Source organism: Listeria aquatica FSL S10-1188, assembly GCF_000525795.1.
In the GTDB taxonomy this organism is placed as follows: Bacteria; Bacillota; Bacilli; order Lactobacillales; family Listeriaceae; genus Listeria; species Listeria aquatica.
This window is the reverse complement of sequence record NZ_AOCG01000005.1, coordinates 1-40,470: the sequence shown is the minus strand read 5'-3', so window position 1 is coordinate 40,470 and position 40,470 is coordinate 1. Positions and strand designations below refer to the sequence as shown.

Below are 40,470 nucleotides of genomic sequence, written 5' to 3'. Positions count from 1 at the left end.
CATCTTTCGATGCAAAGGCCTCCGCGACGCTTTGCAAGTCCGTACTTGCCGTCGTTAAAGCATTCGCAATCTGGGAAACCGCTTCGCCTTCTGCTTGAATCGCCGTGTGTGCTTGTGTATTCCCTCCAACCGTTGTTTCTTCATCCTTCGTAACGGTTGTTCCTTGCCCCTGAAGCATAGAAACTGCTTGCTTAAGGGCCGTCGCTTTTTCGGAAGCTTGCCCTAAATCGCTGGCTACTGTACTCATTTTTAGCCTCTCCTTCCCACTTTTTTAAGAAAAAACGCCTCTTACGAGAAACTCATAAGGGGCGTATTCGGTATTAGGCTTAAAACCCGAAGTTTTGAGAAAGTTGTTGATCTTGTTCTTCCACAGCACTGGCTGTTTTTTGAAGTTGTTGTTCAATTTGGTCCATCAAGTTCGCAAATTCCGTTACCTTCGGTTTCAATTGATTGAATTGGTCGTCAAAGCGTGCAAAAGCTTGTCCTTCCCATTCGCTCCGAAGTTGTTCTTGGGTTTGAGATAAGCGTTGTAGCATTTGTTCAATATCCCGTGCGCTTGTGCCGTAAGTTTTCGCACGGTCACGTAATTCCGCTGGGGTCATTCTGATTTGTCCAGACATTCTACACCATCTCCTTTTGTTTTAATTTTCCACAAGTATACAATAACACAATGTTCTTTGGTTGTCTGTGTCTAATTTGTGACAGTTTAGGCTTAAAAGTATTAATATGAACTAAAACACATCTCTAGGATTTAAAAAACTCATTTTAAAAAAAAGAATAATGCCTTTTTTGATAAATAAGCAACCTTATTTAAATGGTGGATAAAGAGCAAGAAAATCAGTAAACAATATAAGGAGCTACTTTTTATATAGAGTAAACTCTCACTCGATTCAAGTTAGACTAGATTAAATTGTTCTAGTCTAACTTTTAATATTTTACTTAAAAACCAATATGTTCCTAAAGACTACATGAAAGATCTATTTCTTTCGCTATATGAAACAAGTCTAGAACTCATAAGTTCTAGACCTTCCTTTTTATTTCCTCGCCACCCTATAAAAATAATTCTTCTGCCATTTTTGTGTTTTTTGAGCAGTTTTATTCAAATTTTGACACCATTCTGGATAAACACGCATCGCCATCTTTCCTTTTTGTTCCTTAGAGCGAGCTATTCCTTTATCCATTAGTACAGTCTTAGGAAAAATAAATATACCTTCGCGCTCTCCATCTCTAACCACAATAGCCAACATGGTTTCTTCTTCATAAGAAAAAGCCTGATTTTCGTGAGAATTACTTTTTTCCCAAAATGCTACAAAGTAACCATCTTTTTTAGGCGTTTGTTTAGCTAATCTACTTCTTATTTTCATCCCTTTCTTCTCTATTTCAATAACCATTCCCTCATACTCTTGATTTTCTATCCTCAAAACTTTAAATTCCCCAAATTTCATTTGTAAGATCTTTCCTGATGTCCATTCATCCATCTCTTACATCCCCCTTCACCATCCCCAGCCTTCAATGCTGCCTCATGGTAATACAAAACCTACGCTACTTTTTTTTCAGCTAACTCACCCTTTGGATTTCCTTCTTCATACTCATAATCGAGCATCTTAAAATGCGCGCGAAGTGCGCTGCAAGCATTTTCCTGTACCAATTGAAGCACTGCTCTTTTCTCGCCTCGTTTTGGCGTTTTCACTTTAACCCCTAATTCTTCTGCTAATTTTCTCGCATCGATCTCCGCGCTAACAAGCAGTTCTTTTGGCAAAAGATGATTTGGATGCTCATAAAATGACTGAACATAAGCCTCAACCACTCCATCCATTTCCTCCACTTGTTCCAGAATTTGAGCAGACCTGCCAACGATCGCACCATTTCGCACAAAAAAGATTTGAATCGAAAGTACACCTGCATCATGGACAAAATCAATGACATCTCGGTCTTCTCGGTCTTTGATTACCACTTTTTGCTTTTCCGTCACTTGCTCAAGTGCCTCAATCCATTCTTGAACTTCCTGCGCCCGCTCAAATTGCCACTCACTGGCTGCTAAATCGCGCCGCTCTTCAAGCACGCGTCGAACTGCTGAATGTCCAGCATGAAAAAAGTGTTTAATCCGTTTGATTTGCGCTTGATATTCTTGCTGGGAAACTTCACGCGCACATGGACCAATACACATCCCTAAGTGATAGTAAAAACAAGGACGCCCTTTTTTACCACTACAATGACAAAGTGGATAAATTTTTTGAAGCAATTCCTTCGTTTTTTCCGCCGAATATTTACTAGTGTACGGGCCGAAATACGCAGTCCCATCTTTTTTGATTTCGCGCGTCACTACAAGTCTTGGGTTCTTTTCGTTTGTAATTTTTATATAAGAATAGTGCACTTCGTCTTTTAAAAGGATATTATAAGGAGGTTGATACTTCATGATAAGCGACATCTCAAGTAGAAGCGCTTCTTTTTCTGAATCAGTCAGAATCAACTCTAAATCCTCAATATAATGAACTAGACGCGCTGTTTTTCCAGTTTGCGTCTTCGTAAAATAAGATTTCACTCGTTTTTTTTAAATTTTTGGATTTCCCAATATATAAAATCTCGCCCGCCGCATCTTTGTAAATGTAGCACCCTGGCGACTCTGGAAGTATACTCAATTTCTGTTTTAACACAACCTTATTCATAAGGCAACTCCTCCAAGAACAATCGTTCGTATTTTTATTCTAGCCCTTTCCACTTAGCTTGTAAAGCAACATTTCCCATCAGGTTTAACTTGGAATTTTATGTGCAAAAAATAAACATACAACTAAAAAAACCTTTAAAAAAACAAACTTTTTCCTTTTCTGATACGTCTAATAAGTGGAGATATTTTTAGGAGGCTTCTACCGGTATGAATAAAAATTTACAGGAGCGCTTTTTGGAATGTGTAACTGAATATAAAGATGATTTTTATCGTGTGGCCTATAGCTACACTAAATCACAAGCGGACGCGCTTGATATTATTCAAGAATCTATCCAAAAAGCCTTGTTAAAACTCCCAACCATTCAAAAGAAAGAAAACATGAAGGGCTGGTTTTACAAAATCGTCGTGCGAACTGCGCTCGATTTCTTGAGAAAAAAATAAAAAAAATCACATTAATGGATCACGAAGTTTTGGCTAGCCTGCAGCCTGGCGCAAGTGATCAATATGAAAATCTCGATTTAAAACATGCACTCGAACGATTGCCCGTGAAATATAAAACCGTCATCATTCTACGTTATTTCGAAGATCTTTCTATCCAAGAAATTTCTTATATTATTAGTAAAAATCTCAGTACGACCAAAACGCGACTTTATAAAGCACTCCAGCTATTGCGTCTTGATTTAGACGAGGAGGATGAAAATGTCCATGAATAAAGATCTAAAACAACTCAAACAAGCTTATCGACAAGTCCCCATCCCAGATAAAGAGCTTGATCAAATGATCCAAAACTTGAGCGCAGCGAAACCCAAAAAGAAACGCCACCCCGTGCGCTTGAGTCTCATTGCTGCTGTTCCCATCTTACTGGCTATTTTTCTAACTGTTGTTACAACAAATGAATCCCTTGCACGCGCGATGAGCGACGTTCCCATTCTAAAAAACATCATCACCGTCATTACAGGCAAAAATTATCAAGAAAAAAACAAAGCAACAGAAGCACACATTAAAACACCCAAACTAAGTGGTCTTAAAAATCCCGAACTCGAGAAAAAACTCAACGATGCTTACGATAAAACGGGCGAAGCCCTTTATAAAGAATATCAGCTTGCTAGCCAAAATCACGGTGAACATTTTTACGTTTCTAGCGATTACAAAGAAATGACCAACACAAAAAAAACTACTCGTCCTTCAGTTTACTGTCCAAGAAACCCGTGCGAGTAGCTACACCGAGCACACTTATCTCGTGATGGACAAGAAAAAAAATGCAGCGCATCAAACTTGCGGATCTTTTCAAAAACGATCACTACATTTCGCTTATCCAAGCTAATATTCAAGAGCAAATGAAAAAACAAACCGAAGCAGACCCCAACAAAATTTATTGGGACGAAAACGAGCTTAAAGCCGCACTCAGCGAAAAAAATCTAGCCAAACGATTTTACATCAACGCCAAAAACGAGCTTGTCTTTTCCTTCAATGATTACGAAGTAGCACCTGGTTACATGGGAACCGTTTCGTTCGTGATTCCAACATCGCTGCTTCAAAATGACCTAAAAAAACCAAGTTATCTCAAATAAAAGGAGAACCAAAATGCGCAAAAAAAAGAACACAAAAAAAAGCTGTGGCTGAAACCTGCCGTTCTTGCTTGCCTGATTTTGCTCGGACTTAGCTCCGCTTGCTTGTTACTCTGGGGAACTTTAAACACCGAGAGCACTGCCAAGCAACCAGCCAAGCAAGAAAAAGTCGTCAGCAAGAAAGCCCTCGTAAAAAAAGTGAGCGCCAAAAAGCCGCCTAAAAAAATATCCCAGCCAACAAAACCAAGACCCGTTACGGATAAAACCGTTTTCCTAACCTTTGACGACGGCCCTTCGCCATTTTTAAGCCGATTTAATCACCTATTGCAACAAGAAAAAGTCCCTGCAACCTTCTTTTTCATCGGCGAAAACTTAAATCGCATCCAACCAGAAACCGCCAAAGCCCTGCTCGCATCTGGATCAAACATTGGCTGGCATAGCATGACACACGATGCTGGCTTGCTTTACCGTAAAAACAATCCGACATTCCTTGCCGAAATGGAGCAAGCCCGCAAAACCGGACGCGAAAAACTAGGCGTAACAAGCAATTTAATTCGCGCCCCTTACGGGAGTACTTATTTAAGCACGTCACTTCATCAAGAAACAAAAGACAAGGGCTTCACACTGCTTGACTGGAATATTGACAGCAACGATTGGCGTTACAAAACAAGTTCCACTCGCGTAGTAGAAACCGTCTTAACCCAAGCAAACACCCTAGCCAAACAAAAAGAACCCCTTGTTATCTTGATGCATGAACGAAAAAACACATTAGAAGCACTTCCCGCGATCATCCATGCGCTCAAAAAAAATGGCTACAACTTTCAAGCCTACAAAGAAAATACGCCATTTAAATTAAGCTTCAGAGAACGTTAGACCCGAAGCCTTCACATGAGGTGAAACAAATGAAAAAAAATCATCCACGGAATTGTACTTACACTCTTTCTAGTTTTATTTATCTGGATCTCCGCCCAGTTTGTCACAAGCGGAGATTCCAGACAAACCGAGGCGACCTTTTATTTTATCATCGAACATATAAAAAAATAAGACTTCGAGCGTCTTGTCACGACACTCAAAGTCTTATTTTGTTTCCTTATTAAACAGCTGTATAAGCTCCGTCTACAACAAGAATCGTTCCTGAAACAAAGGAAGCTTCGTCACTTGCTAAAAAGACAACACAATTTGCTACTTCTTCTGGTTTTCCTAACCGGCCCATCGGATGAAGTGAAACCAATTCTTCACGTGCTTTTCCTTGAGCCTCTTCAATTAGCGGGGTATCAATATAACCCGGTCCAACTGCATTCACCCGAATACCATGTTCCGCATACGTAGCGCCAAGTGTTTGCGTTAGCAATTTAACGCCACCTTTTGCAGAAGCATAAGCCGTTACGCCACGTTTTCCTGCAAGACTATGAATCGAACCAGCATTCACGATCGCACCGCCATGACCTTGTTTTATCATTTGTTCAATTGCGTATTTATCCGATAAAAATACACCATTTAAGTTAATATCAATCGTTTTTTTCCACTTTTCATACGGAAGCTTATCAATATCCGCATCGTTTGCAATCCCTGCGTTGGCGAACATAATATCCAGTTTACCAAATGATTCAACCGTTTTTTCAATCATTTGCTTAATATCTTCTTCACTCGTTACATCCGTTTTTACAAAAATCGCTTCATAACCAGTATCACGCAATTCTTGTGCAAGTTCTTCCCCTTTATCAGAGAAATCAGCAATCACAACTTTCGCCCCTTCGCGAACAAAACGCTCAACCGTTGCTTTACCAATCCCACTTGCACCACCTGTAATAATCGCTACTTTGCCTTTTAATCTCATGACCATTCTCTCCTTCAGTTAAAATATTTGCGCTTACAATTTAAGTATACTCCCAAATCGAAACGATGAACAATCGTTTTGCTTGATCAACTTTCTTCTGACTAAAAACCAAAAAGTGCGTTTACAAATTCACATTTGTGGTAAAATGAAGCAAAAGAACTATACAAAGGGAGCAATATGAATGAATACAACCAAAAAAAAGAAAATTACTACCTAATGATATGACGATTATCGACACAAGCCAAGCACGAAAAGCCGTTTTCGCAACTGGACTCGGAAACGCGATGGAATGGTTTGATTTTGGAATTTATTCCTACCTCGCTGTTACAATTGGGAAAGTTTTCTTCCCAGAAATGGAAGGGACTATGCAACTCGTTTACACCTTCGCCACATTCGCGATCGCCTTTATCATGCGACCAATCGGCGGCTTCGTTTTCGGAGCACTTGGAGACCGCTTAGGCAGGAAACGCGTGTTGACCATTACGATCTTAATGATGGCCTTTTCAACACTTTGTATCGGCCTTATCCCAAGTTATCAGTCTATTGGCTTAACCGCCTCGTTCCTGCTACTTGCTGCGCGACTTGTCCAAGGTTTTTCAACCGGCGGCGAATACTCAGGAGCCATGACATACATAGCAGAATCCTCGCCTGACAAAAAGCGAGGCATTCTAGGAAGTGGACTGGAAGTCGGAACCCTATCCGGTTACATCGCCGGAAGCGGACTTGTTACACTTCTAACCTTTATCTTAGGGGATCAGGGAATGGTAGATTGGGGATGGAGAATTCCTTTCTTCGTTGCCGCACCACTTGGTCTCATCGGATTTTACTTACGAACCAGTTTAGATGAAACCCAAGCTTTCCAAGAAATTCAAGAATCCGAGCAAGACCAAGGTGAAACGGAAAAACAACCAACCTTTAAAGACATCTTTTTATATTTCAAAAAAGAATTGTTCTTATGTATCGTCATCGTTGCCTTTTTCAACATCACAAGCTACATGCTCTTATCTTATATGCCATCGCATCTAAACGCTGTTCTCGGTTACGAAAACTCGAAGTCGCTCTTACTCATTTTAGTCGTTATGCTGTTTATGATTCCAACCGTCATTTTAATGGGGCATTTGAGTGACAAATTCGGCAATAAAATCATCACACAAATTGGCCTTGTTGGCTTAATTCTCTTTGCCATCCCAGCCTTCTTGCTACTACGTGATGATAACATCCTGACCGTTTTCCTAGGACTTCTTCTCCTAGCACTTTGTTTATCTTGCTTTGAAGGAACCGTCCCATCTATGTTACCAACCTTATTTTTCACCGACGTACGTTACCGGGCATTATCTGTTTCCTTTAACGTATCCGTATCAATATTTGGCGGAACAACACCGATGATCGCCTCTTTCTTGATAGACAAAACCGGCAACAATTTAATGCCATCCTTCTATCTTGTGATCGTTGGTGTGATCGGCATGATTGTGTTTACCCTTATGTTTAAGCAAACATCTGGTAAATCACTTCGCGGTTCACTTCCAGCCGTAGAGACAAAAGCAGAAGCTAAAAAAATGGTAAACAATCCCAAAAAAGCGCTCTGGTGGCGTAAAGAAGCCAAAGCACTTCGCAAGAAAAGTAAAGAACACAAATAAAAACAAGCTTTCGAAAACGCAACATCAGTTTTCGAAAGCTTGTTTTTTTTTGCTTCTTAATAAAAGCACAATCATTATCAGCCATTTTTCTTAACAAATTCTGACTTCAATTTCATTGCACCGAAGCCATCAATTTTACAATCAATATTATGATCGCCTTCTACAAGACGGATATTTTTCACTTTCGTGCCGATTTTAAGTGCTGAGGAACTCCCCTTAACTTTCAAATCCTTAATCACCGTTACAGAATCCCCATCAACAAGAACTGTCCCATTGGCATCACGCACAACGAATTCTTCTTGCCCGCTCGCTTCTTCCCCAGGGCTCCATTCAAAGCCACATTCAGGGCAAATCAAAAGCCCGCGATCCTCGTACGTATAAGTTGATTTACATTCCGGACAATTTGGTAAGTTTGACATTTATCATCTTCCTCCATTCATGAATTACCTCCATTATAGCCCATCTGTACATTTTTTCACAGGAATTTTTATCCTGCTACTTAACAAAACAACGAAGACCCGATATAATAAACAAAGAGTCTTAAGTTAAATTAGAAAGAGAGTGTTCCTAATGGGCCGTAAATGGGCAAATATTAAAGAAAAAAAAAGCGTCAAAAGATACAAATAACAGCCGAATCTATGCAAAATTCGGGATTGAAATTTATGTAGCAGCCAAGCAAGGCGAACCAGATCCTCATGCAAACCAGAAATTGCGTTTCGTTATTGAACGAGCAAAAACCTATAACGTACCGAAGCACATCATTGATCGCGCCATTGAAAAAGCAAAAGGAACTGGCGATGAAAACTACTCCGAGCTCCGTTATGAAGGTTTCGGACCAAACGGTTCTATGGTGATTGTTGATGCCTTAACGAACAACGTCAACCGAACAGCTTCTGATGTACGTGCCGCTTACAGTAAAAATGGCGGAAACATGGGTGTAAGTGGAGCCGTTTCTTACATGTTCGATAACACAGCCGTTTTTGGTGTCGCAGACAAAAGCGCGGATGACCTGCTTGAAATCCTGATGGAAGCAGACGTAGACGTACGCGATATTCTTGATGAAGACGGTCAAGCGATCATTTATGCCGAGCCAAGCGATTTTCATCAAGTCCAAGAAGCCCTAAAGGCTGCAGGAATCGACGAGTTTAGCATTGCTGAAATTGAAATGCTTCCACAAAACGAAGTCACACTTGACGGAGACGATTTGGTTAAATTCGAAAAAATGATCGATGCCCTTGAAGATCTTGAAGACGTTCAAAAAGTCTATCACAACGTGGACTTGTCTGCCGAATAAAGCGCAAAAAAAAGAGACTTCTTCAAGTCTCTTTTTTTGCTTGCAGATAAGCCTTTGCTTCTTGACTTACTTGCTTTAAATCCACGTTCTGCTGTTTCGCGGCAAAAATGCACCCGCAGTAACATTGTCTGTAAATATCATATTCCTCACACATTTCAACGGACCGTTTATAGCCACCTTTTTTCTTAAAATCACTTGGAAGATAGCGCATATCATAAAGCTGCTGCACTTCCGCACCGATCGAATTAATCAGTGAACTATTTTTGTGCGGACTGATCGTGAGCGCGCTACCGAAATAATCAGCGCCCAGTTCCTTCGCTTTTAATGCTGTTTGGTCAGTCGCATCTGAAAACAAGCGGAACAGCGTAAACCACCTTCTGGCTCCTCTTCAAGCCCCTTTACCACACACAAAAATTCTTGCGGCTGGTAAGCTTCCGCGATAAACTCAACTTGTTGACCCGTTCTTTCATTAAAAGCCGCAACAAAATCCGCTTGCACCTCTTTGCGCCGTTCAAATTCGAGTCGCGGGTGAATATTCGAATTGGCAAAATAAAGCGTCACATCTGCATACTTCGTTAAATATTCGAGAGTATACGTACTACAAGGCGCACAACAACTATGCAATAAAATTTTCGGGCGAACCCCTTCTTCCTGCCAAGTAAGAATCATTTTTTCCAACAAGCGATCATAATTGATTTTTTGATCCGGCTGCATGTTTTCAAGTAGTTCCATCAAATCAGGCATCAACATCTCCAAAAATTCCTTCTTTCATTTCATTTGCTGTAATTTCTCTAATGTAAGATCCGTGTCACAAAGCACATCCAAGTTACGCCAAATTTTTTCAGGCGGGAAATCCCACCACTTGAGTTCAAGTAAATAAGCAATAATTTCCTCGCTAAACCGAGCCCGAATTAGGCTAGCCGGATTTCCTCCAACAATCGTATAAGGCGAAACATCCTTTGTCAAAACGGAATTTGCGGCAATAATAGCCCCATCCCCCACTGTAATCCCAGGCATAATCGTGACCTCTTGCCCAATCCAAACATCATTTCCAATTACCGTGTCACCTTTAAACGGAAGATCCACCAAACTAGGCGTTGCCTTCTCTAACCCATGCCCCAAAATATTAAACGGGTACGTCGTTGCAGAATCCATCCGGTGATTCGCCCCGTTCATGATAAAACGAATCCCCTTAGCAATCGCACAAAACTTCCCAATAATAAGCTTATCAGAAAGAAAATCATATAAATGCTCCACATGCTCTTCGAAACGCTCTGGATTTTCAGGGTCATCATAATAAGAATAATTTCCTACAATGATATTCGGATTTTTCACACAGTTTTTAATAAACACAAGCGATGAAATAGCTTCATGCGGGTAAAGCGCATCCGGATTTGGTCCAAGCATCTGCCCTCAACTCCTTTGATTAGCATCGCCTTCAGTATAACACACTTTCCATGACCGCTAAAGCGCACGTAAGTGCCTTTTCATAAGACCTAACGCCACATCCGGATAGCGCTCTGACAAAAGTCCCATCATCTGTAACACATAATCCTGATCCAAAAAAAGAGCTGGATCTTCCGGTAAAAGCTGCCTAGAATTCGCCCTGTCCGTTGCTGCATGAAGAACACGTTTCGGGTAGCCACTATGAATCAATGCTCCACCAGTTCCAACAATAGCCTTCAAATAGCGCAAATCCTTCCCCGTTTGTTCATACACATACCGAGTGGGTGTAGCCACTTTTTTCAAGAAACCCGAGTGACGCTCTACTGCTTTTTGAATCGCACTGCTCGCAATGGCATCGTCCAAACGGCGCTCTTCCTCACTTTGCGGAATAAATTCCGGGTGCGCTTCCCGAAATAGACAGCCTTCACAAATTTCCGGTGCGCATCCAGTAAAGTAATGCACAATTTGAGACTCCCCAACCGCTTGGTACAAGCTGTATGCCGAATAGCGCATCCCAAGATCCCCTTCTACCGTTCGCTTTAAAACAGGTTCAGCAAGTCCTGTTAAAAAAATATCCGGTTCATTCACCGCTTGTTGTCTACTGACCGAGTGAACATCGGTCGTCGCCCCGCCGACATCCACCACCGCTAATTCGCCAAGTCCCGCTTCCCGTTTCGTGCCATAAGCAAGCAGACTTGCCGCTTTCAAAACAGCCGTTGGAGTAGGTAAAACAATTCGTCCTATGTATAGAGAAACGGCTTCGAATCCTTTTGCTTCCACGATTTTTTTCATAAAAATATCACGTAATACCTGACGCACTGGCTCCGTCACTAAAACCCCAGCTTTAGGCATCACATTTTCAGTCAAATAATATTCATGAGAGGAATCTTTCAAAATCCGCTCAATTTCTACATATGCTCGCTGATTTCCAGCCACAACAATTGCAGCATTTTGACGAAGTTTCATCAGTTTTTTGGCATTTTGCAAAATATAGGACTGATTCCCGCCGTCCGTTCCACCAGCCAGTAAAATAGCATCGGGGTTAATCTCAGCCATTTCTTGCAAATCCTGATCCGTGATAAGCGGTGCGTAAACTTTTAAAATACGCGCCCCAGCTCCTAAAACCGCGCGTTTCGCCGCTTCTGTTGTTAAACTTTCTGTAAGCCCAATGACAATCAATTTGAAACCGCCACGTGCAGAAGAGCAAGCCAAATGCTCCTCAAAATCAGTCGTCCCAATTTGCTGTTCGATTTTTTGAAGCGCACGCAAATATCCATCTCGAATATCCGTTTGAACCGTTGTTTCACTTTGCGCCGCCGCAAGAACAGCTGGACGTTTTAAATCCACTGCAACCAGTTTTGTAAAAGTACTGCCAAAATCAATTAATAAAATAGGCTGCATATTGCTCCTCTCTCCTCTCCAAAAAAAAGCGTCGGTTCTTCGCCCGGCGCTTCTTCTTAAAAATCACTTATTTGACTTGCAACTCAAGCGAAACAACTTCTTCCACTGCTTTTACTAAACGACCACTTGTAAGAACCTCAGTTGCTTTTTCTAGTTCGTCATAAATTTCAATGTCGTGGTCATTTTCAATAAAGCTTGAGCTCTTACGGAACGTATCATAAGCTACTTGTGTTCCCTTGCCGAGCTTCCCAGCTTGTTTTTCATCAAAGTCTAGTGCTTGGCAAGCAGCCATAATTTCAGTTGCAACAACACGCCGAGAGTTGTTCACAATATCACGTGCTTTTCTAGCAGCGATCGTCCCCATGCTGACAAAGTCTTCCTGATTTTCACATGACGGAATCGAATCAACACTCGCTGGGTGCGAAAGTACTTTGTTCTCCGAAACGAGTGCAGCAGCCGCATATTGCGTGATCATGAAGCCAGAGTTAAGCCCTGGATGTTTGACAAGAAACGAAGGAAGTCCACTTAACGAGTGATTGACGAGGCGTTCTACCCGGCGCTCAGAAACATTACCGATTTCTGATGCCGCAATTCCTAGAAAATCAAAAGGTTGAGCGAGAGGTTCTCCGTGGAAGTTTCCGCCTGAAATGACTTTTCCACTTTCTGTTACAATCGGATTATCCGTTGCCGAATTAATTTCAATTTCTACTTTTGCTTTCACGTAGCTAATGCTATCTTTGTTTGCACCGTGAATTTGCGGGATGCAGCGTAGCGTATATGGGTCTTGAACTCGTTCTGTTGAAGCATGCACCACCTTAGTACTGCCTGCCACTAAATTCCGCATATTTTGTGCAGTCGCCAGCTGGCCATATTGTGGACGAATCCGGTGAAGAGCTTCGTCAAACACATCGACAATCCCATTATGAACTTCAAGCGATAATGCCCCAGCAATATCCGACAATTTAACAAGTTCGACTGCATCATAAGTAGCAAGCGCTCCAACTGCAGTCAAAACGGTTGTGCCATTGATAAGCGCAAGTCCTTCTTTAGCTGCTAAGTGGATCGTGTCGATTCCTGCCTTCTGCATCGCTTCTTTCCCAGAAAGCAATTCGCCAGAAAAGTAAGCACGGCCAAGGCCAAGCATCGGTAAAACCATGTGCGCAAGCGGCGCCAGATCCCCTGAAGCTCCAAGTGAGCCTTTTTCTGGAATAAACGGTACAACATCTTTGTTAAGCATTGCTAGGAGCGTTTCTACCGTGCTAAGACGGATTCCTGAACAGCCTTTGACAAGTGAATTAATTCGAATTAGCATTGTTGCCCGAACTTCTTCACGTGAAAGCGGATCTCCAAAACCGCTTGAATGCGTTCTAATCAAATTTTCTTGTAGTTCACTTGCATCTTCCGGCGAAATGCTAACGCTTACAAGAGAACCAAAACCAGTCGTTACCCCGTAAGTCACGCGGTTATTAGCAATAATATCACCAATGATCTCACGCGATTTTTTTTACAGCTTCGATAGCTTCTGCTGAAATTTTTACTGACCAACCTTCTCGTGCCACACCTATAACATCATCTAGCGTTAAATCGTTTCCTGTTAAAATTACTTCTTTCGTCATTTTCCACACCTCTTCATGTTTTTAATTTGCTAGTCTTCCATTTTTTTCGCCTTGACGTCCTTTTTTTCCCGTACATCACAAAGTAAAGAATGCTCGTGATGCAAATAGCTCCCATTGTAAAGATAATATTGATCAAGCTTGAAGATGACATAATCCAAAGACTCACGATAACACTTAAAACTGCGATAAAAGGTCCGAAACGCATTTTAAATCCTGGATCTTCGAGCCCTTTTTTGCGCAGTGCAATAACAGAAAGAGCCGTTGGAATATATTGAATAAATCTCATCAACACACTCAATTGAGCCAATTGTTCAAACGAACCACTCATCACTAAAAGTACGGCTAAAATACCAGAAACGACAATCGAAAAAATCGGTGCTTCATGCTTATTTTTTTTTTGCAAAAGCTTTTGGTAAAAGGCCATCTTCAGCAATTGAACACGCATATCGAGGAATCATCATCGAATCCCCTGTATTTAAACCACCTACTGAAATCAAAGCACCAATCGTAATGATAAATCCTCCAACTGGTCCAATTATTTTAGTAAACGCATCTTGCACGGGTGTATCCGTACTCAAAATTCCATTTCCTAGTTGGGCAATTGTTCCAGCAATAATCAAGAAATATAGCAAAGACACGATGATGATCGACATAATAATCGCTTTTGGAACATTCTTTTTGGGATTTCGCATTTCGCCAGCAACAACAGGTAATGCTTCAAAACCAATGAAAGCATAGAAAACCACTAGTGCCGACGAGCTCATTCCTTGTAGGAAATTTTTTCCCGGTTCAAGTTGAACAAATGGTGTAAAGTTGCCAGCATTAATTCCGCCTTTAATAAAGAAAATAGCAATCACAACAAAGGCCACAATTGGAATTAATTTTGCAATGGTAATCGTAATCGTAAAAATCTTAGATGTCTTCACACCAAAGCTGTTAATAACTGAAAGTAAAATAATCAATATCACAGCAATCCACATTTCAAAAGGCTTAAATGATGGTACTAGTGCAACAAACAAACGTGCAAAGCCGGCTGCCATAGCCCCCCATGCAATAACGGTAACCGCCCAACCAAGCACGCCGACATTAAATCCGACAAAATCTCCAAAAGCCGCTTTTGAATACTGAAAAGCACCGCCATTTTTATCAAAATAGCCTGCGACTTCGGCAAAGCAAAGTGCTAAAAGTAATACCAACAATACATCTACTAACATTGCAATTAAAGATGCTGGTCCAAGTCCTTCATAAATAGTTCTGGGTAATAAGAAGATTCCTGAACCAATCACGGCATTGATTCCATACAATGTCGCTCCACTCAAACTGAATTTTGACTTTTCATTTGACGTTTGTGTAGCCATTTTCTGTCCCCTCTCACTATGACGGGCATGACTATACACGTTTTCGTATCATCTTTTTATATTGCTGATTTTTGCTTCGATCGCAATAATGTCAGAAGAAGAATATGTATTTGCAACCGGCTGTATCGTCATTTGGTCAACAGCTTGAAGAAATAGACTGTCCCCTTTCCCTAGTACGGCTGTTTGACCGTCTGAAAAACGAATCTGCATCTCTTCGACCAAAGAATAATAAAAATAATCGGCCCCTTTTTCTATTTCATATTTTTCTTCCGGTTTTATCAAAGATAATGATCCGGTATAGGTAGGTGTATAAATTAAATTGAAATCTGTACATTGCCCGTAACTTGTCGTAGTCTCTGCTCCGCTAAAGCTGTCTTGTTCAAAAGCAGAAAGTTTTACTTCTCGCCTTCTTGAAGCGCTTTCGTGAAACAGTTCAATCTCGCCATCTAGAATCATCAGTTCTCGCCAATAAGAAGACAAGGAGGTGAAAGTCGAAGTTGGCAAATTTACAGTCGCCGTTGAAATCCGGTATATAAAATTACGTTCTTCATACAGCGCTTTTTCCGGCCAAATCAAAAGTTCCGTTGTCGTTCCGCCAGGCCAAATGCTCTTCTTATACTCTGATTTTCGCCTTATAATTCTATTCATGACTTCCCCTCCTCCTTCTTCATTTCTACTTAGAACAAACCAGAAATCACGCCGTTATCATCTACTTGAATATTTTCAGCAGCAGGCACTTTCGGAAGTCCAGGCATTGTCATAATCGCTCCTGTAAGAGCTACAACAAAGCCAGCACCTGCAGAGATTTTAACTTCTTTAATCGTGATCGTAAAGCCCTCAGGACGCCCAATCTTCTTCGCATCATCTGAGAATGAATATTGTGTTTTTGCCATACAAATTGGTAAGTGTCCATAGCCCATTTCTTCGATGTGCTTCAATTCTTTACGAGCAGCTGGCGTTAATTCGATTCCTTTTCCGCCATAAACTTTGGTTACGATTTTTTCCAATTTTTCTTCAAGTGAATCCTCATCATCATAAACAAACTGGAAATGATTAGGTTGTTCAGCAAGACGAACGACTTCTTTTGCAAGTTCGACTCCACCATTACCACCATTTGCCCAAACATCAGAAAGAACAACATTTGCACCATATTTTTGACAAGCATCCTCAACTGCTTTCAGTTCCGCATCCGTATCCGTAGGAAACTTGTTAATCGCAACAACAGCAGGAAGCCCGTAAACATTCTGAATGTTTTCAAGATGTTTTTCCAAGTTTGGCATGCCTTTTACAACTGCATCCACGTTTTCTGCACCCAAATCTTTTTTCTCCACGCCGCCGTGCATCTTAAGCGCACGCACCGTTGCTACAAGAACCGCCGCATCTGGTCTTAAGCCAGACTTCCGACATTTAATGTCAATGAACTTTTCGGCACCGAGATCCGCACCAAACCCAGCTTCTGTAACTACATAATCCGCATATTTCATCGCTGTTTTCGTAGCAAGTACACTATTACAACCGTGAGCAATATTCGCAAATGGCCCCCCATGAATAAAGGCTGGCGTATGCTCTAACGTTTGAACAAGGTTCGGCTTAATCGCATCTTTCAGTAGCGCCGCCATAGCTCCATCTGCTTTTAGATCACCTGCTGTGATTGGATCATTATCACGTGTATAGCCGATAATAATCCGTTTTTAATTTTTTCTTTTAAGTCATGAATATCATTCGCAAGACAAAGGATAGCCATCACTTCGGATGCAACTGTAATATCAAATCCATCTTCCCGAGGCACACCTTGCGCTTTACCACCAAGTCCATTAACGATATGACGAAGCTGACGGTCATTCATGTCAACGACCCGCTTCCATGTGATTCTGCGATTATCAATTCCAAGCTTGTTTCCTTGTTGAATGTGGTTATCAATTAAAGCCGCAAGTAGATTATTAGCCGCACCGATTGCATGAAAGTCGCCTGTAAAATGTAGATTAATATCTTCCATCGGTACAACCTGTGCATATCCTCCACCAGCCGCCCCACCTTTCACACCAAAAACTGGTCCAAGTGAAGGTTCGCGCAAAGCGCTGATCGCTTTCTTTCCAATTTTCCGAAGTCCATCGCTAAGACCTACAGAAGTCGTCGTTTTCCCTTCTCCCGCTGGAGTTGGTGTGATTGCCGTAACAAGAATGAGCTTTGCTTTGGCCTGTTCTAAATCGTCTACAGCAACCTTTGCTTTATAGTTCCCGTAAAGTTCAAGCTCCGACTTTTCAATTCCTACTTCTTTTGCAACATCTTCAATTGGTAATTTTTCACTTTTATGAGCAATTTCAATATCTGAAAGTGTCATGCTGAAAACTCCTTTTTTATACGATTTCTAAAATCGCTTGATAAATTTCATCGGCTCTATCACAGCTTGTTTGTAGTAATGCTTCTCCATCTTTTTTGTATTTTGCAACAAAAGCTTCATCTTTGATTCCTGAAAGGTTGATTAAGACATTTAACCAAGCTCCTTGCAATCCTGATTTAAGATTAAGCGCCGCAACACCCAAATCACTAGCAGCATTAACATTGGACTTGCCAACCGCTCTTCCCGTAATCGTAATAGCTTTACTCGCTAAAGTCATGATGTCATATGGGGCTTCAGCAGCTAGCTTAAGCGCCTTTTGCATAGCTTCTTTTCGAGCTGCTTTTTCTTCATCAGTTTCTTTTGGCATAGAAAAAACAGCTGAAACCTGATTAAATGCTTCCGTATCCTTATCAATCGCTTCAAGCAAAGCTTGATTGACTTCCGTTGCTTCTTTTAATACTTGTTTCATCAACTCATCATATTCAACATATTTCTTTTTACCAATTGTTAGTTGCGCAACCATCATCGTAAGTGCTGAACCCACACTCGCAGCAAGAGCTGAAGCTGAACCACCACCTGGAGCTGGCGCATCTGAACCAAGTACATCAACGAATTCTGTAATTTTCATATCAACTAATTTCATCTCGCACTCCCCTAACCCAGTAAATGATTTTCTAGAATTTGTTTTTTCTCATCAAAGTCTTCAATTTGCAAATAATATTCTGCACAATCAATTAGTGCTTTGGCAGGGGTAAGACCAATCACTTCACTACCAATAATTCCTACACCATAGCGTTTTGCTTCAAAGCGGATTGTTTCAAACGTCCGATAAAGCGGTGTTCCTTCATAGTTCACCATGTTCATAGACACTTGAGCAATGTTGCGGTCTTCAAGTAAAAGCCCGATTCCTTTGCAGTATTTAAATCCGCCACTCGAACCACGTACTACTTTGGCAATTTTCTTCGCGATTTCCACATTATCCGTATCTAAGTTCACGTTAAACGCTACAAGCGGCATCCGTGCTCCAACAGCAGTAATTCCGGCTGTGGGGTGGATTTTGCGTTCCCCGTAATCAGGTGCCCATTCTGGTTCCTTTAATTTTTCCGGCATACCTTCGAATTGACCTTTACGAACTTTCGCTAAGTTTTTCCGATCCGGTGTCGCTGCGGATTCTTCGTAAAGGAAAATCGGAATCGATAGCTCGCGATTGATTCGTTCTGCCACCTTTTTTGAAATTTCGATACATTCTTCCATTGTGACATCTTTTACAGGAACAAAAGGCACAACGTCTGTTGCTCCCATACGTGGGTGTTCACCATGTTGTTTTGTCATATCAATTTTTTCACTTGCGAACTTCACAAGTTGGAAGGCCACTTCTTGAATACCCGCCTCATCTCCAACTAGTGTAAAGACACTGCGGTTATGACTCGGATCTGACGAATGGTCAAGCAAGGAAACACCTGGTACACCCGTTGCTGTTTTTACTAAACCATCGATCACTTCTTGATTTTGACCTTCACTAAAATTCGGAATACATTCAACTAATTTTGCCATGGTTTCTTTATCTCCTTTTTAAATCATTTGGCGATTCTTAACTACAAGTTCACCTTTTTTATAGACATCTGTTACAAGGTTTGTCGCAAAGAAATAAAGAGGATAATCAATATTTGGTGCGTCAAACAGCGTAATATCTGCTAATTTCCCTTCATCTAAGCTTCCAATAGAATCACCGCGATCCACTACATATGCCGCATTAATTGTCACCGCATTAAAAACTTCAATTGGCGTTAATTTATCAGCAAAACAGCCAAGCTGCATGATGAACTGCATGTTTGCCGTTGGACAACTACCTGGATTGCTATCTGTCGAAAGGGTAATGGCCATATCATGATCTAACATTTTCTGAGCAGGCGCATAGGTGTCTTCCATCAAACTAAACGTTGTTGCTGGAAGCAGATTTCCAATCACATTTGCTTGGCTAAGTTTGTCAATATCCTCGTCTGTAATCACCATCAAATGTTCCGCACTCGTCGCACCAAGTTCTGCTGCAACGCTCACACCACCGATAGATTCAATTTCATCCGCATGAATCCGCAACTTGAAGCCTTGTTTTTTCGCTGCACTCAGTAGTTTTCTTGATTGTTCAGCAGTGAAAACACCAGATTCACAAAATACATCACAAAATTCCGCTAGATTATCTGCCTTTACCTTGGGAAGCATTTCTTCGATGATCAAATCAATAAACCCATCTGGATTTTCACGATATTCTTCTGGAATCGCATGTGCCGCCATGAACGTCGAAATGATATCAACCGGTAAACGGTGATCCAGTTCATGTGCAACTTTCATTTGTTTCTCTTCCGTTTCCCAGTCAAGACCATAGCCACTTTTTGCTTCAACTGTTGTCACACCATGCACAAGCATATGCTCAAGAAGTTTAGCTGTTTTCTCGTAAAGCTCTGCAAAACTAGCAGCTCGAGTCGCCTTCACCGTGCTTAAAATCCCGCCGCCTTCTTTCAAAATATCCAAATAGGCAACACCGTTCAATTTTTTGGCAAATTCATTTTCACGCGTTCCACCGTACACAAGGTGTGTATGCGAATCGATTAATCCTGGAGAAGCCGTTTTCCCACTGCAGTCAATTATTTTTGTGTGTTCTCCTATGAGAGAAACCGGCGGATCCCCTTCAGCTACACGCAAAATTTTTCCTTCACGAATCGCGATAAAGCCTTGTCGAATGATGTTCGCTTCACCCATTTCACTTCCCCGTAAAGCTCTTCCTTTGTCAATCGGACAAAAGATTTGATTTAAATTTGTTAGGATCTTATCAGCAATCATCAGTATCCGCCTTTCATTTTACGTATTTCGAAACCGCCTCACGAATCGCTTCATCATCCGTCAAATACGGAATCGTAATGTGATCCGTTCCTTGTTTTTCTTCATTAAAGGCAATCGAAGTTTCCATCGAGTGTTCATTCCTAGCCCAATTTCGTCTTGCAACACCGCCCATAACATCCCAGGAAATTGCCGAGCGAATGATCTCATCCACGAGCTCACTGCCGTCCAGAACAAGACCAAAACCACCATTTATCGATTTGCCAATCCCAGTTCCGCCACCGTTATGAAGAGCAATCAAACTCATTCCACGCGCTGCATTCCCTGCGTAGCACTGGACAGCCATATCCGCTGTAACATTACTACCATCACGAATATTTGAAGTTTCACGGAATGGCGAATCCGTTCCAGAAACATCGTGGTGGTCACGGCCAATCATGACAGGACCAATCTTGCCTTCACGAACAAGTTCGTTAAATTTAAGCGCGACATCAATCCGACCTTGTGCATCCTGATAAAGAATCCGTGCTTCAGTTCCGACAACCAGTTGATTTTTCTCTGCATCACGAATCCAATTATAATTATCCCGATCCTGATAGCGTCTTTCTGGATCAATCGCTTCCATCGCCGCGTGGTCGGTTGCTACCAAATCTTCATGTTTTCCGCTCAAACAAACCCAGCGGAATGGACCATATCCGTAATCGAACAACATCGGTCCCATAATATCTTCTACATAAGATGGCCAAATAAATCCATCTTTATCATCATGTCCATTTTTCGAGATTTCCATCACACCTGCATCAAAAATAGCTTTCATGAAAGAATTCCCGTAATCAAAGAAGTAAGTTCCTTGTTCAACCAAATGCTTAATCGCATTAAAGTGTCGCACAAGTGTCTTGTTGATCAACTCTTGGAATTTAGGTTGGTCCTCTTTAAGAAGCCGAGTTCTTTCTTCAAAAGAAATCCCAACTGGACAATACCCGCCATTATAAGCATTGTGACACGACGTTTGGTCACTCAAAAGATCCACATGTATTTTATGTTCATCCATATATTCCAACAAATCGACAATATTGCCGTGATAAGCAATCGACATCGCTTCTTTTTTCGCCATAGATTCCTGCGCAAGTTTTATCGCTTCTTCCGGCGTTTGAGCTAGCTTCGAAATCCAGCCTTGTTCAAGCCGCGTATCAATCCGCGACTGATCCACCTCTGCAACGATTGCTACCGCATGCGCAATTTCAGCAGCCTTTCCTTGCGCACCGCTCATACCTCCAAGACCAGAAGAAACGAACAACTTCCCTGCCAGATCGCCATCATCTGGAATCCCTAGTTTTAAGCGTCCAGCATTTAAGAGTGTATTAAAGGTGCCATGAACGATTCCTTGCGGTCCGATGTACATCCAACCACCGGCAGTCATCTGCCCATAGTTCGTGACCCCCATTTCCTCGGCAATTTCCCAGTCATCCAAATTATCATATTCGCCAACAAGTAAGCCATTCGTGATAATAACACGAGGGGAATCCTTTTTAGACTTGAATAGCCCAACTGGGTGCCCAGATTCTACGACAAGCGTTTGCTCTTCCGTCATCACTTCAAGATATTTCTTAATCAAACGATATTGTAGCCAGTTCTGACAAACCTGCCCCGTCTCACCATAAGTAACGAGTTCATACGGATAAAGGGCAACATCAAAATCAAGGTTGTTATCAATCATCACTTGCATCGCTTTAGCCGCCGTACAGTTCCCTTTATAGTCATCAATTGATTTCCCATAAATCTTTCCTTCAGGACGCCATCTATATGCATAAATTCGTCCGCGCGTTGTCAGCTCTTCTAAAAACTCAGGAATTACTTGCTCATGAAATCTTTCAGGGACGTAACGTAAAGCATTTTTAAGCGCAATTTCTGTTTGTTCTTTTGTAAGACGAAATCCACGATCAGGTGCCCGCCTGATCCCTTCAGTAAAAGAAGGCATTTCTGGCAAAATATCATCTAACTTAATGGTCATCGATTTTGCAATTGCATCATTCTTTATCATGTTGACATACATTCCCTTCTAATCATTTCTCCGCTTTCCCATTCCAAGCCTTCCCTTTATCTTCCCACTTCACTCCTTTCCTTTTCATAGAACAAGAAACCGCGGCATTATAATTAAGCGCTTTCTTTTTATCGGTTAAACCATTGGAAACACTGACTTCTAACGATATATTCCAAAAAAACCGAAAAAAGTTTCACAGTTAAAACCCTTTCATTCTTTACCAAGATAAAGAATATTTTTCATTTTGAGAAACCGCTTACATTACGCCCTAACTATATCCGATTGTGAACCATTTGTCAATACAAATTCTTTACATATTCGTGAAGTTGTCAATAAGACTCATTTTGTGTATGATTAATTACATAACCAATTACTAGGGGGAAATAAGCTTTGTACATCATACTTGACCAAAAAGACTATAAAACGATCGAATGGAACGGCGGTGATTCCATTGAAATTCTAATTTTCCCTTATGACCGTTCATTCCAAAACAAAGACTTCGATTTGCGCATTTCGCGCACTAAATTATATCAAAAAGAATCACGTTTCACAGACCTTCCCGGTTACACACGGGACCTAATCAGCTTACATGGCCATGTCACTTTATACCACCAAGAAAATTCGACCGAGCGCATCGTTAAAATGGCCCCATTCAAACTTGACCACTTTGACGGTAGCGCCAAAACGACCAGCCTAGGTTCCGGTGAAGATTTCAATTTCATCTACCGTGATGGATTAGCGACAAAAATCGAAATTCTCCATCAAAACCAAACAAAGAATTTCTTAATTGAGCCTTATTCTTTCCAGTTAATCCATGCTATTTCCGACCTAATTGAAATTCAAATTGAACCAGAAAATGAGTATCTCCGTGACGAGCTCGTATTAAAAAAGGGAGATAGCCTTCTTGTTTTCAATGAAACCGCCAAATTCACCTTTCGAAACGCATCCATTTCATTCAATAGCGAGTTAGCCATTTTATGCACCTTCGATACCTTGCATAATCGTGAATACTATCAAAATTTCGTTGATAGCCTTTTACGTGACCATCCTTAAAAGATTTAATCTTTTAAAACCCCTCCGCCTACAAACCGAGCAAACATCCCTTAAAATTTTTTAGATTATTTATTGGATAAGTGTTATTTTAAGACAATGTAAAGGCAAAGTTAATTAAATCCATGATTCATATCAAAAAATCCCCATTAATACTATATAAGTATTAATGGGGATCACGATACCGGCGGCCAGAGCCACATGATAAAAAATACCATTAAATAGTTTTCAAATCTCTTTTATTTAGCGGTTTTCATAAAATACCTTTAAAAACATTTCAATTACCCGCACCATTTTCGCACCCGCTTTTTTCATGATTAAATAACGATTTAAAAAAGGGAGTTCATTAAGCCTCGAGTTTTAGACCTAGTTCTTGCATCGTATTCTTGAAAAACATGATAGTATGTTTTTCTAATTTCCTCTGGCATATCACCAACAATTAATGCCACTTCTTCTACAGCATACCCTTGATAAATTAAGAAAGAAACAAATGTATGTCGGCAACAGTGCATAGAAAATTTTGGCTTATCTGTTATGCCACACTCAACCAGAATTTTCTTAATCTCAATATTGGCTTTTCGGTTATTACATATCCCCTCTTGCCAATCAAAGAAAACTTGTTTACGAGGATTTGGAATATTCCTAGCTTGGCATCTTTTTGATTGATACTGCCATAACTCTCTAACAAGCTCGGCTAAATTCTGTGACATTTCTACTTTTCGATAACTATTGGCATTTTTACAAGGAAGCCAATCAGTCGAATTTGAAGGAGGTTCAATGTAGTCATAGGTCTTGTTGATGTCTATAAAACCCTGCTCAAAATTCAGATCATCGATGGTAAGTCCAACAATTTCAGAAAATCGGCATCCTGTTAATAAAGCAAAAATTATTGCGTAGTAGATAGAGGAGTCTTTATCTCTATGTTGAACTACATACTGCACAACCTTTTTATACTGAGCATCATCAATATATTTTTGATAGACTGGTTTCTCCTTTGTCTTATCCCCTAGTCCCCTTAAAGAGCTTCCAGAAGTGAACTCAACAGAGATATGTCCTAGGGCAAAAGCTTGTTTTACACATGCTCTCATATGAGTATGGAATTTTTCAAGTGTAGCTGGTGCATAATCTTTTGAGAACCTATTTAATAAATCCACATACCTATCATTAGTTAAATCAGATAGTGAGAGTTCTCCAAGATAGTTTTTTAATGTATCTCTTGCTATCTTGATAATGTCCTTGAGTCTTTCTTGAGCTAGATTCCTTTTTATATTTCTGAAAAAACCATTCAAAGTATTCATAAAAGGGGACTTCAAAAGCCATTTGTCCATCTTTTGAAGCAATTGATTGTGCATACTCTACAGCTTTCACGGCTTCAAACTTAGTTGAAAAGCTGCCTAATGCTTTATTTTCATATCCTCCAGTTTCTCTTTTTACACTTATAAAGGCACGCCATTTTGTCCCACGCTTGCTAACACCCATTCAAACATCATCTCTTTCCAGATGAGTGTTTAAACAGCTATATATATGGTCAATATTATTATACCTCATTTTTTCCAACATAAGTAAAAATTTCTGGAAAATTCTCTTCAATAAACGTTAATAATTTGCTTTCTAGTATATAATATTTTCCTGAACTACCACCTTTGGGATATGCAACACATCCATTAGGGTTCTCTTTAATATCTAACATCTTTTTGAATTTTGGATTTAAAAGAATTAGCTCATTAAACATGGGTCTACTAAGGCAAGTGTGCTTCTTTCTAAAATCCTCTACAGAAACGCAGTTTCCTTTAAAACCTAATCCTTTTAAAGCTTTATATTCATCTTTTTGAATTAGAACAAAATTTTCAGGCAATGTGATATGTGCCTGATACTCAATGATCTGTTCCAAATTTATCACCTCTAATTTTTAAACTATCCATACTCACTTTACTTAGTTAACTATTTCATTTTTTAACCACTTTTAAATCGCTTTAGGTAAAGCACATAGGAATTTCACCTCTCCCCAGTTCACGGCGAGCCTTACGGAAGTATCATTATTTACTGTCATTGTCATGGCGACTTGAATTCCTATTTCAAGTTTAGTGTTAAACATGTATCGCTACGTTTTAGATTATGGCGTGTTTACACTTAGCTCGAATGACAGGGAACGTAATTCAAAAATGGGCTATTCAATTTTCAAAGAGCTTTTATTTGCTTACACTATTAACAATAAATAACTCGTGGAAAAAGACACACATTTTCTCAAAAAAAATTAAAAAAAGAGAAGCTTTTGTAACTTCTCTCTCTTAATCACTATTTTCTTATTTCAAATTTAGAGATTGAAATAAGAAATGCAACAGCACATTCTTGAAAACAATCTTCATCATAATTTCCCGTTTTCCATGCCATTTTATGCATCAATGGGCTAAAACGAGTTATTAGTCTTTCGATTGCTTGTTGGTTATTTAACTTTGCTAGTAAAAATATTTCCTTTAGGTTTTCCATTTCGTTTCTCCCTTCTAACATCACCATCTACTACGGCAGAAAGGATGGAGGGGAACGAATTAGGTGAATACAACTATCTTTTAATTTATAATTGACTATAAAGCCTTTTGTATAAACGATGTTTCAAATTCGTAACACCTTGTCTGGAAATTCCTAATACTTCGCCAATTTCTCGATCAGTTTTATCAAATATAAACTTTTCAATCAAAAAATATTGTTCAGATTCAGAAAGTTTTTCCATAGCTTGTAAAAGGGCATTATTTTCAATGATTAACGGGATTCCAAGGATAGTGATATCGGCAATAGTAAGTTCGTTTACAAACAAAGAATTTTCTAAATTAAGAGATTCTTCAGATAGTTCCTTTTCGATTAATGTGAATTTCTTTTTATAATACTGTGCTGCTGCATTAGTGATGACAGTTTGAAAATATTTTGTCAATTGAGCATTAATCCGATCATCTGTAGTATTCATTATTATCACTTCTTCCAAAATTTTTAAGAAGAGATACCAATAGATAATTTTATGAATGTAATCTATATTGCCAATAACCTCTATACGCTCGCTCTACATTTACTTTGGAATCATCATTCATTCTCCGCAAAATATTATGTGTCAAATTTTCATAAGAAAGATTAGATGGCTGCTTTTCATTCAACAAAGTAAATATTTCTTTACCAGAAAGTGGACGTCCTGCTTCTTTTAATATAGACGCTATTTTTAAACTGATATCAGAATAAGAAATGCTTCCATTCTTCATTTGGCCTCTTTCAGCCATATATTTTTGATATTCTATTTCGGAACTTAGCTTTTTGGTGTTGTCTTGAATTATCAACGATGATTTTATTTCCTTTGGCTGACTATCCAATTTCTCTAAACGCTCTTTTAGATCAAAATAGGACTGAGTGATTTTCCTCCTTTCTTCGATTAGTAAGGTCATCTGCTCATAGATTGCACTCTTTTCATCAAATTGGTCCATTGTTTCTCCTCCTTCATTCTTTAACAATAAAATTGGGATTAAAAAGGACACAGAAATACAAAAAATTTAGAATTAAAGATAGCTAGAACATAAGCGCTTACTCCAAAGTGTAGATTTTCCCTTCCATATCAACCTTTTCCTTTTTATAAACAATAAAAGACAAACTATTTTTCAGTCTAAATTCACTGAAAAGTAGTTTGCCTACAGTTTAACGTTGAGATAAGTCTCAAAATCTTTTTTATAGATATTGAAAGTGTTTGGTCAAAAATTTTTCTATTTCAAACAATAATGAGGATGATAAAAGCTCCATTTCGTTTTTCTATTTTAATGCTCTGCAAATATTAAATAGAGTATTGTCTACAATGAATGTATCTAAAAACACTTTTTGATAGTGAAATAATGGTCTATAATTTTCATTCAATATAATCTTTTTCTTTGAAAAATCGATTTCTATAGAATCAATACCAAATTTAAACCCAACTCCTAGCATTTTTTAAAAACGCTTCTTTAACACTCCAACTTAATATGAAACCAGAAGTAAGATTTATAAATCTATCAGAAATTATATTTTCACAATCAACACCAATCACTATATTAATTTTTTGTTATTCCCCCAAAAAACAATAAGTGTCACAATGAGATATACTAATTGATAAAGAAGTTCCAAGAATATATGGTTGGCCTGATTCTTTCTTTAAAATTACAACTTCATTCCAACTAGAAAAATCTGTAACTTCTTGACTAATATACTTTTTAATCATTAGATGCGAAATTATTGTTTGTATACGTTTCTTTTTTTCTTTTTTATCTTGTTTATTTCTTCTTTTTCTTCAACTGAAAAAAAACGCAAGTACCTTTCAATATTATTATCAAAATACGAATAGTTCATCTTTGAGATTCCCAAAATAGGTAAATTTCCTTCTGATGTAAAATTAACCTTCATATTTAGATTCCCCACTTATTTTATAGTATTAAAAATTAAGTTTGCTTGTTCAACAATCATTTTTCTGCATTCAAGTAAAGAATTATGGTTCGCATTTTCTACAGTTATCAATTTAGATCCATTTATACTATCATGCATCTTTTTTCCAACCCTAACAGAAACTACAGTATCATTTTTACCTTGAATAATAATTACCTTTGTATTTATCAATCCTAAATAAGATGTAAAATCATTGTCCTTCACTAATTTAAGATCAGATTCAATACTCCAATGTTCATGATTACTATCAATATTTAGTTTATCTGTTCTAAACCTATAAAAAGAATTTAAAAGAATTAGACCATTGATAGTATATCTACTGTTCAAGACTTGGTTGATTGCTATAAATCCTCCTAAAGAATGGCCTATAAGAACAATTTTTTGATCTTTTTTTATATAAGTCTTCACTAAATAATCTATTAGCGAAACATAAAAAGATAAATCAAACTTCATTGAATTATCTTTTTCATAATTTTGATACCCAGGTCGATTAAATATGATAAAGTTTTTTCGCTTAATCTTGAAGTATTTTCTCCAATTACTCCAAGAGTCTTTGTTATTGTTTAGCCCATGTAAAAAAATGTACACTGGTGACACACTATCAATTAGAACTACATCTAAATCACTTTCTGATAATATCATTTTTCCACTTGTCCTCTAAGATATTCTTTATTCGTTTCATTTCTTTTCTAGTATTTTTGTTTAAAAAGCTTTCCATTCGATAAACTTCATGTTCAGCAAAAGACTCATCCAGATTGAAAATTTGAATCCAACACATTGTACATCCTATTTCACTAGGTAGTTTTTCATAAAACCAATAAATATCCATTTTGGAAAAAGGGAACATACTAGTCATTCGTTTTCCTCTAACTTTCATCTTACTTCTATTTGTTATTCGTTTAGAAGTCCACTCATTTCCATTTTTGTGTCGTAAAGTAAAAGTTACTTCATTCTCAGTTTTTAATAAAACTTTTACTGTTTCATATTCATCAAATAACTCCGACCAGTTTAACACATCATTAGTATATTCAAATATTTTTTCACAATCTCCCAAAATTGTAATTTGATTTTCTACATACCCTTTCACGATACTAACCCCCTCTCAAACTCAATTTTAGTCATTTATTATCCCACAATAGCTACAGCTCTAACCCAAGAAGCATCTGCATCATCTAAATTTATTGGAAAACAACTAATCTTAAAATTCTGATTTAAATTTAACAAAACTCTTAAATTGCAGAGTCGTTCTATTTGAATGTATTCTTTTTCTCTACCATAAAAATGAGAAGGCCATAAAACATCTAATTTTTTTTGTTTCATTATAATCATTGACCATTTTTGAAATAGATCTATCAAATCCATAGGAATCAATACCTATTACCTTTATATTAAAATCTAATAGAAAGTGTATCGCTTCTTTGGATAATCCAATAGAGTTAGAAAAATATTCTTCTGTTCCCCAATATTTATCCATTCCTGTATAGATAAGAACTATATCCATAGGGTTTATTTCGATTTGTTGAGATATAACAGCCTTTTCAATTATAGCTTTTTCAATTAATTCTCCTTTAGAAATAAACGAAAGATCAATCACTTTCCCGCATCCAAAAAACCATTCTAAAGGCAATTCATGAATTTTTTTTTTGTAGTTGTTTATCAAATCTGCTTCCGTAATGAAATGGAGCATCTATATGAGTTCCAGTATGCGTAGACAACTCGAATGTATCTAAAGACAAATATTCTTGATTGGGAAAAACATCAAGTGGTAATCCTGTGCGACTAGCAATTCGTTTCGCACCATTTTGATGTGTCACTCTACTTTTTTTTTAGTTTTAACGGTTCCGAAGGATTATTGTTTACTAACAAACTCAAATCGATTATCTTCATTAATGCCTTCTCCTCTAAATATTTCTATGCCCTAGATGTCCTTCCGGTGCTACAGGAGCCATAACCAAAAGAGCTTTTAGAGGCTTTTCTCCCTCATTATTGATTGTATGAGGTACTCCCATAGGCACTGCTGCAATGTCACCTTTAGTTAAAGTTTGAATTTCATTTTCGATTACCAAGTCTCCTTCACCTTCAATAATATAGATATGTTCTTGGCTATAATCATGAACATGCACTGGAGCTTTAGTTTTAGGATTAATTGTACACAAAGTAACAAAAACTTCTGATTTTTCAAGAAATGACGGACTAATAAGAACCTCTAGCTCTCCATAATCTTTTTTCGTACGTCTATTTTCCATGATTTCTCCTCCTCTTTCTTATTTTATTAATAAATCTATATACTTGTAAATGTCTTAATTGGTTCTAATTTCTTCAATTCTAAGCGATTGATCTTCCCAGTTATTCCTTTAGGAATTTCATTTACAAGAACAATTTCTTGTGGTCTTAATCTAGCATTCAATTTTTTTTCGCAAAAATCTCTTGAAATTTGTAACATTAAAAGATAATGGATTACTTACCACTAGGTAATAAACTAAATAGTTCAAAGAGTTGTTTGATTGCAAATCAACAGCTGCTTCAATAATCTCTTCATAATTCAAAATCAAGAATTCAATATCAGAAGCTTTACACCACTCACCATTAATTTTAAATAAATCATTTGTTCTTCCCATATACCAGTAGTAACCATCTAAATCAATTTTAAACTTATCTCCAGTGTACATTCCTTTGTCCTGAATAGGAGTTTGACCTATATATCCTTTCATTATGGATGAGCCCTCAATATACAAATTTCCAATTCTATTAATAATAGGATTTTCCAGTTCATCCAATACAGAAGTTTGATATCCTGATATAGGAATCCCCACACTCCCCACCTTTTTACCCGTTTTATCGGTGTTAAGGAAAAAAATATATAAAAATTCGCTTGTTCCCATTCCTTCAAACAAAGGTACATCATATCTATCTTTCCATTTTTCAGAAACTATTGGAGGTAACGGTTCTCCACAACAAATACACAGTCTAAGTGATTCAAACAAAAGGTTATTTTTTGAAAATAAATCTAGTAAGGAAGAATATATGCTCGGAACGCCCACTAAAACAGTAGGCGAATTTTTGTTTGCCAATTTTTGTATATTTGAAATAATCTCAAATTCAGATATAATGAGCGTTGCTTTACAATACTGTGAGAGAATACAACTTGTTCCTACCCCTAGAGCAAACGGTATTTTTGACATTGAAAATATCGTATCTTCTTTTTGAAATCTACAATTTGTGTATTGGTAATTTTCACATATAGCTTTTATAGATTTTTGCGAATGGATCACACCTTTTGGTTTACCCGTACTTCCTGAAGTATAGAGAACAAATATGGGTTGAGTTTCTGTATTTTCAATTAATTTTACTTTTCGCCAACATATTTGTTTTTGTTCAAAATCGCTCCAGTAATAAATATTATTTGTAAAGTTAATCTCACTTTCTTTATCTTTCATAGTCTTATTTAGATACATTGCAGTACAGTTACTATTTTTGTATATATATTCTAAAATAGGTAACGAGGTTTTAATATTTATTAGTACCGGAATCACGCCAATCTGTATTGCTCCCCAAAAAGAAGATATTAAATCAATTGAATCGGTCATATATAATGCTATAAAACTACCTTTCTCAACACCATCCAAAATAAGTTTTAGAGAAAATTTATCAATCAAGTTCTCTAATTCACTATAAGTTATACTTTGATGATCTTGTATAATTGCTATTTTAGAATCAGTATTTTTATCTTTTTCGTTTTGAAAAATGTAATCCTTTATATTATTCATTACAATCACTCTCTTTTATACCAAATTGAAAACCAACCTAAAGGTTTATGTCTTGTTTCAGTAGAGAAAGACAAAACTCGTTCTAATTTCTCTAATACAAATTTATCATGGAAAGTATTTATCAAATCGTCACTTGTTAACAATCGGGGCTGCGGTGCAGTATATTTCATTTTGTCTGAAAAACCCCTAATTAGCAACATTCCTCCCGGTTTTAAAGCCTTATTTACTTGTTTTACATATATTTCTCTTTCATCATTTGATAAATGATGAAAACATCCTTGATCAGTGATAACATCATAATGATTTTCTAAAAGGTCAACTGTTAAAATATTTCCAACTTTCCAATGTACTTTTACTCCATATAAATCAGCTATTTTTGTTGCTGTTTGAATAGCTGATTCTGAAATATCCATTGCTGTAACATTCATACCTCTCACTGCTAAAAAAGTTGATTCTGAACCAATTCCACATCCAATTTCTAAAATTTTTGAAGAATTAGGAATCTTTTCATTAAAAACAAGATTTACCAATTCAGGATTTGCTGTTCCCGATACCCATTCGTGTTGAGATGGTTTCTTCTCATTGTAAGCGCTATTATAATATTTTTTTTATACGTTCATTCATGATTTTCTATTCTCCTAATTTTTGTATTTTCTGAAAAATAATTTTTCAGATTCCATAGTGCCTTTTTAGATTTATTTCACATTAGAATAAATCTCAGTAACAAGATCATATAAATTAAAACTATCTCTTCCTCCAAACTCGATCAAAACATTGTACTTTTTTTTGATTGATAAAGATAAATCTACTGTTTCAGTGGAATCCAACCCTAAGTCATTAATTAAATCAGCATCCTTTTTTAATTCTTCTGGTTCAATACCAAAATCTAAAAGTTCATCCGTGATAAATTCAATAATTTCTTCCTTATTCATTATTTAACTTCCTTTTTAATCTATTTTCTCAATAGCAATGCTTACGTTAATTCCCTCTTTAGATCTATTATTAATTAAAGCTCTCGTCTTTATGCTATTTTTATCTGCATTCTTTAAGTATAATATTGCAGCAATAACATCTGTTGATGCTTGAGCTCCATATAGATGTCCATAATATTTTTTAGGGAATTTTAAATTAGGTTGATGATTGTATTTTAAGTTCAAATTTGAAATAGCTTGATTTTCAACATTATCATTTTTAACAATTCCATTTGCTTCGGGTAATAATAGGTCTATATCTTTATACTCCAATTTTGATTGTACTAAGCAATTTTCCATATTTAATTCAAGAGAATCATCACCAAAGTTTGTAGATATATTTTTTATTTCAGCATATATTGGAGCATTCCTATCAAGTGCATGTTCATATTCTTCAAGTATTAAGACTGAGCTTCCTTCTCCTAATATTGTTCCGTCAGATTTACTACAGAATGGAAGAATTCCTTCTTTTTCGTCATTTTTATCTAAAAGTTCCCCTGCTTCGTAGTGACAAATACCTGATAGAAGAGTTAGCGGAGCTTCTGTGCCTCCACAAATTACTATATCATTATCACCTCTCTTAATTGAATTTATTGCTGAAAACATAGCTACACCGCCAGTGGCTTTGTCAGCCACGTAACTTTTACTTGTGCCATGAATTGAATTAGCTATTGAAATATACCCCTGAGCAGCAGCTGGAAACCAAGCCGTTGCTTGCCACGGATTTACAAAAGTAGGTCCAAATTTATATAATTCTTCAAAACCTCGTTCTGAAATATTCCATCCTCCAGAATTATTTCCAAAATATATACCAATTCTATCTGTTTCTAAAAATTGAAGATTTAAATGCGAATCTTCAATTGCACAAGATGTTGCAGCTAATGCAAATTGCGTAAACTTATCTGTTTTTTTTTATGAATCGCCGATTAATATAGTTTGTTGTATTAAAATTTCTCACTTCTCCAGCAAATTCAAAAGGGAAATTACTAGTATCAAAGTTTGTAATTTTTGAAATTGCAGACTTTTCTTTTAAAATACCAAACTCAAACTCTTCTATCGTATTACCTAAAGGGTTGATTATTCCTAAGCCTGTAACTACTATTTTTTTACTCATAATAATCTCCTTTATATTTACTTAAGACACATGCAGAATGTATTCCACCAAAACCACTAGCAGATGTTAAGACGGTATTTACATTTTCTTTTCTACATTTTTGCAAATAAAATAAATCACATTCAGGATCAGGGTATTCGTAGTTAATGTTAGGAGGCAAAATTCCAGATTCAAACACACCTATACTCGCTAAAGTGCCAACCAATCCAGCTACAGACAAAGGATGTCCTACCATAGATTTACTGGAACTAATAGGTATTGTTTTTGCATACTTGCCAAAAGCTGACTTAATAGCATCTGTTTCGCACTTATCATTTTGTTTAGTGGAACTACCATGAGCATTTATATAACCAAATTCTGAAATATTTTTCTTTGATTGTTTAATTGCTTGACTCATTGCTTTTTCTAAATATAGAGACTCTTTTAAATCAGTCATGTGGTATGCATTATTATAACTTGCAAATGAATCTACCTTACAATAAATATGCGCTCCTCTATTTACTGCATGATTTAATTCTTCTAAAACAAAAAATACGCTGCTTTCTCCTATAACAAAACCTGCTCTCTTCATATCAAATGGGCGCGAAGCTTTTGAAGGGTCATTTTTCCATTTAGAAAGCGCATTTATAACATCTAAAGTGGAGTATGTTAATGATGTTAAAGGTGCTTCAGCCCCACCTGTTAAAATTACTTTAGCTACACCCGATTTTATGAGATTATAACTTTCTCCTATAACATCTAAGCCTGCCGTACACCCCGTAGAAAGTGCATAGCAAATATTCTTCATTTTATATTTATGAGCCATGTAAGCCCCTGGAAAATTGAACATACCTGCATTATAAAATTCTTTCCCTACAGGTTTGTATGACAAATTTTCTGTTCCCTTATTAGTTAATACTTCATATATTTTTTGTATAGTTGGGGTTCCTCCTATTGCTGAACAACTAATAATTCCTATATCTTTCCTCTCTGTATTACCATCATTAATTTTTGAGTCCTTTAATGCTTGTTCAGCTGCATAAACAGCTAATTTTGTGAATCTTGATTCATTTCTTACTTCTTTAAAGCCTTCAATTAATGTATCCACATTTTCATGAATTTTTGAATTGACGCTTGAAGATATCTTCATTTTTTCCATTTCTTCATCAAACTCCACAAAAGAAATGCCTTTTTCTGTATTACTCCAGAATTCTTTTTTATCTTTTCCTCCTGGACTAATTACACCAATGCCTGTAATAACGACTTCGTTCATTTTACATAACCTCTCTTAATTATGTCTCTCCTCGTTGGTTTGTTTTTTGTATTAGAAACAGTGGATAGTTATAATCTATAATTTGCCCTTGCTTTACATATTTTTTTAATAAAATACCGTCTTCTTCCATCATTAAAATATAAACTATTCCCAATAAATTAATTTGGCACAGTGGAGTACGTGATGGATAAAATTTCCCTTCTTTGATATAATTAAGTACATATATTCTACCAACAATTTTTGAAATATAGATATTTGAATTGGGAATCCGAGTGATAAAATAATCTGCAATCAGTATATTTTCTTCGCATAATCTTTTTGGTATTTTTTTAACTAGATTACTATTAATAATAATTTTCACGCTTTCAAAAAATTTACTTTAAATAACTAATCCCAAGGGATTAGTTCCCAAGGAATTAAAAATAAATTTAGAACCATATGCTTTTTCCTCCTTCCGTAATATTATAAATAATGCATAGACTTAAGCTGCTTCGCATCCTGAATATTCAGAATATTTAAAAAATCATTACTTCAACTATTTAAAAGATAACTTAAATCAGAAAAATAATTGTCTAAATGTTAAATATTTAAACAAAAGGAGTGGATTTTATGCTTGCAGGTGAGTTAGTGAATAAGATTAGAAAGGAAAGAAAACTTACTCAAGAAAAAACTGTCATCCGGAATTTGTACACGACAAACGCTAGCCTCTTATGAAAATTTGACTGTAGATATCCCCTTTACCAAACTTTTAAAAATAATAGATAAATTGAATGTAACAATTGAAGAATTTACCTTGCAACTAAAACAAACTAACGATCAAAAACGCTTCATATGTGAACATATGATTAAAGACTTTTATAGCAATCAATATATTAAACAAAAAGACCTAACATGGCTATTAAGACTATATGACGAAACTTCTGATTTTTTTTTATTTAGCGAGCTATCTACAAATAAAATCAAGTTTAATCAAAGTGCAAAATTTAGATGATCAAGAATTTTTGAAAGATGAGAAGAATAACATTAATAAACTCATGAATCATTTGGATATAGTCGAAAGATGGGGAATTTTTGAACTTGCTATATTTACAAACTGTTTGTGGATTTTTCCAATACCATATATATTTGTAAATTCTGAAAAAGTTATTTCCCATCTTATAGATTTTTCAGAAATAAGGATATATGAAAGATCAGCATTCTCTTTTTTCTTTAATATAATTATTTTATTTATTGACAAAAATGATTTAAAAAGCGCAAAGTATTTTTTCGAAAAAATGGAAAATACTTTACATATAGACACACATCAACTTTATGAAAAATCATTTTCTGTATTTCTCAAAAATTGTATTACCCTAATGGAGAGTAATTTTGATGACAATGAATCATATAAATCATCATACAATATTATTAATTATTTTTTATTTTTTAGGATTCCATAAAAAAGCAAAAGAACTTTCTAATCTTTTAGAAAGTCTTAGAGGATAGTTGATTTGTTTTTCAACTAATTTTTTAATGTTAAGGAACGCAAAAGTAAACCAAATTTTTATGTGCATTTTTTCTTTACCAATTTAAATTAGTGTAATGTCACCCATGAAATTCTTTAGCCGTTTCTAATAATTGTTCAACTGTTTGTTTACGATTATTATATATTGCTTTTATTCCAAGGGAATGACGTATATACTCACAGCATTCCCTATCATCTTCCCGCAAATGTCGCTGAATTAGCTTTTTTCTCTTTTGATTCACTGCACTTGGCAATTAAGGAGCAACTTCCACAGTCAATAGGAGTACTTTTATATTCATGATATCTGTCTCTATTAGTTATTATATATTTTAAAACTATTTTACCAAGACAAAAAGACAAATTATCGAAATTAATCAATAATTTGTCCACAGTCCGGAACTTTCTAACCATAAATAACATAGTTACCGATAGTTATCGTTTTTTAATTTATTGAAAACTGTTTTCACCCACATCTAAAAATTATACAACTATTAAAACAATTATTATATAATATAGGTTTAGTGTCCCTTTTTCTTTTCCTTTTTTCTTTTCTTGTTTCAAATCAAATTTTTTTCTTTTTTTTGAAGTTCTTTATCTTGTCTGGCTTGCTTTTTTTCTAATTATTTTGGATTGTTCTCGCGATTCTTGCATAGATAATTGAGCTTTCGTCGATAGCACAGGTTTATTCTTCTCTTTATTTATTTTACGTTGCATTTTCTTTGGATTAACCCTTTTTTTCTTTATATTCAATGTTTGCTGTAGAATTTTTATGAAGCAAATTTTGGTCATTCTTATCCACAACATCTTGAAGCTTTAAATGAACAAATTCCTCTATTTCACTGTTTTTAGGCTCTGTTCCAAAAACGTACTTAGTCGCTCTATAATCACCACATAAACCTTCATATTCAACCAAACCACACCAATAAGTTCCATCAAAATAAACTGTTAATTTCATTAAAATTCCTCCCCTAAATAAACTAATAAGGAAAAGGACAACCCGAGGAGGGAAGGTTACTGACACTTAAGTTATGTTTATGGACTACCAACCATAATGTGTTTTTATCCCTTAATCATAATTTTATCTATTATTTTTCTGTCAAACATCTTAATTATAACCTCATTAACAGTATATTTCAAGATTTTCCTCACAATATTGCAAGGATATAGAGTATCAAAAAAATAAATTTCTTCTGTTTATTTTTATATTGGGATATACCCCATGATATAGGGACTATCTTTTTTATACATTCGTCTGGCGATCCTATCTCCAGAATTTCCCTCAATTGTGTAAACAACTTCATTTTCTACTTTCTCCACAATTCCTACGTGATCACTCACACTATCACCATCCCAATCAAAGAAAATGATATTGCCCGATTGTGGATTGCTGCTGCGGACTTGCCATTGATTTTTTGCTTTAAAGTTGCTAATACCCGTTGGACAGTAGGCAAATCGTTCCATTTGAACATTGGCTTTATTGGCACAACAGCAAAATCTAGAAACCCATAACGGACTATCAAAAATAGAAGTACAACTCAAGTTGCTATATTCTCCAAATGATCAAAAAGTGCTAGGGTTCCAAATTATGGCCAATGGGGCAATCCATGAACTAATTAATATTGCAGCTATTGCGTTACAAAAAGAAATGACTTTATCAGAACTAGCACTTGTCGACTTTTACATGCTTCCCGGTATTAATTTCCTCCCGCATATTATTAATGAAGCAGCATTTAAGGCACTGCGTGCTGAATAAATTTTTTTACCATTAAGCTAGTATCCCTAGTAATTTTTTATTTACTTGAATAATAAAAAGTCGAAGAGAGACCTTGGCACTGATCCCATAAAGTAAGATTCAAATAAAAAACCTCTTGTTGAATTCATTAATCAATTAAAATGAATAAATATGGAGTTTTTTAATATTAAACGAGTAGCGTACTTTGGAGACAAAAAGAAAAGTACTGGAAATGAGAGCCGCGGGGAAAACGAATCAAGAAATCATGTTGGAATTCAATATCAAAAATGGGAGTCAAGTCAAAACTTGGCGGCGATGGTATCAAAACGGAGAAACCTACTAGATTCATGGACAGCTAGGAAATAGTATATCTATGGTTATCGAGAGATCATTGCAGAAATCAATAGAAATCGGACAAACAAGATTAATCACAAAAAAAGGACAGCGAATCATGCAGAAGTATCAATTACACTGTCGAGTAAAAGAAAAGAAAAAAAGATCAGGAAATGTATTTTATCGAACAAGTGAATATATTAAATCAAAAATTTCGAGCAACCAAGCCTTTTTCTTTTAATAAAGAAGGAAGCTATATATATCCTACCAGCATAAAAACATGGTTACGCTCCATCTATTGGTCGTTACTCCAAACTGAAAAATAAGCACTCACAGCTTTAAACACACGCGTGCGTCTTTACTTTTTTGAGGCTGGAGCATCGTTTAAAGACGTACACGCCCGATTAGATCATGCTGACATTCATACTATCGCAAACATTTATACACATGTAACTGCTGAAAAAAAGAAACAACAGCTACCCTTTTATCTGATTTTATAGCTAAATGGTAGTCAGTTTTTAAATAAACAATAAAAAGCCCCAATACTTTAAAAAGAGAAACCTCTTAAAGTGTTGGGGTTACTTCGATACCGGCGGCCGGGGTCGAACCGGCACGACCTTGCGGTCACTGGATTTTGAGTCCAGCGCGTCTGCCAATTCCGCCACGCCGGCATATCACAAATATTATAAACTTTTTCTTAACTCAAATCAAGCAAATGGAGGCGCCAACCGGATTTGAACCGGTGATGAAGGTTTTGCAGACCTCTGCCTTACCACTTGGCTATGGCGCCATATAAATTTTAAGTAAAGAAAAAGCGGAAGACGGGGTTCGAACCCGCGACCCCCACCTTGGCAAGGTGATGTTCTACCACTGAACTACTTCCGCAATTTTAAAGACTGGGCCAGCTGGATTCGAACCAACGCATGATGGAGTCAAAGTCCATTGCCTTACCGCTTGGCTATGGCCCAATAATATTAAAATTAACAATGGGGCGGCTGATGGGAATCGAACCCACGAATGTCGGAACCACAATCCGATGCGTTAACCACTTCGCCACAGCCGCCACTATTCAATTAAATTTATCATGGCAGGGGCAGTAGGAATCGAACCCACACTGGAGGTTTTGGAGACCTCTGTTCTACCGTTAAACTATGCCCCTAGAATAAAAAATGGTGGAGGGAAGTGGATTCGAACCACTGAACCCGAAGGAGCGGATTTACAGTCCGCCGCGTTTAGCCACTTCGCTATCCCTCCGTATAAATAAAAATGGCTTGGGACAGAATCGAACTGCCGACACCTTGAGCTTCAATCAAGTGCTCTACCAACTGAGCTACCAAGCCAAATGGCGGTTCCGACGGGATTTGAACCCGCGATCTCCTGCGTGACAGGCAGGCATGTTAACCCCTACACCACGGAACCACAATTGCGGGGACAGGATTTGAACCTGCGACCTTCGGGTTATGAGCCCGACGAGCTACCAGACTGCTCCACCCCGCGACAATAATATGGTGGAGGTTAACGGGATCGAACCGCTGACCCTCTGCTTGTAAGGCAGATGCTCTCCCAGCTGAGCTAAACCTCCATAAATAATATTTTACCGTAAACTAAATAAATTGTCCAAAAAGAATAAAAAGTGACCCGTACGGGATTCGAACCCGTGTTACCGCCGTGAAAGGGCGGTGTCTTAACCGCTTGACCAACGGGCCATATCAAAAATTGATAAACACTATCTTGGAAACGGAGAGCAAGGGATTCGAACCCTTGAGACGGTTGCCCGCCTACACGGTTTCCAACCGTGCTCCTTCGGCCTCTCGGACAGCTCTCCAAGAAAGATATGGCTCCACAGGTAGGACTCGAACCTACGACCGATCGGTTAACAGCCGATTGCTCTACCACTGAGCTACTGTGGAAAAATAATATCTTGCCCGGCGGCGACCTACTCTCACAGGGGGAAGCCCCCAACTACCATCGGCGCGGAGAAGCTTAACTACCGTGTTCGGGATGGGAACGGGTGTGACCTTCTCGCCATAGCCACCAGACAAGGAATATGAAAGAACGTCGTTCTCTCAAAACTAGAGAAGAAAAGCGTGTGAACCAGAATCTGAAAGTTCTTTTTAAGGTTAAGTCCTCGATCGATTAGTATTTGTCCGCTCCATATGTCGCCATACTTCCACTCCAAACCTATCTACCTGATCATCTTTCAGGGATCTTACTTTCTTAAAGAAATGGGAAATCTCATCTTGAGGGGGGGCTTCACGCTTA

At 37.4% G+C, this 40,470-nt stretch carries 43 protein-coding genes, 14 tRNA genes, 2 rRNA genes and 7 pseudogenes; 10 read left to right on the top strand and 56 right to left on the bottom strand.

Features of this window, described 5'->3' with window-relative positions:
* From MAQA_RS03930 to MAQA_RS13555, 5 genes are all read right to left on the bottom strand, one after another.
* The coding region (locus MAQA_RS03930) for a TIGR04197 family type VII secretion effector (protein ID WP_036071589.1) at positions 1-247 on the bottom strand (247 nt) is incomplete at its 3' end.
* A 79-nt stretch (positions 248-326) separates the two neighbouring features.
* Positions 327-620: a WXG100 family type VII secretion target gene (locus tag MAQA_RS03925; protein ID WP_036071587.1), complete on the bottom strand. Its 294-nt coding sequence runs from the start codon at positions 618-620 to the stop codon at positions 327-329.
* Between the two features lie 414 nt (positions 621-1,034).
* Positions 1,035-1,478, bottom strand: coding sequence for a MepB family protein (locus tag MAQA_RS03920; RefSeq protein WP_052008458.1), 444 nt, complete (start codon positions 1,476-1,478; stop codon positions 1,035-1,037).
* 59 nt (positions 1,479-1,537) lie between these two features.
* Positions 1,538-2,542, bottom strand: coding sequence for an excinuclease ABC subunit UvrC (uvrC, locus tag MAQA_RS03915; protein WP_077913550.1), 1,005 nt, complete (start codon positions 2,540-2,542; stop codon positions 1,538-1,540).
* Positions 2,481-2,666, bottom strand: coding sequence for a hypothetical protein (locus tag MAQA_RS13555; protein WP_052008456.1), 186 nt, complete (start codon positions 2,664-2,666; stop codon positions 2,481-2,483). Before MAQA_RS13555 ends, uvrC begins: the two co-directional genes overlap by 62 nt.
* 206 nt (positions 2,667-2,872) lie before the next feature.
* Between MAQA_RS13555 and MAQA_RS03910 the strand changes: the two are divergent.
* From MAQA_RS03910 to MAQA_RS03900, 4 genes and pseudogenes are all read left to right on the top strand, one after another.
* A pseudogene (locus MAQA_RS03910) lies at positions 2,873-3,378 on the top strand (RNA polymerase sigma factor).
* Positions 3,371-3,883 (top strand): DUF4163 domain-containing protein, encoded by a 513-nt coding sequence (locus MAQA_RS13550; RefSeq protein WP_149023300.1) that lies wholly within the window; start codon positions 3,371-3,373, stop codon positions 3,881-3,883. Before MAQA_RS03910 ends, MAQA_RS13550 begins: the two are co-directional and overlap by 8 nt.
* A 41-nt stretch (positions 3,884-3,924) precedes the next feature.
* Complete coding sequence (locus tag MAQA_RS13545) at positions 3,925-4,236, top strand: RsiV family protein (RefSeq protein ID WP_052008454.1); 312 nt, start codon at positions 3,925-3,927, stop codon at positions 4,234-4,236.
* Positions 4,237-4,314: 78 nt separating this feature from the next.
* Positions 4,315-5,106 (top strand): polysaccharide deacetylase family protein, encoded by a 792-nt coding sequence (locus MAQA_RS03900; RefSeq protein ID WP_241463075.1) that lies wholly within the window; start codon positions 4,315-4,317, stop codon positions 5,104-5,106.
* Between the two features lie 220 nt (positions 5,107-5,326).
* On the opposite strand, the gene MAQA_RS03895 is transcribed toward MAQA_RS03900, so the two are convergent.
* Complete coding sequence (locus MAQA_RS03895) at positions 5,327-6,070, bottom strand: SDR family NAD(P)-dependent oxidoreductase (protein WP_036071582.1); 744 nt, start codon at positions 6,068-6,070, stop codon at positions 5,327-5,329.
* A 221-nt stretch (positions 6,071-6,291) separates the two neighbouring features.
* Here MAQA_RS03895 and MAQA_RS03890 point away from each other — a divergent pair, with 221 nt between their 5' ends.
* On the top strand, positions 6,292-7,707 hold the full coding sequence (locus MAQA_RS03890) for an MFS transporter (protein WP_052008453.1): 1,416 nt from the start codon (positions 6,292-6,294) through the stop codon (positions 7,705-7,707).
* Between the two features lie 77 nt (positions 7,708-7,784).
* On the opposite strand, the gene MAQA_RS03885 is transcribed toward MAQA_RS03890, so the two are convergent.
* Positions 7,785-8,126 (bottom strand): zinc ribbon domain-containing protein YjdM, encoded by a 342-nt coding sequence (locus tag MAQA_RS03885; protein ID WP_036071577.1) that lies wholly within the window; start codon positions 8,124-8,126, stop codon positions 7,785-7,787.
* A gap of 151 nt (positions 8,127-8,277) precedes the next feature.
* Between MAQA_RS03885 and MAQA_RS03880 the strand changes: the two are divergent.
* A pseudogene (locus MAQA_RS03880) lies at positions 8,278-9,001 on the top strand (YebC/PmpR family DNA-binding transcriptional regulator).
* A 22-nt stretch (positions 9,002-9,023) separates the two neighbouring features.
* On the opposite strand, the pseudogene MAQA_RS03875 reads toward MAQA_RS03880, so the two are convergent.
* From MAQA_RS03875 to MAQA_RS03825, 13 genes and pseudogenes are all read right to left on the bottom strand, one after another.
* Positions 9,024-9,733 (bottom strand): annotated as a pseudogene (locus MAQA_RS03875) (epoxyqueuosine reductase QueH).
* 36 nt (positions 9,734-9,769) lie between these two features.
* The gene (locus MAQA_RS03870; RefSeq protein ID WP_036071574.1) at positions 9,770-10,408 is read right to left on the bottom strand and encodes a Vat family streptogramin A O-acetyltransferase; all 639 of its coding nucleotides are present in this window, start codon (positions 10,406-10,408) and stop codon (positions 9,770-9,772) included.
* 57 nt (positions 10,409-10,465) lie between these two features.
* Positions 10,466-11,848, bottom strand: coding sequence for a methylaspartate mutase accessory protein GlmL (gene glmL, locus MAQA_RS03865; protein ID WP_036071572.1), 1,383 nt, complete (start codon positions 11,846-11,848; stop codon positions 10,466-10,468).
* Between the two features lie 67 nt (positions 11,849-11,915).
* Complete coding sequence (gene hutH, locus MAQA_RS03860; protein WP_241463074.1) at positions 11,916-13,307, bottom strand: histidine ammonia-lyase; 1,392 nt, start codon at positions 13,305-13,307, stop codon at positions 11,916-11,918.
* Between the two features lie 31 nt (positions 13,308-13,338).
* Positions 13,339-13,464: a hypothetical protein gene (locus tag MAQA_RS16025; RefSeq protein WP_277619933.1), complete on the bottom strand. Its 126-nt coding sequence runs from the start codon at positions 13,462-13,464 to the stop codon at positions 13,339-13,341.
* 13 nt (positions 13,465-13,477) lie between these two features.
* A complete protein-coding gene (locus MAQA_RS14855; protein ID WP_206537526.1) occupies positions 13,478-13,867 on the bottom strand; it encodes an APC family permease in 390 nt (129 codons plus the stop codon).
* Positions 13,851-14,822 (bottom strand): APC family permease, encoded by a 972-nt coding sequence (locus MAQA_RS03855; protein WP_206537525.1) that lies wholly within the window; start codon positions 14,820-14,822, stop codon positions 13,851-13,853. Before MAQA_RS03855 ends, MAQA_RS14855 begins: the two co-directional genes overlap by 17 nt.
* Positions 14,823-14,870: 48 nt before the next feature.
* Positions 14,871-15,470, bottom strand: coding sequence for a HutD family protein (locus MAQA_RS13540; RefSeq protein WP_052008452.1), 600 nt, complete (start codon positions 15,468-15,470; stop codon positions 14,871-14,873).
* A 29-nt stretch (positions 15,471-15,499) separates the two neighbouring features.
* Positions 15,500-17,163, bottom strand: a pseudogene (locus MAQA_RS03845) (formate--tetrahydrofolate ligase).
* 16 nt (positions 17,164-17,179) lie between these two features.
* Positions 17,180-17,806 carry a cyclodeaminase/cyclohydrolase family protein gene (locus MAQA_RS03840; RefSeq protein ID WP_036071570.1) on the bottom strand — a complete coding sequence of 209 codons (627 nt, stop codon included), beginning with the start codon at positions 17,804-17,806 and terminating at the stop codon, positions 17,180-17,182.
* An 11-nt stretch (positions 17,807-17,817) separates the two neighbouring features.
* Positions 17,818-18,717: a glutamate formimidoyltransferase gene (ftcD, locus tag MAQA_RS03835; RefSeq protein ID WP_036071568.1), complete on the bottom strand. Its 900-nt coding sequence runs from the start codon at positions 18,715-18,717 to the stop codon at positions 17,818-17,820.
* A gap of 18 nt (positions 18,718-18,735) precedes the next feature.
* Complete coding sequence (gene hutI, locus MAQA_RS03830; RefSeq protein ID WP_036071565.1) at positions 18,736-20,001, bottom strand: imidazolonepropionase; 1,266 nt, start codon at positions 19,999-20,001, stop codon at positions 18,736-18,738.
* Between the two features lie 13 nt (positions 20,002-20,014).
* Positions 20,015-22,039: a urocanate hydratase gene (locus MAQA_RS03825; protein ID WP_036071563.1), complete on the bottom strand. Its 2,025-nt coding sequence runs from the start codon at positions 22,037-22,039 to the stop codon at positions 20,015-20,017.
* 390 nt (positions 22,040-22,429) lie between these two features.
* On the opposite strand from MAQA_RS03825, the gene MAQA_RS03820 reads away from it, so the two are divergent.
* Positions 22,430-23,092: a HutD family protein gene (locus MAQA_RS03820; RefSeq protein WP_036071560.1), complete on the top strand. Its 663-nt coding sequence runs from the start codon at positions 22,430-22,432 to the stop codon at positions 23,090-23,092.
* A gap of 326 nt (positions 23,093-23,418) precedes the next feature.
* Here MAQA_RS03820 and MAQA_RS03815 read toward each other — a convergent pair whose 3' ends face one another.
* The 16 genes and pseudogenes from MAQA_RS03815 to MAQA_RS03745 all read right to left on the bottom strand — a co-directional run bounded on the left by MAQA_RS03815 (position 23,419) and on the right by MAQA_RS03745 (position 35,000).
* On the bottom strand, positions 23,419-24,387 hold the full coding sequence (locus MAQA_RS03815; protein WP_206537524.1) for a site-specific integrase: 969 nt from the start codon (positions 24,385-24,387) through the stop codon (positions 23,419-23,421).
* Positions 24,388-24,626: 239 nt separating this feature from the next.
* A complete protein-coding gene (locus MAQA_RS03810) occupies positions 24,627-24,980 on the bottom strand; it encodes a DUF771 domain-containing protein (protein ID WP_206537523.1) in 354 nt (117 codons plus the stop codon).
* Positions 24,981-25,384: 404 nt separating this feature from the next.
* Positions 25,385-25,576 carry a helix-turn-helix domain-containing protein gene (locus MAQA_RS03805; protein ID WP_036071557.1) on the bottom strand — a complete coding sequence of 64 codons (192 nt, stop codon included), beginning with the start codon at positions 25,574-25,576 and terminating at the stop codon, positions 25,385-25,387.
* Between the two features lie 85 nt (positions 25,577-25,661).
* The gene (locus MAQA_RS03800) at positions 25,662-26,048 is read right to left on the bottom strand and encodes a sigma-70 family RNA polymerase sigma factor (protein ID WP_036071554.1); all 387 of its coding nucleotides are present in this window, start codon (positions 26,046-26,048) and stop codon (positions 25,662-25,664) included.
* A gap of 49 nt (positions 26,049-26,097) precedes the next feature.
* Entirely contained in the window at positions 26,098-26,553 is a 456-nt protein-coding gene (locus MAQA_RS03795; RefSeq protein ID WP_036071552.1) for a hypothetical protein, read from the bottom strand.
* Positions 26,554-27,511: 958 nt separating this feature from the next.
* On the bottom strand, positions 27,512-28,177 hold the full coding sequence (locus MAQA_RS03790; RefSeq protein WP_036071550.1) for an alpha/beta fold hydrolase: 666 nt from the start codon (positions 28,175-28,177) through the stop codon (positions 27,512-27,514).
* Positions 28,158-28,622, bottom strand: a complete 465-nt coding sequence (locus MAQA_RS13535; RefSeq protein ID WP_052008449.1) for an SRPBCC family protein — start codon at positions 28,620-28,622, stop codon at positions 28,158-28,160. Before MAQA_RS13535 ends, MAQA_RS03790 begins: the two co-directional genes overlap by 20 nt.
* Before the next feature lie 183 nt (positions 28,623-28,805).
* Positions 28,806-29,349: pseudogene (locus tag MAQA_RS14850) on the bottom strand (cyclase family protein).
* Between the two features lie 87 nt (positions 29,350-29,436).
* Positions 29,437-29,781 carry a cupin domain-containing protein gene (locus tag MAQA_RS03775; RefSeq protein ID WP_036071548.1) on the bottom strand — a complete coding sequence of 115 codons (345 nt, stop codon included), beginning with the start codon at positions 29,779-29,781 and terminating at the stop codon, positions 29,437-29,439.
* Between the two features lie 150 nt (positions 29,782-29,931).
* Positions 29,932-31,302, bottom strand: coding sequence for an AMP-binding protein (locus MAQA_RS03770; RefSeq protein WP_036071545.1), 1,371 nt, complete (start codon positions 31,300-31,302; stop codon positions 29,932-29,934).
* A 5-nt stretch (positions 31,303-31,307) separates the two neighbouring features.
* Positions 31,308-31,856 (bottom strand): annotated as a pseudogene (locus MAQA_RS03765) (class I SAM-dependent methyltransferase); the annotation flags it as partial.
* A 141-nt stretch (positions 31,857-31,997) separates the two neighbouring features.
* The gene (locus MAQA_RS03760; RefSeq protein ID WP_036071542.1) at positions 31,998-32,234 is read right to left on the bottom strand and encodes a phosphopantetheine-binding protein; all 237 of its coding nucleotides are present in this window, start codon (positions 32,232-32,234) and stop codon (positions 31,998-32,000) included.
* A 15-nt stretch (positions 32,235-32,249) separates the two neighbouring features.
* Positions 32,250-33,134 carry a beta-ketoacyl synthase N-terminal-like domain-containing protein gene (locus MAQA_RS16020; protein WP_277619934.1) on the bottom strand — a complete coding sequence of 295 codons (885 nt, stop codon included), beginning with the start codon at positions 33,132-33,134 and terminating at the stop codon, positions 32,250-32,252.
* 37 nt (positions 33,135-33,171) lie between these two features.
* Positions 33,172-33,387 (bottom strand): beta-ketoacyl synthase N-terminal-like domain-containing protein, encoded by a 216-nt coding sequence (locus MAQA_RS16015; protein WP_052008447.1) that lies wholly within the window; start codon positions 33,385-33,387, stop codon positions 33,172-33,174.
* Positions 33,380-34,639, bottom strand: coding sequence for a beta-ketoacyl-[acyl-carrier-protein] synthase family protein (locus MAQA_RS03750; RefSeq protein ID WP_036071539.1), 1,260 nt, complete (start codon positions 34,637-34,639; stop codon positions 33,380-33,382). Before MAQA_RS03750 ends, MAQA_RS16015 begins: the two co-directional genes overlap by 8 nt.
* Before the next feature lie 19 nt (positions 34,640-34,658).
* On the bottom strand, positions 34,659-35,000 hold the full coding sequence (locus tag MAQA_RS03745) for a hypothetical protein (protein WP_036071536.1): 342 nt from the start codon (positions 34,998-35,000) through the stop codon (positions 34,659-34,661).
* Positions 35,001-35,270: 270 nt separating this feature from the next.
* On the opposite strand from MAQA_RS03745, the gene MAQA_RS16560 reads away from it, so the two are divergent.
* Together MAQA_RS16560 and MAQA_RS03735 are read left to right on the top strand one after the other, a co-directional pair.
* On the top strand, positions 35,271-35,630 hold the full coding sequence (locus MAQA_RS16560; RefSeq protein WP_420911925.1) for a helix-turn-helix domain-containing protein: 360 nt from the start codon (positions 35,271-35,273) through the stop codon (positions 35,628-35,630).
* A complete protein-coding gene (locus MAQA_RS03735; RefSeq protein WP_036071532.1) occupies positions 35,614-36,078 on the top strand; it encodes an Rgg family transcriptional regulator in 465 nt (154 codons plus the stop codon). The genes MAQA_RS16560 and MAQA_RS03735 overlap by 17 nt, the downstream gene beginning before the upstream one ends.
* 57 nt (positions 36,079-36,135) lie before the next feature.
* Here the strand turns inward: MAQA_RS03735 and MAQA_RS14095 are convergent.
* The 4 genes and pseudogenes from MAQA_RS14095 to MAQA_RS03720 form a co-directional block, all read right to left on the bottom strand.
* Positions 36,136-36,470 (bottom strand): annotated as a pseudogene (locus MAQA_RS14095) (transposase); the annotation flags it as partial.
* A gap of 264 nt (positions 36,471-36,734) precedes the next feature.
* Positions 36,735-36,932, bottom strand: coding sequence for a DUF2992 family protein (locus MAQA_RS16555; protein WP_420911924.1), 198 nt, complete (start codon positions 36,930-36,932; stop codon positions 36,735-36,737).
* Positions 36,868-37,098, bottom strand: a complete 231-nt coding sequence (locus MAQA_RS13520; RefSeq protein WP_052008446.1) for a DUF2992 family protein — start codon at positions 37,096-37,098, stop codon at positions 36,868-36,870. The genes MAQA_RS16555 and MAQA_RS13520 overlap by 65 nt, the downstream gene beginning before the upstream one ends.
* Positions 37,099-37,343: 245 nt before the next feature.
* Entirely contained in the window at positions 37,344-37,682 is a 339-nt protein-coding gene (locus MAQA_RS03720; protein ID WP_036071531.1) for a CHAP domain-containing protein, read from the bottom strand.
* A 1-nt stretch (position 37,683) separates the two neighbouring features.
* Here MAQA_RS03720 and MAQA_RS03715 point away from each other — a divergent pair, with 1 nt between their 5' ends.
* Complete coding sequence (locus tag MAQA_RS03715; RefSeq protein ID WP_036071528.1) at positions 37,684-37,896, top strand: hypothetical protein; 213 nt, start codon at positions 37,684-37,686, stop codon at positions 37,894-37,896.
* Positions 37,897-38,795: 899 nt separating this feature from the next.
* On the opposite strand, the gene MAQA_RS03705 is transcribed toward MAQA_RS03715, so the two are convergent.
* The 16 genes from MAQA_RS03705 to MAQA_RS03630 form a co-directional block, all read right to left on the bottom strand.
* Positions 38,796-38,879: transfer RNA gene (locus tag MAQA_RS03705), tRNA-Leu, on the bottom strand.
* Between the two features lie 45 nt (positions 38,880-38,924).
* Positions 38,925-38,998, bottom strand: a tRNA-Cys gene (locus tag MAQA_RS03700).
* Positions 38,999-39,021: 23 nt separating this feature from the next.
* Positions 39,022-39,093, bottom strand: a tRNA-Gly gene (locus MAQA_RS03695).
* Positions 39,094-39,104: 11 nt separating this feature from the next.
* Positions 39,105-39,176, bottom strand: a tRNA-Gln gene (locus MAQA_RS03690).
* 19 nt (positions 39,177-39,195) lie between these two features.
* Positions 39,196-39,271, bottom strand: a tRNA-His gene (locus MAQA_RS03685).
* Between the two features lie 22 nt (positions 39,272-39,293).
* Positions 39,294-39,367, bottom strand: a tRNA-Trp gene (locus MAQA_RS03680).
* 11 nt (positions 39,368-39,378) lie between these two features.
* Positions 39,379-39,462 (bottom strand) — tRNA-Tyr (locus tag MAQA_RS03675).
* A gap of 13 nt (positions 39,463-39,475) precedes the next feature.
* A tRNA-Phe gene (locus tag MAQA_RS03670) sits at positions 39,476-39,548 on the bottom strand.
* Between the two features lie 3 nt (positions 39,549-39,551).
* Positions 39,552-39,627, bottom strand: a tRNA-Asp gene (locus tag MAQA_RS03665).
* Positions 39,628-39,631: 4 nt separating this feature from the next.
* A tRNA-Met gene (locus tag MAQA_RS03660) sits at positions 39,632-39,705 on the bottom strand.
* A gap of 9 nt (positions 39,706-39,714) precedes the next feature.
* Positions 39,715-39,790, bottom strand: a tRNA-Val gene (locus MAQA_RS03655).
* 52 nt (positions 39,791-39,842) lie between these two features.
* A tRNA-Glu gene (locus MAQA_RS03650) sits at positions 39,843-39,914 on the bottom strand.
* Positions 39,915-39,946: 32 nt separating this feature from the next.
* Positions 39,947-40,033: transfer RNA gene (locus MAQA_RS03645), tRNA-Ser, on the bottom strand.
* Positions 40,034-40,043: 10 nt separating this feature from the next.
* A tRNA-Asn gene (locus MAQA_RS03640) sits at positions 40,044-40,118 on the bottom strand.
* A 13-nt stretch (positions 40,119-40,131) separates the two neighbouring features.
* Positions 40,132-40,247 (bottom strand): 5S ribosomal RNA (rrf, locus tag MAQA_RS03635).
* A gap of 77 nt (positions 40,248-40,324) precedes the next feature.
* A 23S ribosomal RNA gene (locus MAQA_RS03630) occupies positions 40,325-40,470 on the bottom strand; the annotation flags it as partial.

Coding starts and splice junctions, on each gene's coding strand:
- MAQA_RS03805 (WP_036071557.1), bottom strand. CDS start 25,576: ATGGAAAACCTAAAGGAAATATTTTTACTAGCAAAGTTAAATAACCAA.
- MAQA_RS03770 (WP_036071545.1), bottom strand. CDS start 31,302: ATGAATAATATAAAGGATTACATTTTTCAAAACGAAAAAGATAAAAAT.
- MAQA_RS13520 (WP_052008446.1), bottom strand. CDS start 37,098: ATGAAATTAACAGTTTATTTTGATGGAACTTATTGGTGTGGTTTGGTT.
- MAQA_RS16025 (WP_277619933.1), bottom strand. CDS start 13,464: ATGACGAAAGAAGTAATTTTAACAGGAAACGATTTAACGCTAGATGAT.
- MAQA_RS03870 (WP_036071574.1), bottom strand. CDS start 10,408: ATGCTTGGACCAAATCCGGATGCGCTTTACCCGCATGAAGCTATTTCA.
- glmL (WP_036071572.1), bottom strand. CDS start 11,848: ATGCAGCCTATTTTATTAATTGATTTTGGCAGTACTTTTACAAAACTG.
- MAQA_RS03890 (WP_052008453.1), top strand. CDS start 6,292: ATGACGATTATCGACACAAGCCAAGCACGAAAAGCCGTTTTCGCAACT.
- hutI (WP_036071565.1), bottom strand. CDS start 20,001: ATGATTGCTGATAAGATCCTAACAAATTTAAATCAAATCTTTTGTCCG.
- MAQA_RS03775 (WP_036071548.1), bottom strand. CDS start 29,781: ATGGAAAATAGACGTACGAAAAAAGATTATGGAGAGCTAGAGGTTCTT.
- MAQA_RS03815 (WP_206537524.1), bottom strand. CDS start 24,387: ATGAATACTTTGAATGGTTTTTTCAGAAATATAAAAAGGAATCTAGCT.
- MAQA_RS03760 (WP_036071542.1), bottom strand. CDS start 32,234: ATGAATAAGGAAGAAATTATTGAATTTATCACGGATGAACTTTTAGAT.
- MAQA_RS03855 (WP_206537525.1), bottom strand. CDS start 14,822: ATGGCTACACAAACGTCAAATGAAAAGTCAAAATTCAGTTTGAGTGGA.
- MAQA_RS13555 (WP_052008456.1), bottom strand. CDS start 2,666: ATGAATAAGGTTGTGTTAAAACAGAAATTGAGTATACTTCCAGAGTCG.
- MAQA_RS03885 (WP_036071577.1), bottom strand. CDS start 8,126: ATGTCAAACTTACCAAATTGTCCGGAATGTAAATCAACTTATACGTAC.
- ftcD (WP_036071568.1), bottom strand. CDS start 18,717: ATGGCAAAATTAGTTGAATGTATTCCGAATTTTAGTGAAGGTCAAAAT.
- MAQA_RS03825 (WP_036071563.1), bottom strand. CDS start 22,039: ATGATAAAGAATGATGCAATTGCAAAATCGATGACCATTAAGTTAGAT.
- MAQA_RS03895 (WP_036071582.1), bottom strand. CDS start 6,070: ATGAGATTAAAAGGCAAAGTAGCGATTATTACAGGTGGTGCAAGTGGG.
- MAQA_RS03795 (WP_036071552.1), bottom strand. CDS start 26,553: ATGGACCAATTTGATGAAAAGAGTGCAATCTATGAGCAGATGACCTTA.
- MAQA_RS13540 (WP_052008452.1), bottom strand. CDS start 15,470: ATGAATAGAATTATAAGGCGAAAATCAGAGTATAAGAAGAGCATTTGG.
- MAQA_RS13550 (WP_149023300.1), top strand. CDS start 3,371: ATGAATAAAGATCTAAAACAACTCAAACAAGCTTATCGACAAGTCCCC.
- MAQA_RS03800 (WP_036071554.1), bottom strand. CDS start 26,048: ATGAATACTACAGATGATCGGATTAATGCTCAATTGACAAAATATTTT.
- MAQA_RS03750 (WP_036071539.1), bottom strand. CDS start 34,639: ATGAACGAAGTCGTTATTACAGGCATTGGTGTAATTAGTCCAGGAGGA.
- MAQA_RS03790 (WP_036071550.1), bottom strand. CDS start 28,177: ATGATATTATCAGAAAGTGATTTAGATGTAGTTCTAATTGATAGTGTG.
- MAQA_RS03925 (WP_036071587.1), bottom strand. CDS start 620: ATGTCTGGACAAATCAGAATGACCCCAGCGGAATTACGTGACCGTGCG.
- MAQA_RS03840 (WP_036071570.1), bottom strand. CDS start 17,806: ATGAAATTAGTTGATATGAAAATTACAGAATTCGTTGATGTACTTGGT.
- MAQA_RS16015 (WP_052008447.1), bottom strand. CDS start 33,387: ATGAGTAAAAAAATAGTAGTTACAGGCTTAGGAATAATCAACCCTTTA.
- MAQA_RS16555 (WP_420911924.1), bottom strand. CDS start 36,932: ATGACCAAAATTTGCTTCATAAAAATTCTACAGCAAACATTGAATATA.
- MAQA_RS13545 (WP_052008454.1), top strand. CDS start 3,925: ATGCAGCGCATCAAACTTGCGGATCTTTTCAAAAACGATCACTACATT.
- MAQA_RS03920 (WP_052008458.1), bottom strand. CDS start 1,478: ATGGATGAATGGACATCAGGAAAGATCTTACAAATGAAATTTGGGGAA.